56 protein-coding genes and 1 tRNA gene (2 of these 57 only partly in view) are annotated in these 54,387 nt (G+C 71.3%); 17 read left to right on the top strand and 40 right to left on the bottom strand.

Annotated features, from left to right (window positions below):
* The 4 genes in view from proB to rplU are tightly spaced (at most 55 nt apart) and all read right to left on the bottom strand, a layout consistent with a single transcriptional unit that may run on beyond the window.
* A protein-coding gene (proB, locus tag HCU62_RS01310; RefSeq protein WP_163299356.1) for a glutamate 5-kinase crosses the window boundary here: on the bottom strand, window positions 1-414 show its 5' end (the start). It extends 726 nt beyond the left edge of the window; the window shows 414 of its 1,140 coding nt (coding positions 1-414); its start codon is at window positions 412-414; the stop codon falls past the left edge of the window.
* On the bottom strand, window positions 396-1,439 hold the full coding sequence (obgE, locus tag HCU62_RS01305; RefSeq protein WP_169755357.1) for a GTPase ObgE: 1,044 nt from the start codon (window positions 1,437-1,439) through the stop codon (window positions 396-398). Before obgE ends, proB begins: the two co-directional genes overlap by 19 nt.
* Window positions 1,440-1,494: 55 nt before the next feature.
* Entirely contained in the window at window positions 1,495-1,761 is a 267-nt protein-coding gene (gene rpmA, locus HCU62_RS01300; protein ID WP_163298038.1) for a 50S ribosomal protein L27, read from the bottom strand.
* A 41-nt stretch (window positions 1,762-1,802) separates the two neighbouring features.
* On the bottom strand, window positions 1,803-2,114 hold the full coding sequence (gene rplU / locus HCU62_RS01295; RefSeq protein WP_163298037.1) for a 50S ribosomal protein L21: 312 nt from the start codon (window positions 2,112-2,114) through the stop codon (window positions 1,803-1,805).
* A 180-nt stretch (window positions 2,115-2,294) separates the two neighbouring features.
* Here rplU and HCU62_RS01290 point away from each other — a divergent pair.
* Window positions 2,295-2,371: transfer RNA gene (locus tag HCU62_RS01290), tRNA-Arg, on the top strand.
* A 35-nt stretch (window positions 2,372-2,406) separates the two neighbouring features.
* Here HCU62_RS01290 and HCU62_RS01285 read toward each other — a convergent pair.
* The 14 genes from HCU62_RS01285 to ahcY form a co-directional block, all read right to left on the bottom strand.
* The gene (locus HCU62_RS01285) at window positions 2,407-4,293 is read right to left on the bottom strand and encodes a nucleoside-diphosphate sugar epimerase/dehydratase (RefSeq protein WP_163298036.1); all 1,887 of its coding nucleotides are present in this window, start codon (window positions 4,291-4,293) and stop codon (window positions 2,407-2,409) included.
* On the bottom strand, window positions 4,290-4,463 hold the full coding sequence (locus tag HCU62_RS01280; protein WP_163298035.1) for a hypothetical protein: 174 nt from the start codon (window positions 4,461-4,463) through the stop codon (window positions 4,290-4,292). Before HCU62_RS01280 ends, HCU62_RS01285 begins: the two co-directional genes overlap by 4 nt.
* A gap of 23 nt (window positions 4,464-4,486) precedes the next feature.
* Entirely contained in the window at window positions 4,487-5,632 is a 1,146-nt protein-coding gene (locus HCU62_RS01275) for a DegT/DnrJ/EryC1/StrS family aminotransferase (RefSeq protein WP_163298034.1), read from the bottom strand.
* 13 nt (window positions 5,633-5,645) lie between these two features.
* Window positions 5,646-6,059 (bottom strand): acyltransferase, encoded by a 414-nt coding sequence (locus HCU62_RS01270; protein ID WP_163298033.1) that lies wholly within the window; start codon window positions 6,057-6,059, stop codon window positions 5,646-5,648.
* 14 nt (window positions 6,060-6,073) lie between these two features.
* Window positions 6,074-6,670 (bottom strand): sugar transferase, encoded by a 597-nt coding sequence (locus HCU62_RS01265; RefSeq protein ID WP_163298032.1) that lies wholly within the window; start codon window positions 6,668-6,670, stop codon window positions 6,074-6,076.
* Window positions 6,667-7,806: a glycosyltransferase family 4 protein gene (locus HCU62_RS01260; protein ID WP_181447985.1), complete on the bottom strand. Its 1,140-nt coding sequence runs from the start codon at window positions 7,804-7,806 to the stop codon at window positions 6,667-6,669. The genes HCU62_RS01265 and HCU62_RS01260 overlap by 4 nt, the downstream gene beginning before the upstream one ends.
* Before the next feature lie 257 nt (window positions 7,807-8,063).
* Window positions 8,064-9,140, bottom strand: a complete 1,077-nt coding sequence (locus tag HCU62_RS01255; RefSeq protein WP_163298031.1) for a glycosyltransferase family 4 protein — start codon at window positions 9,138-9,140, stop codon at window positions 8,064-8,066.
* Window positions 9,137-10,462, bottom strand: coding sequence for an O-antigen ligase family protein (locus tag HCU62_RS01250; RefSeq protein WP_163298030.1), 1,326 nt, complete (start codon window positions 10,460-10,462; stop codon window positions 9,137-9,139). Before HCU62_RS01250 ends, HCU62_RS01255 begins: the two co-directional genes overlap by 4 nt.
* Window positions 10,459-11,349 carry a sulfotransferase family protein gene (locus HCU62_RS01245; protein WP_163298029.1) on the bottom strand — a complete coding sequence of 297 codons (891 nt, stop codon included), beginning with the start codon at window positions 11,347-11,349 and terminating at the stop codon, window positions 10,459-10,461. The genes HCU62_RS01250 and HCU62_RS01245 overlap by 4 nt, the downstream gene beginning before the upstream one ends.
* Entirely contained in the window at window positions 11,346-12,209 is an 864-nt protein-coding gene (locus HCU62_RS01240; RefSeq protein WP_163298028.1) for a hypothetical protein, read from the bottom strand. Before HCU62_RS01240 ends, HCU62_RS01245 begins: the two co-directional genes overlap by 4 nt.
* Before the next feature lie 51 nt (window positions 12,210-12,260).
* The gene (locus HCU62_RS01235; RefSeq protein WP_163298027.1) at window positions 12,261-13,292 is read right to left on the bottom strand and encodes an NAD-dependent epimerase/dehydratase family protein; all 1,032 of its coding nucleotides are present in this window, start codon (window positions 13,290-13,292) and stop codon (window positions 12,261-12,263) included.
* 21 nt (window positions 13,293-13,313) lie between these two features.
* Window positions 13,314-14,615: a nucleotide sugar dehydrogenase gene (locus HCU62_RS01230; RefSeq protein ID WP_163298026.1), complete on the bottom strand. Its 1,302-nt coding sequence runs from the start codon at window positions 14,613-14,615 to the stop codon at window positions 13,314-13,316.
* Complete coding sequence (locus HCU62_RS01225) at window positions 14,612-15,754, bottom strand: DegT/DnrJ/EryC1/StrS family aminotransferase (protein WP_163298025.1); 1,143 nt, start codon at window positions 15,752-15,754, stop codon at window positions 14,612-14,614. The genes HCU62_RS01230 and HCU62_RS01225 overlap by 4 nt, the downstream gene beginning before the upstream one ends.
* A 12-nt stretch (window positions 15,755-15,766) precedes the next feature.
* Window positions 15,767-17,080 (bottom strand): adenosylhomocysteinase, encoded by a 1,314-nt coding sequence (gene ahcY / locus HCU62_RS01220; RefSeq protein ID WP_163298024.1) that lies wholly within the window; start codon window positions 17,078-17,080, stop codon window positions 15,767-15,769.
* A gap of 162 nt (window positions 17,081-17,242) precedes the next feature.
* Here ahcY and HCU62_RS01215 point away from each other — a divergent pair, with 162 nt between their 5' ends.
* Window positions 17,243-18,460, top strand: a complete 1,218-nt coding sequence (locus HCU62_RS01215; protein WP_163298023.1) for an O-antigen ligase family protein — start codon at window positions 17,243-17,245, stop codon at window positions 18,458-18,460.
* Window positions 18,461-18,467: 7 nt separating this feature from the next.
* Here the strand turns inward: HCU62_RS01215 and cysC are convergent, their stop codons facing one another.
* The 3 genes from cysC to efp form a co-directional block, all read right to left on the bottom strand.
* Window positions 18,468-19,085 carry an adenylyl-sulfate kinase gene (cysC, locus tag HCU62_RS01210; RefSeq protein ID WP_163298022.1) on the bottom strand — a complete coding sequence of 206 codons (618 nt, stop codon included), beginning with the start codon at window positions 19,083-19,085 and terminating at the stop codon, window positions 18,468-18,470.
* 115 nt (window positions 19,086-19,200) lie between these two features.
* The gene (gene epmA, locus HCU62_RS01205) at window positions 19,201-20,106 is read right to left on the bottom strand and encodes an EF-P lysine aminoacylase EpmA (RefSeq protein ID WP_163298021.1); all 906 of its coding nucleotides are present in this window, start codon (window positions 20,104-20,106) and stop codon (window positions 19,201-19,203) included.
* 3 nt (window positions 20,107-20,109) lie between these two features.
* On the bottom strand, window positions 20,110-20,673 hold the full coding sequence (efp, locus tag HCU62_RS01200; RefSeq protein WP_163298020.1) for an elongation factor P: 564 nt from the start codon (window positions 20,671-20,673) through the stop codon (window positions 20,110-20,112).
* Between the two features lie 172 nt (window positions 20,674-20,845).
* Between efp and ileS the strand changes: the two genes are divergently transcribed.
* From ileS to kdsB, 4 genes are read left to right on the top strand one after another with little or no spacing between them, the layout of a single operon-like run.
* Entirely contained in the window at window positions 20,846-23,680 is a 2,835-nt protein-coding gene (gene ileS, locus HCU62_RS01195; protein WP_169755356.1) for an isoleucine--tRNA ligase, read from the top strand.
* Between the two features lie 9 nt (window positions 23,681-23,689).
* Window positions 23,690-24,292 (top strand): CDP-alcohol phosphatidyltransferase family protein, encoded by a 603-nt coding sequence (locus tag HCU62_RS01190; RefSeq protein ID WP_163298861.1) that lies wholly within the window; start codon window positions 23,690-23,692, stop codon window positions 24,290-24,292.
* Window positions 24,270-25,172: a 16S rRNA (cytidine(1402)-2'-O)-methyltransferase gene (rsmI, locus tag HCU62_RS01185; protein ID WP_163298862.1), complete on the top strand. Its 903-nt coding sequence runs from the start codon at window positions 24,270-24,272 to the stop codon at window positions 25,170-25,172. The genes HCU62_RS01190 and rsmI overlap by 23 nt, the downstream gene beginning before the upstream one ends.
* Before the next feature lie 14 nt (window positions 25,173-25,186).
* Window positions 25,187-25,951: a 3-deoxy-manno-octulosonate cytidylyltransferase gene (kdsB, locus tag HCU62_RS01180; RefSeq protein ID WP_163298863.1), complete on the top strand. Its 765-nt coding sequence runs from the start codon at window positions 25,187-25,189 to the stop codon at window positions 25,949-25,951.
* Between the two features lie 19 nt (window positions 25,952-25,970).
* Here kdsB and murI read toward each other — a convergent pair whose 3' ends face one another.
* A complete protein-coding gene (gene murI / locus HCU62_RS01175; RefSeq protein WP_163298864.1) occupies window positions 25,971-26,771 on the bottom strand; it encodes a glutamate racemase in 801 nt (266 codons plus the stop codon).
* A gap of 258 nt (window positions 26,772-27,029) precedes the next feature.
* On the opposite strand from murI, the gene HCU62_RS01170 reads away from it, so the two are divergent.
* Both HCU62_RS01170 and rlmN read left to right on the top strand, forming a co-directional pair.
* Window positions 27,030-28,421 (top strand): ATP-dependent 6-phosphofructokinase, encoded by a 1,392-nt coding sequence (locus HCU62_RS01170; protein WP_163298865.1) that lies wholly within the window; start codon window positions 27,030-27,032, stop codon window positions 28,419-28,421.
* The gene (gene rlmN / locus HCU62_RS01165; RefSeq protein WP_163298866.1) at window positions 28,418-29,488 is read left to right on the top strand and encodes a dual-specificity RNA methyltransferase RlmN; all 1,071 of its coding nucleotides are present in this window, start codon (window positions 28,418-28,420) and stop codon (window positions 29,486-29,488) included. The genes HCU62_RS01170 and rlmN overlap by 4 nt, the downstream gene beginning before the upstream one ends.
* 33 nt (window positions 29,489-29,521) lie before the next feature.
* Here rlmN and HCU62_RS01160 read toward each other — a convergent pair whose 3' ends face one another.
* The 4 genes from HCU62_RS01160 to HCU62_RS01145 all read right to left on the bottom strand — a co-directional run bounded on the left by HCU62_RS01160 (window position 29,522) and on the right by HCU62_RS01145 (window position 31,965).
* Window positions 29,522-30,433 (bottom strand): hypothetical protein, encoded by a 912-nt coding sequence (locus tag HCU62_RS01160; RefSeq protein WP_163298867.1) that lies wholly within the window; start codon window positions 30,431-30,433, stop codon window positions 29,522-29,524.
* A 79-nt stretch (window positions 30,434-30,512) separates the two neighbouring features.
* Window positions 30,513-31,211, bottom strand: coding sequence for a YkgJ family cysteine cluster protein (locus tag HCU62_RS01155; RefSeq protein ID WP_163298868.1), 699 nt, complete (start codon window positions 31,209-31,211; stop codon window positions 30,513-30,515).
* Window positions 31,192-31,560, bottom strand: a complete 369-nt coding sequence (locus tag HCU62_RS01150) for a NifB/NifX family molybdenum-iron cluster-binding protein (protein ID WP_163298869.1) — start codon at window positions 31,558-31,560, stop codon at window positions 31,192-31,194. Before HCU62_RS01150 ends, HCU62_RS01155 begins: the two co-directional genes overlap by 20 nt.
* A gap of 18 nt (window positions 31,561-31,578) precedes the next feature.
* Window positions 31,579-31,965, bottom strand: a complete 387-nt coding sequence (locus HCU62_RS01145; RefSeq protein ID WP_163298870.1) for a cyclic nucleotide-binding domain-containing protein — start codon at window positions 31,963-31,965, stop codon at window positions 31,579-31,581.
* A gap of 163 nt (window positions 31,966-32,128) precedes the next feature.
* Between HCU62_RS01145 and HCU62_RS01140 the strand changes: the two genes are divergently transcribed.
* Window positions 32,129-33,736, top strand: a complete 1,608-nt coding sequence (locus HCU62_RS01140; protein ID WP_163298871.1) for an HD-GYP domain-containing protein — start codon at window positions 32,129-32,131, stop codon at window positions 33,734-33,736.
* On the opposite strand, the gene HCU62_RS01135 is transcribed toward HCU62_RS01140, so the two are convergent.
* Window positions 33,708-34,499, bottom strand: a complete 792-nt coding sequence (locus HCU62_RS01135; RefSeq protein ID WP_163298872.1) for a 3',5'-cyclic-nucleotide phosphodiesterase — start codon at window positions 34,497-34,499, stop codon at window positions 33,708-33,710. The genes HCU62_RS01140 and HCU62_RS01135 overlap by 29 nt on opposite strands.
* A 168-nt stretch (window positions 34,500-34,667) precedes the next feature.
* On the opposite strand from HCU62_RS01135, the gene HCU62_RS01130 reads away from it, so the two are divergent.
* The 4 genes from HCU62_RS01130 to HCU62_RS01115 all read left to right on the top strand — a co-directional run bounded on the left by HCU62_RS01130 (window position 34,668) and on the right by HCU62_RS01115 (window position 36,970).
* A complete protein-coding gene (locus HCU62_RS01130; RefSeq protein ID WP_169755355.1) occupies window positions 34,668-35,585 on the top strand; it encodes an NOL1/NOP2/sun family putative RNA methylase in 918 nt (305 codons plus the stop codon).
* Window positions 35,512-36,024: a hypothetical protein gene (locus tag HCU62_RS01125; protein ID WP_163298951.1), complete on the top strand. Its 513-nt coding sequence runs from the start codon at window positions 35,512-35,514 to the stop codon at window positions 36,022-36,024. Before HCU62_RS01130 ends, HCU62_RS01125 begins: the two co-directional genes overlap by 74 nt.
* 62 nt (window positions 36,025-36,086) lie before the next feature.
* The gene (locus HCU62_RS01120) at window positions 36,087-36,506 is read left to right on the top strand and encodes a secondary thiamine-phosphate synthase enzyme YjbQ (RefSeq protein ID WP_163298950.1); all 420 of its coding nucleotides are present in this window, start codon (window positions 36,087-36,089) and stop codon (window positions 36,504-36,506) included.
* 5 nt (window positions 36,507-36,511) lie between these two features.
* The gene (locus HCU62_RS01115; RefSeq protein WP_163298949.1) at window positions 36,512-36,970 is read left to right on the top strand and encodes a hypothetical protein; all 459 of its coding nucleotides are present in this window, start codon (window positions 36,512-36,514) and stop codon (window positions 36,968-36,970) included.
* Window positions 36,971-36,991: 21 nt separating this feature from the next.
* On the opposite strand, the gene HCU62_RS01110 is transcribed toward HCU62_RS01115, so the two are convergent.
* Both HCU62_RS01110 and HCU62_RS01105 read right to left on the bottom strand, forming a co-directional pair.
* Complete coding sequence (locus HCU62_RS01110; protein ID WP_163298948.1) at window positions 36,992-38,434, bottom strand: hypothetical protein; 1,443 nt, start codon at window positions 38,432-38,434, stop codon at window positions 36,992-36,994.
* Complete coding sequence (locus HCU62_RS01105; RefSeq protein ID WP_163298947.1) at window positions 38,424-39,170, bottom strand: RNA methyltransferase; 747 nt, start codon at window positions 39,168-39,170, stop codon at window positions 38,424-38,426. Before HCU62_RS01105 ends, HCU62_RS01110 begins: the two co-directional genes overlap by 11 nt.
* Before the next feature lie 652 nt (window positions 39,171-39,822).
* Here HCU62_RS01105 and HCU62_RS01100 point away from each other — a divergent pair.
* From HCU62_RS01100 to prfB, 3 genes are all read left to right on the top strand, one after another.
* Entirely contained in the window at window positions 39,823-40,401 is a 579-nt protein-coding gene (locus HCU62_RS01100) for a type I restriction enzyme HsdR N-terminal domain-containing protein (RefSeq protein WP_163298946.1), read from the top strand.
* A gap of 13 nt (window positions 40,402-40,414) precedes the next feature.
* Window positions 40,415-42,043 carry an apolipoprotein N-acyltransferase gene (gene lnt, locus HCU62_RS01095; protein ID WP_169755354.1) on the top strand — a complete coding sequence of 543 codons (1,629 nt, stop codon included), beginning with the start codon at window positions 40,415-40,417 and terminating at the stop codon, window positions 42,041-42,043.
* Window positions 42,040-43,174, top strand: a protein-coding gene (prfB, locus tag HCU62_RS01090; RefSeq protein ID WP_374001944.1) for a peptide chain release factor 2 whose coding sequence is annotated in 2 segments (ribosomal slippage) — window positions 42,040-42,134 and window positions 42,133-43,174 — 1,137 coding nt in all. Because the reading frame shifts where the segments join, the coding sequence is not laid out codon by codon here. Before lnt ends, prfB begins: the two co-directional genes overlap by 4 nt.
* A 16-nt stretch (window positions 43,175-43,190) precedes the next feature.
* On the opposite strand, the gene mnmL is transcribed toward prfB, so the two are convergent.
* From mnmL to HCU62_RS01070, 4 genes are read right to left on the bottom strand one after another with little or no spacing between them, the layout of a single operon-like run.
* Window positions 43,191-44,069: a tRNA modification radical SAM protein MnmL/YtqA gene (gene mnmL, locus HCU62_RS01085; protein ID WP_163298944.1), complete on the bottom strand. Its 879-nt coding sequence runs from the start codon at window positions 44,067-44,069 to the stop codon at window positions 43,191-43,193.
* Complete coding sequence (locus tag HCU62_RS01080) at window positions 44,066-45,526, bottom strand: tRNA nucleotidyltransferase/poly(A) polymerase-related protein (protein WP_169755353.1); 1,461 nt, start codon at window positions 45,524-45,526, stop codon at window positions 44,066-44,068. Before HCU62_RS01080 ends, mnmL begins: the two co-directional genes overlap by 4 nt.
* A complete protein-coding gene (locus HCU62_RS01075; protein ID WP_281382943.1) occupies window positions 45,523-46,572 on the bottom strand; it encodes a serine hydrolase domain-containing protein in 1,050 nt (349 codons plus the stop codon). The genes HCU62_RS01080 and HCU62_RS01075 overlap by 4 nt, the downstream gene beginning before the upstream one ends.
* A gap of 5 nt (window positions 46,573-46,577) precedes the next feature.
* A complete protein-coding gene (locus tag HCU62_RS01070; protein WP_309474826.1) occupies window positions 46,578-47,699 on the bottom strand; it encodes a mechanosensitive ion channel family protein in 1,122 nt (373 codons plus the stop codon).
* A gap of 107 nt (window positions 47,700-47,806) precedes the next feature.
* Between HCU62_RS01070 and rpsT the strand changes: the two genes are divergently transcribed.
* Window positions 47,807-48,079, top strand: coding sequence for a 30S ribosomal protein S20 (gene rpsT, locus HCU62_RS01065; RefSeq protein ID WP_163299170.1), 273 nt, complete (start codon window positions 47,807-47,809; stop codon window positions 48,077-48,079).
* Window positions 48,080-48,114: 35 nt separating this feature from the next.
* Here the strand turns inward: rpsT and lptE are convergent, their stop codons facing one another.
* From lptE to ribD, 7 genes are all read right to left on the bottom strand, one after another.
* Window positions 48,115-48,645 carry an LPS assembly lipoprotein LptE gene (lptE, locus tag HCU62_RS01060; protein ID WP_163299171.1) on the bottom strand — a complete coding sequence of 177 codons (531 nt, stop codon included), beginning with the start codon at window positions 48,643-48,645 and terminating at the stop codon, window positions 48,115-48,117.
* Between the two features lie 15 nt (window positions 48,646-48,660).
* Entirely contained in the window at window positions 48,661-51,159 is a 2,499-nt protein-coding gene (gene leuS / locus HCU62_RS01055; RefSeq protein ID WP_163299172.1) for a leucine--tRNA ligase, read from the bottom strand.
* Window positions 51,152-51,604, bottom strand: a complete 453-nt coding sequence (gene nusB / locus HCU62_RS01050) for a transcription antitermination factor NusB (RefSeq protein ID WP_163299173.1) — start codon at window positions 51,602-51,604, stop codon at window positions 51,152-51,154. Before nusB ends, leuS begins: the two co-directional genes overlap by 8 nt.
* A gap of 6 nt (window positions 51,605-51,610) precedes the next feature.
* Entirely contained in the window at window positions 51,611-52,081 is a 471-nt protein-coding gene (gene ribH, locus HCU62_RS01045; RefSeq protein WP_163299174.1) for a 6,7-dimethyl-8-ribityllumazine synthase, read from the bottom strand.
* 141 nt (window positions 52,082-52,222) lie between these two features.
* The gene (locus HCU62_RS01040; protein WP_163299175.1) at window positions 52,223-53,434 is read right to left on the bottom strand and encodes a bifunctional 3,4-dihydroxy-2-butanone-4-phosphate synthase/GTP cyclohydrolase II; all 1,212 of its coding nucleotides are present in this window, start codon (window positions 53,432-53,434) and stop codon (window positions 52,223-52,225) included.
* A 16-nt stretch (window positions 53,435-53,450) separates the two neighbouring features.
* Window positions 53,451-54,104 (bottom strand): riboflavin synthase, encoded by a 654-nt coding sequence (locus tag HCU62_RS01035; protein WP_163299176.1) that lies wholly within the window; start codon window positions 54,102-54,104, stop codon window positions 53,451-53,453.
* A 15-nt stretch (window positions 54,105-54,119) separates the two neighbouring features.
* Window positions 54,120-54,387, bottom strand: the 3' end of a protein-coding gene (gene ribD, locus HCU62_RS01030) for a bifunctional diaminohydroxyphosphoribosylaminopyrimidine deaminase/5-amino-6-(5-phosphoribosylamino)uracil reductase RibD (protein ID WP_169755352.1). 869 nt of this gene lie beyond the right edge of the window; only the last 268 of its 1,137 coding nucleotides appear in the window; the start codon falls outside the window, past its right edge — the gene reads right to left on this strand; its stop codon occupies window positions 54,120-54,122.

Genomic DNA, 54,387 nt, shown 5'->3' with positions numbered 1-54,387 from the left:
CCCCCACTGGAGGAGGGTCTGGAGGGTGTTTCGGGCGTTGAGGTAACGGCGGCGGGCGACGAGGCCGTCCCGGGTGAGCAGGATCTGGGCCACCCGGATGTCGAAGCGGTCGAAGGCCTCCTCGTAGGCACGGATGAGCCGCCCTTGGCCCACGGCGGCCAGGGCCTGCTTCTCGGGCACGGTGCGGGGCGGAGGGAGATGGGCCATCTTGCGGCGGCCGGCCGCTATGGCCCCGGAGGAAACCAGGGTGAGACGCCGGCCGGATGCCCGGAGGGCCGCCACCTGCCGGCACAGGTCGCCCAGCACCTGGAGATCGAGCCCGTCGGCGGCGGTGAGGACGGCGCTGCCCACCTTGACCACCACGTTTCGGGCGCGGCCCGCGGCCGCCTTCCGGTTCACGCCCCCGGTTTCCATACCGCCTCCTCTCCGGCCCCTTCCCCCCGGGCCGCCTCGGCCCGCGCCACCTCGGCGTAGAGGGCCTCCAGCAACCCCGGCAGGCCCTCCCCCGTGGCGGCGGAGACGAGAAAGGTCCCCTCTCCGGCGAAGGCGCCCTTCACCGCCTCCCGGTCCGCCGGCGCGAGGAGGTCCACCTTGTTGAGGGCCACCATGCCGGGTTTCCGGTCGAGCCCGGCCCCGTAGGCCGCCATCTCGGCGCGCACGGTCTCGTAGGCCCGGCGGGCCGCCTCCGGCCCCTCCGAGGCATCCATCACGTGGAGGAGCACCCGGGTCCGTTCCACGTGGCGGAGGAAATCGAGCCCCATCCCCAGGCCCCGGTGCGCGCCCTCGATGAGCCCGGGGATGTCCGCCGCCACGAGGCTCCGGCCGCCGGGGAGGGTCACCACCCCGAGGCAGGGCCGCAGCGTGGTGAAGGGGTAGGCCGCCACCTTTGGCCGGGCCGCCGAGATCCGGGAGAGCAGGGTGGACTTGCCGGCGTTGGGCAACCCCACCAGGCCCACCTCGGCCAGCAGCTTGAGCTCGAGGCGCAGCCGGCGCTCCTCGCCGGGAAGGCCCGGCTGGGCGTAGCGGGGCGCCTGGCGGGTGGCGGTGGCGAACCGGGCGTTGCCCCGCCCGCCGCGCCCGCCCCGGGCCGCCACCCAGGTCTCCCCGGGCCGGGTGAGGTCGCGGAGCACGAGCCCCGTGGCCTCGTCGATCACCACGGTGCCCGGGGGCACCCGGACCACGAGGTCGGCGCCGCTCTTCCCGTGCTGGTTCTTTCCGCGACCGGGTGCCCCTCGGGGTGCGAAGAACCGGCGGCGGTAGCGGAAGGGCTGAAGGGTGTTGAGCCCGGGGTCGACCCGGAAGACCACGCTGCCGCCGTCGCCCCCGTCACCGCCGTCGGGCCCGCCCTTGGGGACGTAGCGCTCCCGCCGAAAGCTCACGCATCCCGCCCCGCCGTCCCCGGCCTTCACGTGGATACTGGCCTGGTCGACGAAGTCCATGGGGGATGCGCCCGCACGGCCCGGCCGGCGGGATTCCGGCGGCGGGCGCCGCCTTTCAGGAAGCTGCGGAATCGGCGGGATAGACGCTGACGCGCTGGCGGTTGCGGACCGTCTCGAAGCGGACGATGCCGTCGATCTTGGCAAAGAGGGTGTAGTCCTTGCCCATGCCCACGTTGCGGCCCGGGTGGAAGCGGGTCCCGAGCTGGCGGACCAGGATGTTGCCGGCCCGGACCGCCTGGCCGCCGAAACGCTTGACGCCGCGCCGCTGGCCGACGCTGTCGCGCCCGTTCCTCGAACTGCCGCCTGCCTTCTTGTGCGCCATGGTGACTGCTCCTTCGTCGCGCCGCGCACGGCCCGTGCCGGCTAGGCGCTGATCTCCTGGATCTCGATGGCGGTGTAGGCCTGCCGGTGCCCCTTCTTCACCTTGTAGCCCTGGCGCCGCTTCTTCTTGAAGACGATGACCTTGGGGTGGCGGCCGTGCTCCACCACCCGGGCCTTGACCCGGGCGGCCTCCACCAGGGGGGTGCCCACCTTGACGTCGGCGCCGTCGGCCACCAGGAGCACCTCGGGGATCTCGAGCTCGGCGCCCACCTCGGCGTCGAGCTTCTCCACCCGGAGCACCTCGCCCGGGGAGACCTTGTATTGCTTGCCGCCGGTCTGGATCACAGCGTACATGATCGCCTCCATGCTTTCCGAAATCGGGTAACGGGTAAAAATAGCATGGTCCGCCGGCGTGTCAAGGCGCAGAGAGCCGGCCCGCCCTTCCGAATGCCGGGGAAAGGCCCGGGCCGGCGGCCGGGGGCCGTGTTGACAAGCCTCCGGCGGGTCATTTAAGATGCGCCCGTCCAGAGGCGCGGGCGATTAGCTCAGTTGGATAGAGCGTTGGCCTCCGGAGCCAAAGGTCGGGCGTTCGAGTCGCCCATCGCCCGCCATCTTCCCTTTCACCCCCCGAGATCACGCCCCGCCTTCACGAGCCGGCCGCATCCGCGGCGGCGGCCGGTGCCGGCCGGTACTCCGGTACCAGGGCGCGGAGGGCGCCGCGGATCTCGTCCGGGCCGCCCCGCCGCATCACCGCCTCGAGCCGTTTCAGCCCGGCCTGGCACCAGGCCCAATCCACCTCTCGGCTCCGCGCGAGCAGGATCTTCGGGTGGGCGGTGGCCGCCAGGTGCTCGTCGGGGTGGAGGAGTTCCTCGTAGAGCTTTTCCCCGGGCCGAAGCCCGGTGTAGACGATGGGGATGTCCCGGTCGGGCTCGAGGCCGGAGAGCCGGATCACCTGCTCGGCCAGCTCCCGGATCTTCACCGGCTCCCCCATGTCCAGGACGAAGATCTCGCCGCCCCGCCCGAGGGCGGTGGCCTGGAGCACCAGCTGGGAGGCCTCGGGGATGGTCATGAAGTAGCGCTCGATCTCCGGGTGGGTCACGGTGACCGGCCCGCCCCGGGCCACCTGCCGCTGGAAGAGCGGCACCACCGAGCCGGAGGAGCCCAGGACGTTGCCGAACCGGGTGGTGATGAAGGCGGTCCGGGACCGCGCGTCGAGGTTCTGGCAGAAGATCTCCGCCACGCGCTTGGTGGCGCCCATGACGTTGGCGGGGTTGACCGCCTTGTCGGTGGAGACCATGACGAACTTCTCCACGCCGAAGGCGTCGGCGGTCTCCGCCAGGGTCCGGGTGCCGAAGACGTTGGTGGCCACCCCGGCGGCGGGGTTGAGCTCCACCAGGGGGACGTGCTTGTAGGCGGCGGCGTGGAAGACCACCTGGGGCCGCTCCCGGTCGAAGACGGCCTCCAGGGCGGCCCGGTCCCGGATGTCCGCCAGGACGGCGGAAAACGGCGCCGCCCCGTCCATGGCCCCGATCTCCATCTCGATCCGGTAGAGGGCGTATTCCCCGGCGTCCAGCAGGACGAGGCGGGCCGGGGAAAGGCGCGCGATCTGGCGGCAGAGTTCCCCGCCGATGCTCCCCCCGGCGCCGGTGACCAGGATGCGGCGCCCCTCCACCTCGGCCCGGATGGCCGCCCAGTCGAGCTGCACCGGGTCCCGGCCGAGGAGGTCCTCCACCGTGACCTCGCGGAGGGCGGAGACCGTCACCTGGCCGGCCATGAGGTCATGGAGGGAAGGCAACGTCCGGTAGGGAAGCCCGGTCTCCCGGCAAAGCTCGGTGAGGCGGCGGAGGGTCCGCCGGCCCGCAGACGGGATGGCGAGGAGGACCATCTCGGCCCCCAGCTCCCGGGCGATCTCCGGGAGATCCCGGGTCCGCCCCAGGACCCGCACGCCGAGGATCTCGCGGCCGACCTTGCCGCGGTCGTCGTCGAGGAACCCCACGGGCCGGTAGGGGCCGCCCTGCTGGCGGAGCATGTCGCGGACGAGTTGCTCGCCCGCCTGCCCGGCGCCCACCACCAGGGTCCGGAGGCCCGCTCCGGCGCCGGGGAGCCCTTCCCGGAGGAGGCGGTAGAGGAACCGCCCGCCCCCCAGGAAGAAGACGACGAGGAGGAAGTCGAGCGGAAGGATGGAGCGCGGGAGATAGGCGAGGCGGTCCCAGGAGAAGAGGAGGCCGAGCAGCAGGAAGTTGGCGGTGGCCCCGCCGGCGAGGATCTTCAGGAGATCCGGGACGGAGACGAAGCGGATCACCATGCGGTGAAGACCCCAGGCCCGGAACACCAGGAGCTGGACGGCCAGCACCAGGGGCCAGAGGTGCGCGGCATAGCGCCAGTGGTGGGCGGGGATCGCAAAGCCGAACCGGAGCCAGTAGGCGCCGAACCAGGCCGCCGTGAGCGCCAGGGCGTCGTGCAGGAAGAGCGCCGCCCGGACGAGGCGCACCCGGTGGCGGACGAAGAGGTGCCGCCAGGTCCGGCCGTTCATGCCCCTCTCCGGGCGAGGCGGACCAGGGTCCGGAGGATCAGCCGAAGGTCCGTCACCATGTTGTGTTCCTCCGCGTAACGGCGGTAGAGGGCGATCTTCCGGGGCAGCACCTCCCGGACGTAGGCCGCCTCCGGGTCAGGATACCCCGCCAAAAGCGATTCTTCATCCACGAACTCCAGGGCGGCGAAGTCCGTCAGCCCCTGTGCACCCGGCGAATCACGGCGGCCACCCGGTCGATCTCCGCCTCCCCCATGGCCGTCCCCGAGGGCAGGCACAACCCTCTCCGGAAGAGATCCTCGCTCACCCCGCCCCCCACGACCCGGCAATGCCGAAACACCGGCTGAAGATGCATGGGTTTCCAGACCGGGCGGGCTTCGATGTTGTGCTCTTCCAGGGCCGCACGAACCACCTCGCGGTCGGCGCCGAAGGCCGCCGGGTCGACCAGGATGACGGTCAACCACCGGGTGCATCTCCCGTAACCGGCCTCGGGCATGAAGGTGATGCCGGGCAGGTCTCCCAGTGCCGCCCGGTAGGCCTCGAAGATCCACCGCTTCTTCCGGACGCGGTCCTCGAGGACCCGGAGCTGACCTCTTCCCACCGCCGCCAGCAGATTGCTCAGGCGATAGTTGTAGCCCAGCCGGCTATGTTCGTAGTGCGGCGCCGGGTCCCTGGCCTGCTGGGCGAGGAACCGAGCCTCCTCCACCAGGGCCGGGTCGTCCGAAGCCAACATGCCGCCACCGGACGTCGTGATGATCTTGTTGCCATTGAAGGAAAATGCCGCCGCCTGGGCCCCCTTGCCCGCGTGGCGCCCCCTGTAACGGGTGCCCACGGCCTCGGCGGAATCCGTCACCACCGGGATCTCGTGGGTGCGGCAAAGCTCCAGGATCCGGTCGAGGTCGCAGGCTTGCCCGTAGATGTCGGTCGGCACCACCGCCCGGGGGAGGCGCCGGCCTCGCCGGCGCCGCTCCTCCAGCTCCTCGGCCAGGAGTGCGGGATCCATGTTCCATGTGGCCGGATCGGAATCGAGGAAGACGGGGACCGCCCCCTGGTAGACGACGGGGGTGACGCTCCCGATGAAGGTAAGGTCCGAGACCAGGACCTCGTCCCCCGGCCCCACGCCTAAGAGGCGCATGGCCAGGTGCAGGGCCGCCGTGCCGCTGCTCACCGCGGCGGCGGCGGCCATGCCCGTATAGGCCGCGAATTCCGCCTCGAAAGCCTCCACCATGGGGCCCACGGGCGCGATGAAGTTGGAGGCGAAGGCCTCCCGGACCAGGTCCAACTCGGCTCCGCCCATATGGGGCGGGGAAAGGTAGAGCCGGGGAGGCTTCTCGTCGTTCATCCGGCCGCACACCTCACGGGCGCTTCTTGATCACCCGGGCCGGCACCCCGACCGCCACCGAGTTGGCCGGGACATCCGACTTGACGAAACTGAAGGCCCCGATGACGGCGTTCTCCCCGATGGTGACCCCCGGCATGATGACGCTGTGGGTACCGACCCGGCATCCCCGGGCGAGCCGGACCCGTCCTTCGCGGCCGTCGATGGTGGAGACCGAGTAGATGGAGCAGTGCGACCCCACCTGGACCTCATCCTCGATGATGACCCCGTTCTTCGCATTGATATAGGTGAAGGCCCCGATGTCCGTCCGCCGCCCCAGCTGGAACCCGTCGGGATGCCGAACGATCCAGTGGTACTTGGTCGGGACGCCGTCCTCGATCTCCGGGTATGTCCACTCGGCGAACCGGTCGCCTGGATCTTTGCCGCCCATCCGCTCGCCCACTCTCACCCTGACCGGGAGCCCTTGAAACGCTCGGCCGTGGCGCATCCCGGCTGGTTTATGCCCCTGCCCTTCACCACCTGGGCCAGGGTCAGGAAGAGGATCTTGAGATCCAGCCAGAGGCTCCGGTTGTCCACGTACCAGACGTCCAGCCGGAACTTTTCCTCCCACGATATGGCATTTCGGCCGTTCACCTGGGCCCACCCCGTGATGCCGGGGCGGACCTCGTGGCGCCGCATCTGCTCAGGAGTATAGAGCCTGAGGTATTCCATGAGCAACGGCCGGGGGCCGACCAGACTCATTTCTCCCTTGAGCACGTTGAACAACTCCGGCAATTCGTCCAGGCTGGTCCGCCGCAGAAAACGCCCGAGGCGTGTCAGGCGCTGCTCGTCGGGGAGGAGGTTCCCCCGGGCGTCCCGGGCATCGGTCATGGTCCGGAACTTGTAGAGAACGAAGGGCCGGCCGTGCAGCCCCGGCCGCACCTGGCGGAAGAACACCGGGGCGCCGAGGAAGATGCGCACCATCAAGGCCACCGCCGCCATGACCGGCAGGAGGAACAGGCAAGCGGCCGTGGCCAGCGCCAGGTCCAGGATCCGTTTCATCCGGCAAGCCCCATGGTTTCGAGGATCACCGCGTTCACCTTGTGGACGTCGTACCTCTCCTCAGCCAGGCGGCGGCCCTCCCGCCCCATGCAATCTGCCAGTTCCGGTTGCTCGACGAACCGCAGGCAAGCCGCCGCCAGGGCCCCGGGATCCCGAGCCGGCACCCGGAAACCACTGACGCCGTCGATCACCGTCTCCCGGCAACCGGGAACGTCCGTGGTCACCACGGGCCGCCCCATGCTCATGGCCTCCAGGACCGAACGGGGCGTACCCTCGCGGTACGAGGGCAGGACATAGACCCGGGCCTTCGCCAGGGCGGGGCGGACATCCTCCAGCGCACCGAGATACTCCAGCACGCCTTCCTCCACCCAGGCCGCGAGTTCATCCCTCTTTATCGCGCTTGGATTGCGGTCCAACCATCCGGCCAGCCGGAACCTGGCCTCGGGATGCGCACGGCGAACGATCCGGGCCGCCTCCGCGTATTCCCGGACCCCCTTGTCCTTCAGGAGCCGGGCAGCCATGAAGAAAACGGGCTCCCGGGGCAAGGGGACGGCCGCAAAGTCATCCAGGTCGACGCCGGAGCCGTTGATGACCACCGCGCGGGCCGACGCCCCCAGGATTCCCCGCCGCCGGAATTCCTCGAGATCGTCCGGGTTTTGGAAAAAAACGGCCCGGCTCCCCTTCAAAGCCGCCCGGTAAAGGTGCCGCACCACCGTCGAAACGAGGCGCCGGCCGGCGGCATCCCCGGTGAAGGCGTATCCCAGGCCGGTCACCATCGGGAAGAATCCGCGGATGCCGGCCAGCCGCGCCGCCATCCCCCCATACACGATGGGTTTGACGGTGTAGGCGAGCAGGAGCTGCGGTCGCTCCTTTCGCAGGAGGCGATAATAGGCGGCCATCGTGAAGAGATCCGGGACGGGGTTCACCCCCGTCCGTGCCATCCGGACCTCAACACACGTAACGCCCAGGTCTTGCAGAAACCTCCGGGATGAGGCCGAGAAGACCGGGGCGGCGGCCACCACTTGGTGCCCCCCCTGGATCATGGCCCGGATGAGCGGGCCGCGGAAGGTCACGAGGGACCGGTCATAGCTGGCGGCCACGACCACCTTCACGGCGGCACCCCCGGACGCTTCCATCGTTCGCTCCCGGCCCCCGCCTCCCTTTCGTTATCCATCCAGGCCTGAAACATCAACACGTTCCAGAGGGGATACTGCCAATTCCGGCGGCCGGGAAGGTGTTCCTCCCACTTGCGCCGAATGGGTCCGAACACGGGAAAGTCCCCCGGGCGGGGCGGGACCGACCCTATACCTTTCCTTATATCGCTTTCGGAGATGCGACCGAGGGCGAGTCCCAACCCGAGGCAAACAAGGACGAAGGCCCGGGTTTCAGACATTCACCCAACCGCGGCGCCGGCGGCCTGTTCCAGCAGCTGTAGGAGCCGGGGGGCAACGACGTGCCGGGAATAATGGGCCACGACCCTTTCACGCGCCGAACGCCCCATTCGAATCCGCTTCCCCGGGTCATTCATCAAGGCCTGGAGGGCCGATATCCACCCATCTCGCCCATCCGCCAGAAATCCCGTCTCACCGTCACGAACGATTTCTCGATTCGCCCCGACAGGAGAAGCAACCACCGGTTTACCGCAAGCCATGTACTGGATAAGCTTGTAGCCACATTTCCCCCGTTCCCACGGCCCGTCTGGCAATGGCATGATGCCGACATCAAAACTTTGGATCTCGGCCACCTCGGTGTCCTCGGACCAGGGACGGACCTCCACGGGTACCCCCGGCAGTGAAACGGCGCCTGCCCCGACCAATACAACCCGCCCCCTCCCCTTGCACACTTCCGCCAAGGAACCTGCCACCAGGTCCAGGTACCTGGCCGTAAAAGGAGTCCCAATCCACCCGATGGTAAAGACCTCGCCCCCCGGCACAAATTTGGGCCGGAATTTCTCTGTATCGACTACACTTGGCACTATTTCAACCCGTTTGGCGCCCGCCCGCCTTGCACGTTCTCCAAGGTAAGCATTGCCGGCGGTTACGAGCTCAGCGCCGGCCATGATGCTGTCAATCTTTCGCCCCAACAGGCGCCGCACAAAACCAGAAGGATGCAAATCATAATTATGAAAAACGGCGTCATCATAATCTACGACGTAAGGAAAACGTGACAGCCAAAGAAAGCGTTCCACTGGCGCCGGCAGCCAGGGCAAAACTTCTTTTTCGATCCACAAGAGATCGATTTCCTTGCGCCGTTGCCCCCAGCTGGCTCCAATCCTTCTGGAATATGCACGCCAAAGGTTGCCCCAATCACGCCTCCCCGCTCCATAGAGGTTGGCCAAGTAAGCGGCATCGAAAAACGGGCAACACCGCACATCAACACCATGCTCCTGAAAATATTCAAAAAATTGATAAGAGCGCACCCGGCTGCTCGCCCCGAGCGATGAATAACGGGTCAAGGCCAGGATTTTCATGAAACGATCAGGGGAGACTCTCGTGCCATGATGCATCCCGATGGGCGCTTGGGCCCCCGGACATGCAGGCACCAATGATTGATGATTGCCAAGGGCAGGAAGACCATCCACAAGGCCCCATACGCTTGCAGGTAGGGGTTGGAGGCATTCCCGATCAAGACTCCCGCCAGTCCGGCTATCGTGGGGATCAAAAAGGCGCCGGGCCCGGGATCCGCAGCGGAAATCTTGTAAGCCTTGCCGATCATCCAAAGAATCCCGGCCGAATAGCAGGCCACTCCCACCAATCCCGTCTGGAAGAGAAGCAAGTGGTATTGCAACTCATACTGCCATGGCCGGGCCGAAGATCGCACGACCGGCGCCACCGATCCAAGTCCATGCCCCAGGTATGGAGCAGAAAGCCATGCCTTCGTCAAAAAGTCGCCCTGTGCCCCCCGGATCGCGGCACTTGTATCCTGGGCCGGGTTGAATCCGCCCCAAAACCACTGCCATATCCCTTGAAGGCTTATAGGAGGGAGCGCTATGAGCAGGCAAATGCCGCCGATGATGGCCAACAGGACTTGGAAAAAGGCGCGGCGCGAGACCCCCGTCGACGTGAACAACAGCAGGAATCCCAACAAGGGTCCGACAACCGCGACCAGCATCAAGGCCCGCCGGCCAGAGGCGAACACCACAAAGGTCCCCAACAATAAGGCCAACCATCTCAGGCCCCGGCTTGCAACTTGGTCCCAGCACGAGCGGGGCGCCATAAGGCTCGTGGCGACGAAGGGTAGAAGGAAAAAAAGTGACGAAATCGGCCGATAACGCATGCGAGAAAGGCCGGGGAATAAAACAACGGCTTGATCCTGGCTCAAAAGGGGCACGTAGTCGGCCGATATCCATCCAATCCCCCCCAAAACCGCCATGACACCCAAGGCGGAAACCAAAAAGAGCCCCACCACGCAGGTCCGCAAAAGCCAGCGGATGAATCTGTCGTCAAGAGCGGCGCCAGCGACCAGGCCAACGTAGACGACCGGCCACACCAAATAAATGGCAAGGGAGAAGAATGCACCTGGATTTCTCTCGACAGCTCCATATAACGCGTAAAAAGAACCGCAAATGACGTACCACATGAACCAAAACCATACTTCCCGGGCCAAACCAATCCGGCCTTCTAGCACTATGCTTCTGGCAAGCACCAGGAAAGCTGCAACGCCGAAAAGAGACAACTTGATTTCATGATGCGCCAACGGGAAAAATATCAGCACAATCAGCAAAAGACAGCCGAAAATAACGCCGAAGGGGAAACGCATCATCAAACGTTCCGACACTGGAAGATACTTCAAGGTTTCGACTTGTACGGCCCGAGCCGATCGTCGTGTTCCAGGGCAAACTGGACGAGCGCCTCGTCGTGGCGGTAAGCGTGTGCCCGGCCGCCGTCCACGAGCCGGCGGCATGTCTCGATCTGTTTCTGACCGGGTTCCAGCCCGCAAAAAGCGCACAAATCCCGCAACCAGGCCTCGGGATCCTGCACAAACTTTTCGTATGGGACTGAAAAAAAACGCCCCGACAGGGCTTCAGCATGTCTGCCGGCCGCCAAGACGTATTCCTCCCACAATTCAAATCCTCCCTCCAGATCCAGGCACCTGGCCGAGCCGGAAAACCCCCGTGACCGGTACCTCTGGTACAGCAGATACAACCATCCGGCACGCGCGTAGCGCCTCCGCTGGATCTGGACCTCCCGGTGCGCCCGAACGAACAGGCTACGAGCGACGTCCACCCCGTGTCGTTCCACGTACACGACCTTCGCATCCGGGAAGACCTCCGTCCACAAAGGCAAGAGCAGCGTGCTGCGGGGATCCTTCCAGCCCCATGGCCTTTCGAGTGCCCGGACATCCCCGTACCTCACCCAGGCCCCCAGCCCCAGGTACTGGATGGCCAGTGGGTGCTTGAGCCACCCGTCGAGCATATCGAGCACCAGAGCCCGGAGCTCCTCGCTGCGCCACAGCCAACGTACCGGTCCGGGGAAGTCCCAACTCCCCCCACACCGCCGCAGTATCCAGTCGTTGATCCTGGAAAAGAACAACGCCTCGGAATTCCGGTCCTTCCGCTTCCCGATAAAAAGACCGGCCGCCTCGAGGATCCGCGCCACAAGCGAGGTCCCGGATCGATGCATCCCGCAGATGATGACGGGCGGTATGCCCCTTGTCTTCTTGGGACGTGCCGTTTTCATGAACGACCTTCCCCTCGGGCCTGGAGGCATGCAAACCGCCGGCGCATCCCGGGCAGGGCCTCGAGGAACAGGCATGACAAGGCGCCCACCGCGCCCCCCAATACAAGCCCAAGGACCAAGACGAGGGGAAGGCCCGGCCCTGTTTCGTCGCCGGGCAGCGTCGGTGCCTCGAGCACCCGCGTCGGGCAGGAAAAGGGCTCCTGGGCCCCCAAGACCAGAAGGCGCCCCGGGAAGCCGTGAAGTCCTCCCGCCGTTTCTCCCCGGCCCGTTCCCCGGCCGGTGATCCCGGAGACGGCGGCGCGCCCGAGCGTCGGGGGGCCCTGCCGCGCTCGCGCCCCATCGGCGTCGGTCACGTCGAGAAGCGCCGCGGCGTCTCGAAGGTAGCCCTGGTAGGCGGCAAAGCGCCTTCGATGTTCGGCCAAGAGGTCGGCCAAGATCCGTTCCAGAGTTTGCTGCGCGGCGGCCGGAGACGATGCCTGCACACAGAGCTCCAGGAGGCCGCGGCCGAGGTCCGAGCCGGGCCGAACCTCCAACCCTTCTCCCTTGTACCGAAGCGAGAGCCGTGCCTTGAGCAGGACGGGATCCTCGAGGAAGACCCTCAAGCCGGCGCCGCCGGCCAACCCGGGGAGAGTCAGCCGGCCCACGGCGACGGTGGCCTCGCTTCGATAGGCGGGACCCTTCGCATACCACCAAAAGCCCGCCGAACAGGGGAAGAGCAAGAGGCAAAACGCGAAGAGGGCCTTGTGCAGCCACAAGACGTGGAGGAGATCCACCAAGTGGATCTCGCCGGGAAGGCCCTCGCAGTCTGAGCGCCCTTCCTTCGGTTCGGCAACAACAGAAAACCCGGCCCTACCGGTCATGACGCCTTACTCCTCCTGGTCCACCGGCACCCCGAAGCAACGGTGGCCCCATCAGCGACGCTCCCATTTCCGGAAATACCACTGCACCGTTTCCGAAAGTCCGGCATCCACGTCATGCGTCGGGGCATAGCCCAGCAAGGCGGCGGCCTTGTCGATGCTCGCCCGGGAATGGCGTACGTCCCCGGGCCTGAAATCTCCGTATTCCGGCTCCACCTCCCCGAGAGCCGGGACATAGACGGAAAGGGCCTCCCGGATCTTGGTGAAAAGCTCATACAAGCTCGTTTGGGCGTTGACGGCGATATTGTAAACCTGGTTGACGGCCGCCTCGTCTTCGACCATCGCCGCCAGCAAGTTGGCCTGGATGGCATTGTCAATGTAACAGAAGTCCCGGCTCGTCTTCCCATCTCCGAAGATGACGGGCCGGCGGCCGGCCAACAGTTCCCCGATCCACCTTGGAATCACGGCGGCATAGGCCCCGTTCGGGTCCTGCCGCCTGCCGAAGATGTTGAAATACCGCAGCCCGATGGAGGCGAACCCGTAGACCCTCGCGAACACCTCCGCGTACATCTCGTTGACCCGCTTGGTGACGGCATAGGGGGAGAGAGGTCGCCCCACCACGTCCTCCCGCTTCGGCAACGCCGGGTGGTCGCCGTAGGTCGACGACGACGCCGCGTACACGAAACGGCGGACGCCGGCATCCCGGGCGGCCACCAGCATGTTGAGAAATCCGTCTATGTTGGCCTGGTTCGTCCGGATGGGGTCCTCGATGGACCTCGGGACACTTCCGAGAGCGGCCTGGTGCAAGACGATGTCGACGGACTCGCACACGGCCCGGCACGTATCCAGGTCCCGGATGTCACCTTCCACGAAACGGAACCTGGCCCACGCCTCCTCGCCGACGCTCCACTGGACATCATCCAGGTTCCGCCGGTGGCCCGTGGCGAAGTTGTCCAGGCCGACGACTTCCTGGTCCAGTTCCAAGAGCGCCTCGAGCAGGTTGGCGCCGATGAACCCGGCCACCCCCGTAACGAGCCACCGCTTCGGGGCGCGGCGCAAGCCGTGCTTGATCTCGTCGATTTTCAATCCAGACCCTCCCGGGTGCCTTCAGGCTTTCACGATGTTTTTCCGCCGCCCCGCGCCGGGCACGACGTTTCGGGTATCGATCACGAGGGCCGCGTGTTCGGCCACCATCCGGTAATCCACGGAGGAATGATCCGTGGCCACCACCACGCAATCGTGTCTCTTCAGGTTCGCCGGCGTCAGGGGCACCGAGCGCATGCGAAAGTCGTACCTCCGCATCCGGTGAGTCCGAGGGACATAAGGATCGCTGTAGGCCACCCGGGCCCCCCTGTCCTGGAACAGCTCGATCAACTTCAGGGACGGCGATTCCCGGATGTCGTCCACGTCCCGCTTGTAGGCGAGGCCGAGGATCAGGATGCGGGCGCCCTTGATGCTTTTCCCGCGGGCGTTCAAGGCCGCCACGGTCTTCTCCACCACGTGGTAGGGCATCCGCGTGTTGACCTCGCCGGCCAGCTCGATGAACCGGGTGGAAAGGTCGTACTCCCGGGCCTTCCAGGAGAGATAGAAGGGGTCGATGGGGATGCAGTGCCCCCCGAGCCCCGGACCCGGGTAGAAGGCCTGGAAGCCGAAGGGCTTGGTCTTGGCCGCCTCGATCACCTCCCACACGTCGATCCCCATCCGGTCGAAGAGGACCTTGAGCTCGTTGACCAGGGCGATGTTCACGGCCCGGTAGATGTTCTCGAGGAGCTTGGCGGCCTCGGCGGCCCGGGTGGAGGAGACGGGGACGGTCCGGACCACCACGCAGTCGTAGAGGGCCCGGGCCGCCCGCAGGCAACCCGGCGTGAGCCCCCCCACCACCTTCGGAATGTCGGTGGTGGAGTAGTCCGGGTTGTTCGGATCCTCGCGCTCCGGGGAGTAGGCGAGGTGGAAGTCGCGCCCCGCGCGAAGCCCGCTCTCCTCCAGGATGGCCCGGAGGTCCTCGTCGGTGGTCCCCGGGTAGGTGGTGGACTCGAGCACCACGAGCTGCCCCTTCCGGAGGTGGCGGGCCACGGTCCGGGCCGTGCCGAAGACATAGGTCATGTCGGGCTCCCGGTGCCGGGTGAGCGGCGTGGGGACGCAGACGAGGATGCAGTCCACCTCGGCCAGGCGCGCAAAATCCGCCGTGGGGGTGAAGCGGTCGCCGCAGGCGGAGATCCGGTCGGACGGCACGTGGCGGATGTAGCTCTCGCCCCGGGCGAGGCGGCGGACCTTCTCCTCGTCCACGTCGAAGCCCGTCACCCGGAACCCCGCCCGGCAGAAGGCCAGCGCCAGGGGCAACCCCACGTAGCCGAGGCCGATGACCCCGACCCGGGCCTCCCGGGCGCGGATCCGCCGGAGGAGACTCATCGCCCGGCCTCCCCGAGCGCGGCCCGGAGGGCCCCCGTGACCTCCCGGAGGTCGGCCTCCGACAGATCCGGGTGCATGGGCAGGCTGAGGACCCGGCGGGAGGCGGCCTCGGCCGCCGGGAAGTCCCCCTCCCGGTGGCCCAGGCCGGCGAAGGCCCGCTGGAGATGGAGCGGCTTCGGGTAGTAGACCATGGTGGGAATCCCCCGCTCCAGGAGGCGGGCGCGAAGCGCCTCCCGGTCGGTGCCCTCCGGCAGCAGCACGCTGTACTGGGCCCAGGCGCTCCGGCACCCCTCCGGCACCTCCGGCACCTGGACCACGCCCTCGAGGGCCGCCCCGTAGTAGTCCGCCACCCGCTGCCGGGCCGCCAGCTCGGCGTCGAAGGCCCGGAGCTTGACCAGGAGCACTGCCGCCTGGAGGGTGTCGAGCCGGGCGTTCAGCCCGATCCGCACGTTCTCGTACTGGTGGCCCTCCTGCCCGTGGACGCGGATGGATCGGAGGAGACCGGCCAGGTCGGCGTCGTCGGTGAAGACCGCCCCGCCGTCGCCGTAGGCCCCCAGGGGCTTGGCCGGGTAGAAACTCGTGGCCCCGGCGTCGCCGAGCCCCCCGGCGGGACGGCCCCGGTAGGCGGCCCCGAAGGCCTGGGCCGCGTCCTCCAAGACCCGGAGCCCCTCGGCCTCGGCCACCGGTCGGATCCGGTCGTAGTCGGCCGGGAGGCCGAAGAGATCCACCGGGATCACGGCCCGGGGCCGGAGGCGGCCCTCCCGGCGCACCCGGGCCACCGCGGCCGGCAGGGCCGCCGGGTCCAGGTTGAAGGTGGCCGGGTCGATGTCCACGAAGACCGGCTCCGCGCCGGCGAGCGCGATGACCTCGGCGGTGGCGACGAAGGTGAAGGGGGTGGTGAAGACGGCGTCGCCGGGGCCGATCCCCCAGGCCATGAGCGGGAGGAGGAGGGCGTCGGTCCCGCTGGAACAGGCCACGGCATGGGCCGTCCCGGCCCGGCGGGCGAGCTCCGCCTCGAGCGCCTCCACCTCGGGCCCCATGACGTAGCGCCCGTGCCGGAGCACGGCCTCCACGGCCGCCCGGATTTCCGGCTCGAGGCGCCGGAACTGGGCCGCGAGGTCGACGAAGGCCACCGGCATCCGCGGGCGCCCCTAGTAGCGGTAGTAGTCCGGCTTGAAGGGCCCCTTCCGGGAGACCCCTATGTAGGCCGCCTGCTCCTCGGTGAGCTCCGTAAGGTGCGCCCCGATCTTCCGAAGGTGGAGCCGGGCCACCTTCTCGTCGAGGTGCTTCGGCAGCACGTAGACCCGCTTCTCGTACTTGCCGGGGTTGGTGAAGAGCTCGATCTGGGCCAGGACCTGGTTGGTGAAGGAGTTGGACATCACGAAGCTCGGGTGCCCCGTGGCGCAGCCGAGGTTGACGAGCCGCCCCTCGGCGAGCAGGATGATCCGCTTGCCGTCGGGGAAGATCACGTGGTCCACCTGGGGCTTGATGTTCTCCCACGGGTACTGCCGGAGCGAGGCCACGTCGATCTCGGCGTCGAAGTGCCCGATGTTGCAGACGATGGCCTGGTCCTTCATCCGCCGCATGTGCTCGTGGGTGATGACCCGGATGTTGCCCGTGGCGGTCACGAAGATGTCGCCCCGGTCCGCGGCCTCGTCCATGGTGACCACCCGGTAACCCTCCATGGCGGCCTGGAGGGCGCAGATAGGATCCACCTCGGTGACCCAGACCGTGGCCCCCATGCCCCGGAAGGCCTGGGCGCAGCCCTTGCCCACGTCGCCGTAGCCGCAGACCACGCAGATCTTGCCGGCGATCATGACGTCGGTGGCGCGCTTGATGCCGTCGATGAGGGATTCCCGGCACCCGTAGAGATTGTCGAACTTGGACTTGGTGACCGAGTCGTTCACGTTGAAGGCCGGCACCAGGAGCCGTCCCTCCCGTTCCATCTGGTAGAGCCGGTGCACCCCGGTGGTGGTCTCCTCGGAGACGCCGCGGACGTCGGCGAGGAGGTCCGGGTGCTTCTCGTGCATGAACTGGGTCAGGTCCCCCCCGTCGTCCAGGAGCATGTTCGGGCGCCACCCGTCCGGCCCGAGGACGGTCCGCTCCACGCACCACCAGTACTCCTCCTCGGTCTCCCCCTTCCAGGCGAAGACGGGGACGCCCCGGGCGGCCATGGCCGCGGCGGCGTGGTCCTGGGTGGAGAAGATGTTGCACGAGGACCACCGGACCTCGGCCCCGAGCTCGAGCAGGGTCTCGATCAGGACCGCGGTCTGGATGGTCATGTGGAGGCAGCCGGCGATGCGGGCCCCGGCCAGGGGGCGCTGCCCCCGGTACTCCTCCCGGAGGGCCATGAGACCGGGCATCTCGCTCTCGGCGATGCGGATCTCCTTGCGGCCCCAGTCCGCGAGGGAGATGTCGGCGACCTTGTAGTCGGGTTCGGCGTTCCGGGCGGGTTGACCGGCCATGGTGTGCACCTCCGTGGATGGCGATGGACGCCCCGGCGGCCCGCCGGGGTCGTCCAGATACTACCGGATTCTGCCGGCGGCCGCCAGCGGGGCCGGCGGCGTTGCCCCCCGGCCGCGTCCGGGGTAAAAAAGGCGTGGCCGGGGCGCCCGGCCGCCCAGCCCATGCCGACCACCGCCCACACCCCCCTCCGCCGACGGACGGCCGTCCTGGCCGGCACGGCCCTCGAGCTCTGCCTCCTCGCCCTCCCGGCGGCCTTCGCCCTGGCCGAGCCCGGCCGCGCGGTCTCGAACCCCCTGCTCCTCGTATGGATCCCGGGCCTCTACCTCCTGTGGCACGCCGCACGGGGGACCCTCCCCCTCCCGGTGCTGCGCGAGGAACGGGGGCTCTGGCTTCTCCCGCTGGTCTGGGCCCCCTCGCTCCTCACCCTGGGGCCGGCGGCCGCCTGGCGCGAGGGGAAGACCTTCCTCCTCGGCCTCGTCGCCCTCTCGGCCGTGGCGGAACGGGTGCGGCGAAACCCCGCCGCCCTCGACCGCGCCCTCTGGACCCTCACCGCCATCGGCGGCCTCCTCGGCCTGGATACCCTGTGGCAGTGGGCCCACGGCACCGACCTCCTCATGGGGAACCCCTTGCACGGGCCGCGCGCCACCGCCACCTTCGAAAACCCCAACAACCTGGCACCGGTGCTGGCGGCGGCCCTCCCGGCAGCGCTGGCCCTCCTGGCCGGAAAGCGGCGCGGGGCCGCCACCTGGGCCGCGGCGGGGGCCGCGGCCGTCACCCTGGCCGCCGTCATCCTCACGGGGACCCGCTCGGCCTGGATCGCCGCCCTGGCCGCCCTGGCCCTGGCGGCGCCCGTCTTCCGGTCGGCCCCCCGGGGGCGGTGGCGCCTGGCGGCCGTCTCGGCCGCCGCCCTGGCCGCCCTGGCCGCCGGCCGCCGCCTCCTGGCCCTGCGGATCCACCGCCTGGTGGGCATGAAGGACGCCCGGATCGACCTGTGGCAGGAAAGCTGGCCGTTCATCAAGAGCGCGCCCCTCCTCGGCCGGGGCATCCACGCCTCCCAGGCCACGCTCCCGACCCCTACCGCCGCCGGCCACCTCACCTTCCCCCACAACTTCTTCCTGGAGATCGCCGTGGAATCGGGGCTTCCGGCGGTGGCGGTCTTCCTCTACGCCCTCTGGCGGGCGGCCCGCACCTACGGCGCCCGCCTCTGGGCGGATCCGCGCCGCCGCGTCCTGCTGGGGCTGGCCCTCTGCCCCTTCCTGGCCTTCGTGGTGAACGCCGCCTTCTTCTCCCGCCACGTGGGGACCCTTCTCTGGTGGTGCCTGGGGCTCGCGGTGGGGGCGGCGGCGCCGGTGCGGCCTTCGAACGGCACGGCCGCCTGAGCCCGATCTAGCCCTCCCGCCGGGCGAAGCCCAGGGCCACGAGGTTCCGGCGCCACTCCGCCTCGTCCGCCTCGGAGTAGTCGCACCGCCGGCAGGCCTCGGCGGGCGGGAGCAGGCCCTGCTCCTCCAGGTAGCCGAGCACCTTCCGGGTGCTCTCCTCCACGGTCTCCCGGTCGGTCCGCACCACCACCTCCGGGGCCTCGGGCGGTTCGTAGGGGTCGGAGACGCCGGTGAAGTTCGGGATCTCCCCCGCCCGGGCCCGGGCGTAGAGGCCCTTGACGTCTCGGCGTTCCACCACCTCGAGGGGACAATCGCAGAAGACCTCCACGTAGCGCCCGATGAGGCGGCGGTTCTGCGCCCGGGCCTCGGCGTAGGGGGCGATGGCCGCCACGACGCTGATGACGTCGTTCTTGGTGAGCAGGTACGAGACGAACCCGATCCGCCGGACGTTGATGTCCCGGTCGCGGCGGGTGAAACCCAGCTCCTGGCTGAAGTTGCAGCGGATGATGTCCCCGTCGAGCAGCTCCGCCCGGAGGCTCCGGCGCCGGATCTCGAGGTAGACCCGGCGGGAGAGGGTGGTCTTCCCTGCCCCGGAAAGACCCGTGAACCAAATGGTAAAGCTCATGCGCGGTGCTCCTTTGCCCGATTCGGCGCGCGGCGGTCCGGACCGCCGCCCCCCTGGTTTCCCTATCGGCCGCCCGGCCGATCGGTTGACGCCCGTTCCCCGCCGCCCGGCCCGGTCACGCCGCCCCCGGGGCGAAGGCCACCACCCCGTCGATCTCCGGGCAGTCGAGGAGCAGCATGAGCAGCCGGTCCACCCCGAGGGCCATGCCGGCGCAGGCCGGCACCGCGCCGAGGGCCTCCAGGAAGGCCTCGGGCATGGGGTAGGGGTCGAGTCCGGCCCGGCGCCGGCGTTCGCGGTCGCGGGCGAACCGCCGCCGCTGCTCGGCGGGGTCGGTGAGTTCCGAAAAACCGTTGGCGAGCTCGAGCCCGCCGGCGTAGAGCTCCACCCGCTCCGCCACGGCCGGGTCCCCGGGCTTGAGCCGGGCCAGGGCCGCCCGCGAGGCCGGGTAGTCCACCAGGAAGACCGGGCGCCCCGCGTCCAGGGCGGGCTCCACCCGCTCCACCATGTCGTGGTCGAAACGCCAGGGATCGGGATCGGCCCCGGGCTCCCACCCGGCCAAGCGCCGGAAGGCCTCCCGGACCGGGAGCCGGGGATAGGGCGGGGCGAGGTCCACCACCCGCCCGCCGAAGTGGACCTCCGTCCCCGGGTGCCCGGCCGCCCGCGCCGCCACCGGGAGCACGGCCTCGCAATCGGCCATGAGGGCGTGGTAGTCGGCCCCGGCCCGGTACCACTCGAGCATCGTGAACTCCGGCAGGTGCCGCCCCCCCCTCTCTCCCCGCCGGAAGACGGGGCCGAGCTGGAAGATCCGGTCGAATCCCTCGGCGAGGAGCCGCTTCATGGCCAGCTCCGGGGACGGGGCGAGGTAACCGGCCCCGGCCACGGCGAAGGCGTCGATCTCGGGCTCGGGGGCGGGGGCGCCCACCAGGATCGGCGTCTGGACCTCGACGAAGCCCCGGGAGCGGAACCAGGCCCGGAGGGCCTCCACCACCTGGGCCCGGAGGATGAGCCGGCGCCGCCGCACCCGCTACTTCTTGACCCGCTCCACGTAGGCCCCGGTGCGGGTGTCGATCCGGACGACCTCCCCCTCCTCGATGAAGAGGGGGACCTGGACCTCGTAACCCGTCTCGAGGGTGACGGGTTTCGTGGCCCCGGTGGCGGTGTCGCCCCGGACCCCGGGGTCGGCCCGGGTGACGGTGAGCTCGACGAAGTTGGGGAGGGTGATGTCGATGGGCTGCCCCTGGAAGAGCAGGACGTCCACCTCCATGTTCTCCATGAGGAAGTTGCGGGCCTCGCCCAGGGCCTCCTCGCGCATGGTGACCTGATCGTAGGTCTTGGTGTTCATGAAGTGGAAGCCCTCGCCGTCGCGGTAGAGGTACTGCATGCGGACCTCCTCGAGGTCGGCGGGCTTGAACTTGTCGCCGGAGCGGTAGGTCCGGTCCATGGTGAAGCCGGTGATCATGTTCTTGAGCTTGCAGCGGTAGAGGGCCTGGCCCTTGCCCGGCTTCGAGAACTGGAACTCGGTGATGATGTAAGGTTCCCCGTCGATGTCGATCTTGAGGCCCTTTCGCAGATCTGAGGAATCGTACACGGTGCTTCTCCCGGAGGCCGGCGCGATCCCGGCCCCTTTTTCCCGCCACTTATAGTGGATCCGGCCCCAAAGTTCAACCGTGCTGGCCCAGCCCGGACCCCTGGTGTAAGATGGCGCCCACGGCGGCCCGCGCGGGCCGGCGCCCGAACCACCCCGGAAGGACCCGGACGACATGGACTACAAGAAGACCCTCAACCTCCCCCGGACCGGATTCCCCATGAAGGCGAACCTCGCCCAGCGCGAGCCCGAGATGCTCCGGCGCTGGGAAGAGACGGGCCTCTACCGGAGGCTCAGGGAACAGGGCCGCGGCCGGCCGCGGTTCATCCTGCACGACGGGCCGCCCTACGCCAACGGCCACCTCCACCTCGGCCACACGGTGAACAAGGTCCTGAAGGACATCATCGTGAAATCGCGCCAGATGCAGGGGTTCGACGCCCCCTTCGTCCCGGGGTGGGACTGCCACGGCCTCCCCATCGAACACAACGTGGAGAAGGAGCTGGGGCCGAAGAAGCGCGCGACCGACCGCCTCTCCATGCGCCGGGCCTGCCGGCGCTACGCCGAGCGCTTCGTCCGCGTCCAGAAGGAAGAGTTCCGCCGCCTCGGGGTCCTGGGCGACTGGGAGGCCCCCTACCTCACCATGACCTACGACTACGAGGCCGCCATCTGCCGGGAGTTCTGCCGGATCTTCCTCGACGGCCACGTGGTGCGCAGCCGGAAACCCGTCTACTGGTGCCCCACCTGCGTCACCGCCCTGGCCGAGGCCGAGGTGGAATACGCCGACCACGCCTCCCCCTCCATCACGGTGAAGTTCCCGGCGGGCCAGGCCCTGGAGGCGCGGCTGGCGGAGCTGGCCGGCGCCCCCCTCCCCGGCCCGGCCTCGGTCCTGATCTGGACCACGACGCCGTGGACCCTCCCGGCCAACCTCGCCGTGGCCCTCCACCCCGACTTCGACTACGTGGCCGTGGAGATGGAGGGGGAGACCTGGATCGTGGCCGAGGGGCGCCTGGCCGCCGTCCTGGCCGAGGCCGGGCGTACAGGCGGGCCGCCCCGGGTCCTCTGCCGCTTCCACGCCGCCGAGGTCGAGGGGCTCGAACTCGCCCACCCCTTCCTCGATCGGCCCAGCCGGCTGGTCTTGGCGGACTACGTCACCCTCGACGCCGGCACGGGCTGCGTCCACACCGCCCCGGGCCACGGCGCGGAAGACTACGAGACGGGCCGCCGCTACGGCCTCGAGACCTACTCCCCGGTGGACGACCGCGGCCGCTTCACCGCCGACGTCCCCCTCTTCGCCGGGCAGGACATCTTCGAGGCCAACGCCGCCATCGTGGACCTCCTCCGCGAGCGGGGCCGCCTGGTGGCCGCGGGGACCCTCTCCCACAGCTATCCCCACTGCTGGCGTTGCAAGCGCCCGGTCATCTTCCGCGCCACCCCCCAGTGGTTCATCTCCATGGAGGCCAAGGGGCTCCGGAAGGACGCCCTCGAGGCCATCGAGGGGGTCACGTGGATCCCGGGCTGGGGCAAGAACCGCATCCGCGGCATGGTGGAGGCCCGGCCCGACTGGTGCATCTCGCGCCAGCGGGCCTGGGGGGTGCCGGTCACCGTGCTCACCTGCACCGCCTGCGACCGCCCCGTCATGACCCCGGAGGTGGCCGACCACCTGGTGGACATCTTCGCCCGCGAGGGCGCCGACGCCTGGTTCGCCCGGCCGGCCTCGGAGCTGGCCCCGCCAGGCACCCGCTGCCCCGCCTGCGGGGGAACGGAGCTGGCCAAGTCGGAGGACATCCTCGACGTCTGGTTCGACTCCGGGGTGAGCCACGCCGCAGTGCTCGAGGCCCGGCCGGACCTGGCCGCCCCGGCGGACCTCTACCTCGAGGGCAGCGACCAGCACCGGGGCTGGTTCCAGAGCTCGCTCCTCACCGGCGTCGCCACCGGCCGCGGCGCCCCCTTCCGCTCGGTCCTCACCCACGGCTTCGTGGTGGACGGCGAGGGGAAGAAGATGTCGAAGTCCGTGGGGAACGTCATCCCGCCCGACGCCGTCATCAAGCGCTACGGCGCCGAGGTCCTCCGGCTGTGGGTGGCTGCCGAGGACTACCGCGACGACATCAAGATCTCCGACGAGATCCTCCAGCGCCTCACCGAGGCCTATCGGAAGATCCGAAACACCCTCCGCTACCTCCTGGGCAACCTCGCGGACTTCGATCCCGCCGCCGACGCCCTCCCCTTCGACCGGCTGGAAGCCCTGGACCTCTGGGCCCTCCACCGCCTGGGCGGGCTCACCCGCCGGGTGCGCCGGGCCTACGAGACCTACGACTTCCACGTGATCTTCCACCGGCTGCACCAGTTCTGCACGGTGGACCTGAGCGCCCTCTACCTCGACATCCTGAAGGACCGGCTCTACTGCGAGCTGCCCGGCGGCCGTCTCCGGCGCTCGGCCCAGACGGCCCTCCACCGCATCGCCGCGGACCTCCTGTGCCTCATGGCCCCCATCCTCTCCTTCACCGCCGAAGAGGCCTGGGGCCATCTCCCCGGGGCGGCCGACCGCGCAGAAAGCGTCTTCCTCGCCCCCTTCCCGGACCCCCCGGAACTCCCCCTCCCAGACGGCTTCGAGGCCCACTGGGAACGGGTCTGGGCGCTGCGGGCCGAGTTCACCAAGGCCCTGGAACTCGCCCGCACGGAAAAGCGCATCGGCCTCGCCCTGGACGCCGGAGTCCGCGTGCGGGCCCCCGGCGAGTTCGACGCCTTCGTCCGGGAGCATCGGGCCCTCCTCGAGACCGTGACCCTGGTTTCCGCCCTGGAGCCGGCGGACGCCCTCGACCCGGCCCTCGGCCCCGTCTGGAAGAGCGAGGCGATCCCCGGCCTCGAGGTCCAGGTGAGGCCCGCCCCGGGCGAAAAGTGCCCGCGGTGCTGGACCTGGCGGACCGACCTCGGCGCCGACCCGGCCCATCCCGAGGTCTGCGGCCGCTGTGCCGGGGTGCTGGCGGAGCTGGCGCCCCCGGAAGCCGGCTGAGCCGGGCGGATGGGCGCCGTTCCGGACCCGGGCCTCACCGGCTGGTGCCGCCGCCGGTGCCGCCCGCTCCTCCTCCCCGTGGCCCGTGCCCTCCACCGGCTGGGGGTCACGCCCAACGGGGTGAGCCTCTTGGGGCTGGCCGGCTGCGCCGCGGCCGCCGCCGTGCTCGCCCTGGGACACCCGGCGGCCGCGGCCCTGGTGCTCCTCTTCCTCGGCCCCCTGGACGCCGTGGACGGCATCCTGGCCCGGGAGTTCGGAGGGGCGACCCGTTTCGGCGCCTTCCTCGACTCCACCCTGGACCGCTACGGGGAATTCTGTCTCTTCCTCGGCCTCCTCGCCTACCTCTGGCGGCGGCCGGGGGCGGGGCTCCCGGAGGCGGCCCTGGTGCTCGCGGCCCTCACCGGCTCCCTGCTCGTGAGCTACACCCGGGCCCGGGCCGAGGGCCTCGGCTTCGAGTGCCGGGTGGGGCTCGCCACCCGGTTCGAACGGCTGCTCCTGTTCGGGGCGGCCCTGCTCACCGGCTGGATCCTGCCCCTGGTGGGGCTCATCGCCGTCCTCGCCCACGCGACGGCCCTCCAGCGCATCCTCCATGTGCGCCGCCTCGCCCGCTAAGGCCGCCCCCGGGGCCCTCTGGGTGGTGGGGACCCCCATCGGGAACCTCGGGGACATCACCCGGCGGGCCGTGGAGGCCCTCAGGGCCGCGGACCTGGTGGTGGCCGAGGACACCCGCCGCACCCGGCGGCTGCTGGCGGCCCTCGGCCTCCGAAGGCCCCTCTTGAGCTGCCACGAGCACAACGAGGAGGAACGGATCCCCGGCATCCTCGACCGCCTCCGGGCCGGCGACCACGTGGCCCTGGCCTCGGACGCCGGGACCCCGGCGCTCGCGGACCCCGGCCGCCGCCTCGTCCGCCGGGCCCTGGAGGCAGGGCTCCCGGTGCGGCCGGTGCCCGGTGTCTCGGCGGTGACCACGCTCCTCAGCGTGGCGGGACTCCCCGCCGACACCTTCGTCTTCGCCGGGTTCCTTCCGCCCCGGCGGCCCGCCAGGCTGGCCGCCCTCCGGGACCTGGCCGGCGACCCACGGACCCTGGTCTTCTTCGAGGCCCCCCACCGCGCGCCGGCCATGCTGGCGGACGCCGTCGAGGTCCTCGGCGGGCAACGACCGGCCACCCTGGGCCGGGAGCTCACCAAGATCCACGAGACGCTGCTGGCCGGGAGCCTCGCCGAGATCCGGGACGCCATGACCCGGGCGGCGCCGATCCGCGGCGAGATCACCCTGGCGGTGGCGGGGGCGCCCCCCGCCGGCGGGGCGGCCGGGGCCGAGACGCGGCCCGGGGTGGACCGCCTGCTCGCGGCCCTCGTCGAGGGACGGCGCCTGTCGGTCCGGGACGCCGCGGCCCTGGTGGCCCTTGCCACCGGGCTTCCCCGGGGGGATACTTACGCCCGCGCCCTCGCGGCCCGGAACGATTCCGGCCGGGGGGCGGAAGAGGACTGAGCCGAGGTCGCCCCATGCCCCGTCACTCCAGCGTCGTCGCCGTCATTCCGGCCCGGTACGGGTCTTCGCGCCTCCCCGGAAAGCCGCTCGCCGACATCCACGGCCGGCCCATGATCCTCCACGTCCTCGAACGGGCCCGGGCCGTGGCCTGCGTGGACCGGGTGGTGGTGGCCACGGACGACGCCCGGATCCTGGACCGCGTGCGCGGGGCCGGCGGAGAGGCCCTCCTCACCCGGCCGGAGCATCCCTCCGGCACCGACCGGATCGCCGAGGCCGTACGGGCCCTGGGGCTCGCCCCCGGCGACCTCGTGGTGAACATCCAGGGCGACCAGCCGCTGCTCGCCCCCGGCCCGGTGGAGGCCATCGTCCGGCGCCTCCGCGACGACCCCTCCGTGGCCATGGCCACCCCGGCCTGCCCCCTGGACCCGGCCGAAGCGGACGACCCCAACCGGGTGAAGGTGGTGGTGGACCGGCGCGGCCGGGCCCTCTACTTCTCGCGGGCCCGGATCCCCTTCGACCGCGACGGGGAGCCGCCGCCGGAGGCGGCGCCCGCCTTCCTCCGCCACCTCGGCCTCTACGCCTACCGGCCCGACTTCCTCCAGGCCTTCGTGGCCCTCCCCCGGGGCCCGCTGGAACGGCGGGAGAAGCTCGAACAGCTCCGGGCCCTGGAAAACGGCTTCGCCATCGGGGTGGAGATCGTCCCGGAGGCCCCTCCCGAGGTGGACACGGCGGCGGACCTCGAGACGGTCCGCCGGCTCGGGCCGGCGGCCGGCGCGTAAGGCGCCCCGGCCCCCGCCGTCAGCCGGGGACCGAGACCTTCTCCAGCTCGACCCGCCGTCCGAGGAACCGGCGGACCACCTGGACGGTATTGGGCGTGAGATCCGAGACGAAGAAACGGCTCCGCGGCCCGCCGGTAGAGGCGGTTTCGGGCCCCTCGGCCAGGGCGTCCCGGACCCGCCGGGCCACCACGGTGGAGGAGTCGATGACCCGGACCCGCCGCCCGATCTTGGCCTGGATGACCTCCTTGAGCAGCGGGTAGTGGGTGCAGCCCAGGATGAGGGTGTCCACCTGGCGGACCTTCAGGGGATGGAGGTACTTCTTCACGATCATCCGGGTCTCGCGGGTCCGGAGCCACCCCTCCTCCACCAGGGGGACCAAGAGCGGGCAGGGGCGGCTGTGGACCCGCACCCCGGGGGCCCGGGCCCGGAGCTGGCGCTCGTAGACCCCGCTCGAGACCGTGGCCCGGGTCCCGATGACCCCCACGACCCCCCGGCGGGTGACCTCCAGGGCCAACTCCACGGCGGGGGTGATCACCTCGAAGACCGGGACGGAGAAGCGCCGGCGCAGCTCGGGAACGGCCACGCTCGAGGCGCTGTTGCAGGCGACGACGACGACCCCGGCCCCCCGGGAGAGGAGGAACTCCGTGTCCTCCACGGCGTAGCGGACCAGGGTCTCCGGGCTCTTCGGCCCGTAGGGCGTCCTGGCGGTGTCGCCGAAATAGATGATGGGTCGGCCCGGGAGGAGCCGCTCCAGCTCCCGCACCACGGTGAGCCCCCCGACCCCGCTGTCGAAGACCCCTATGGGCGCTGCCGCCCCCATGCCAGGCCCTCCTTCCCGATGTCGGCCTCGTCGTCACGGGCCAGGATGAGACGGCATCCTACCACGACGCGCCCGACGTTGACAGCGTCCCCCGCCGTGCCTTAATGATGATGGCACCGCCGAAAGCCGCCCAACGGCGAGGCCCGGCCGGGTGGAGGCGCAAGACGGGAGGCCCCGGCATTTTCGCCACCCTTCCCGAATGCCGACAACATGGAGAGCAGGCCGGTGGCGCGGCGCGCACCGGGAGGAGACCAGGCCATGAACGAATTCTGCCACACCGGGGAAGACACCCGATCGGAGATCGACCTCCTCGAGGATATCGGCCTCGACGAGTCGGTGGAGACCGCCATCCCCACCCTGGGGGCGGCCAAGGTCCCCTCTCCCCTGATCCAGACCGAGCAAGGGCACTTCGTCTCGGACGACAACCGCGTCCTGGTCAACGTCTCCCACCGCTGCTTCGAGGCGGCCCTCAAGGCGGGGCGCACCCCGCCCTCCTTCGAGCTGGCCGGGCCGCGGCGCCACATCTACTTCGATCCCACGAAGCTCCGGTGCGCCATCGTGACCGCCGGAGGGCTCTGCCCCGGGATCAACGACGTCATCCGTGCCATCGTCCTGGCCCTCTATCACGGCTACGGCGTCCGGTCCACCTTCGGCATCCGCTACGGGCTCAGGGGCTTCATCCCGGAATACGGCCTCCCCGTCATGGAACTCACCCCCGAACGCGTGGAGCGGATCCACGAGTACGGCGGCACCATCCTCGGCTCCTCCCGCGGGCACCAGCCCATCGAGGGCATCGTGGACGCCCTCGAGCGGATGCACATCGGCGTCCTCTTCCTCATCGGCGGCGACGGGACCTTCCGGGCCGGGGCCAAGGTCGTGGAGGAGATCCAGCGCCGACAGCTCAAGATCTCCGTGGTGGCCATCCCCAAGACCATCGATAACGACATCTACCTGGTCTTCAAGACCTTCGGCTTCGACACCGCGGTCCAGATGGCCTGCGAGGCCATCCGGAGTGCCCACACCGAGGCGGTGGGGGCCCCCAACGGCATCGGGCTGGTGAAGCTCATGGGCCGCCACTCGGGCTTCATCGCCGCCACGGCCACCAACGCCCTCCGGGAGGTGAACTTCTGCCTCATCCCCGAGGCCGACTTCGTCCTCGAGGGCGAGGGCGGCCTCCTCCAGGCCGTGGAGCAGCGGATCCGCCAGCGCGGCCACGCCGTGGTGGTGGTGGCCGAGGGGGCCGGGCAGCGCTACGTCCGGGGCGACAAGGAGGAACGCGACGCCTCCGGCAACATCAAGCTGGGCGACATCGGCGTCTTCCTGCGGGACCGGTTCAGGGCCCACTTCGCCGAGGTGGGCCTCGAGGTCAACCTCCGCTACATCGACCCGAGCTACATCATCCGGAGCGTGCCGGCCAACGTGGACGACAGTCTCTACTGCGCCAACCTCGGCCAAAACGCCGTCCACGCCGCCATGGCCGGGAAGACCGGCCTCATGGTCAGCCACTGGAACGGCCGCTACGTCCACGTCCCCATCAAGGAGGCCATCAAGCGGCGCAAGCGGATCAACCTGAACAGCCGGTTCTGGATGAGCGTCCTCGAGTCCACGGGCCAGTTCAACCTGGCCGTCCACCCGGCCGAAACGCCGTGAAGGCCGACCTGCGAAGTCTCCCCCGCGACGAGCTGGAGGCCTGGGTCCGCGACGAGCTCGGGCTCCCGGCCTGGCGCGGGCGCCAGGTCTTCCGGTGGCTCTGGCGGCCCGGGACCGTCTCCTTCCAGCAGATGACGGACCTCGGCAAGGACCTCCGGGCGGCCCTGGCGGAAGCGGGCGAGATCCGGGGCTTCACAGCCGCCGGGGAGCAGAGATCCGCGGACGGGACGCGGAAGTTCCTCTGGCGTCTCCCCGACGGGGCCCGGGTGGAGAGCGTCTACATCCCCGAGGAGCGCCGGCGCACCCTCTGCGTCTCGAGCCAGGTCGGATGCGCCATGGGCTGCCGCTTCTGCCGCACCGCCCGCATGGGCCTCGTCCGCCAGCTCACCCCGGGCGAGATCGCCGGCCAGGTGCTCGCGGCCGTGGAGCGGCTCGGGGACGCGCCCGGGCCCGTCCGCAACCTCGTCTTCATGGGCATGGGGGAGCCCCTCGCCAACCTGCCCGCCCTGGCCCGGGCCATCCGTATCCTGGCGGACGACCTCGGCCTCAACTTCTCCACGCGGCGGATCACCGTCTCCACCTGCGGGCTCCCGCGCCAGATGCTGGAACTCGGCCGGAGCCTGGACGTAGGCCTCGCCGTCTCGCTCCATGCACCGGACGACGAGCTCCGCAGCCGCCTCATGCCCGTCAACCGCCGCCACCCCCTGGCCGAACTCCTCGAGGCCTGCCGACGCTACCCCCTCCCCCGCCGGCGCCGGATCACCTTCGAGTATCTCCTCCTGGCCGGGGTGAACGACGCGCCCGCCCACGCCCGGCGCCTGGCGGACCTCCTCCGAGGCCTCCGCGCCAAGGTGAACCTCATCCCCTTCAACGAGTGCCCCGGCATCCCCTTCCGCCGGCCGTCCGACCACCGCGTGGAGGCCTTCCGGCAGGTCCTGCTGGAGGCGGGCCTGAACGCCACGGTCCGCCGGAGCCGCGGAACGGACATCGCCGCCGCCTGCGGCCAGCTCTACGCCGAGGATCAACGGACGGCCGACGGCCGGGAAAAAGACGCCGCCGCGGCCTGACCGCGGCGGCACCCGGCCGGAGTCGGGCCGCCCTCAGCGCGACCTGGGGATCCTGGGGATCGTCCGCGGCTTCGGTGCCAGGGGCCCCGGAAGCGGCTTCGTCTGGAAGGTGGGAAGGCAGCGAAGGACGCGGGTGACGCGGTTGTTGGCCTCGTTGGACTCCACGATGGTGCTCTGGTGGTTGCCCGGCCCGTCGCTGTCCGCGTCCACGGTCAGGGTCACGGCCTGGTTCCGGGCGACCCGCCCGAGGGCCCCCGGCGGGGAGACCTGGATCTCGCCGCCCGGGTGACGCAGGGCGCCCGCCTTGTCGATGTACGGAAAGGAATACCCGTTCCGCACCCCGCCGGCGCTGAAATCGAGATACCCATGGGAGAACTCGTCGGGCGGGATCTCGCCCTGGCCGATGTTCCGCACGGTGACCTTGATCTCGCAGAAACCGGCCGCCGTGGGGGGCGTGAGGGTGACCGAGGTGACCGCGAGGTCCGGCAGCGGGCGCTGGCAGGTGAGCGTCCGCGTGATGCTGTTGTTGGCCTTGGTCACCTCGTCCAGGCTGGCGGCGGGGTCGAAGACTACCCGGACCTCGTGGGGCTGGCCCGGGTCGAGCCGCCGGCCCATCTGCCCGGTGACGGAGCCGGCGGGATGGCTCAGGGACCGGTTCGGGTCGAAGGTCGAAAGGTAGGTGCTGCACCAGTTGCTCCCCGTCTGGCCGTCGAGGTAGACGGCCACCCGGACGTTTTCGGACATGGGGTACTTGCCCAGGGGGACCCCCGCCTGGCCGATGTTGGCAGCGGAGACGTGGATGTTGCAGTACTGGTCGAGGTAGACGTTGGCGAGGGTGATGTCGGGGAGGGGGTCGGCCAAGGACGGCCCGGCCAGGGACACGAGGAACAGCAGGGCCGCCAGGGCCGCGCCGCCCGGACGAGATGAAGGGGTAAGATACCGCATGGGACACCTCCTCTTTTTTCCCTTGAGTGGCGGGCGGGCCGCGTTTGGTTCAAAAAACCCGCGCCGTCTCGCGCACGGCCTAGGCTGCCGCGGTCTCCGGCAGGAAGTCGCCCAAGGCCCCACGGCCCACGGGCCGGCGCCGGAGCCGCCGCCAGAAGGCGGTGAAACGCCCGCGCTCCTCCGGGGGCACGAGGAGGCCCGGCAGGGGCCGGTTGCGGAGGAGGCCGGGGGGCGGCTCGGTCGCCGCCCCGTGGCAGTAGGGGACGACGTCGCCGAGGTTCCCGGAGACCCCACCGCGGTCGAGGTGTTCGATGACCTGGCAGAGGACGAGGTTCACCGTGACCAGGAAGGGGTCCATCTCGGCGGCGCCGCCGGGGCGGCACCGGGCGCGGGAAACCATGGCCCGGCAGGCGAAGGGACGCCCCGGGTAGCAGGCGCAGCGGCCGCCGGGGTCGAGGAGGGGGCAGGCGCCGGCGGCATGCTCCGCCTCGTCGGCGGGGGGCGCCTCGCCCCGGAGGCAGAAGGCCGCCACCTCGTTCAGGGTGGCGGCTGGCCGGTACCCCGCGCCCGGGGCCGCGGCCACGCGCGCGGCCAGGTCCGCGGCGGCCGCCCCGGCCTCGGCAAGCAGGTGACGCGCCTCCAGGGAGGTGAGGGTCACGTTCACCGTGCAGCAGGCGGCGCAACCCGCCTCGCAGGCAAACCCCCAGCCCTCGAGGAACTCTTGGTGGAACGCGTAGACGGCGCGGAGGGCCGCGGCGTTATCGGCGCCTGTGGTCACAGCCGCCGTGGGCGGCGCAGGCGGCGCCGCTGTCCACGAGGCGCCCCGCGACCCACGCGGCCACCGCGGCATCGGCTGCGCCGGTGCAACCGCGGCAGACCTCCACGCCGGCCGCCCGGAGCTTGGCCGCCGCCCCCTCGCCCATGTGCCCGGCCAGGAGCACGGCCACTCCCTTGGCCGCCAGGACCTGGGCGAGGCCCGACTTGCAGCCGCACCCCGAGGGCGCGGGAAGGGTCTCCTCCAGGCGGGGCGCGCCGCCTTCATCCACCGCGTAGATCGCAAAGGCCTCGCAGTGACCGAAGTGGTCGTCCACGAGACCGTCACGAACGGGAACCGCGATCTTCTGCATGGTCGCCTCCATCACCGATCACCCGGAAATCACGAACTTGAGGACCGCCAGCTCGTCGGTGACCTTCTCGAGCCGCTCGGAGAAGGTCCGGATGAGCCGCAGGGAGAACTCGGGCGACTCCTGGATCTTCCGAAGGAAGGCCGCCTTGTCGAGGACGAGAAGCCGGGTGAGCTTCTGGGCCTTGGCCGAGGCCGTCCGGTTCTCGGCGCTCACCAGGGCCATCTCCCCGAAGATGTCGCCCGAGGTGAGGGTGGTGATGATCACCTCCCGACCTTCCATCTCGCGGAAGATCACCACCTCGCCCTCCATGACGTAGAACATCTCCCGGCCGGGCTCCCCCTCCCGGAAGATGATCTCCCCGGGGGAGACCGTCCGGTACCGCTTGGCGTCGGCCTGTGCTGCCATGGTCCGCTCCTTGGTCCGTCGCCCCGCCCCGGCCGGGGCGGAGGCCGCCGGCGCACGGCGGCGGTTCGTCTCCTTGTGTACCCCGCCCGGAGCCCGTTGACAAGGCATCCCCGGTCCGCGGCCGGCGGGATTGGAGTATAATGGCCCCGCCCGGAGGCCGTCCATGGACCCGTTGCTCGCCAAGATCCGCCGTCTCAACGAGATCGGCGTCGCCCTCTCCGCCGAGAAGGACACCCCGCGGCTCCTGGAACGGATCCTCGTGGGGGCCAAGGAGCTGACGGGGGCCGACGGGGGGACCCTCTACAGCGTGGGGCCCGACGACCGGCTCCACTTCGAGATCCTCCACAACGACTCCCTGGGGATCGCCCAGGGGGGCACCTCCGGCACCCCGGTGGCGCTGCCCCCCATCCCGCTCCACACCCCGGAGGGCGCCCCCAACACCCGGATGGTGGCGGCCTACGCCGTGCTCCGGGACGCCACGGTGAACATCCCGGACGCCTACGCGGAAAAGGGCTTCGACTTCTCGGGCACCCGGGAGTTCGACCGGCGGACGGGCTACCGATCGCGATCCTTCCTGACCGTCCCGCTCAAGGACCACGAGGGCGAGATCATCGGTGCCCTCCAGCTCATCAACGCCCGCGCCGCCGGCGGCGCCGTGGTCCCCTTCTCCCGCGAGGACCAGCACCTCACCGAGTCCCTGGCCTCCCAGGCCGCGGCCGCCGTGACCAAGCAGCGGCTCATCACGGGGCTCAAGGAGCTCTTCGAGTCCTTCGTCCGGGCCATGGCCGTGGCCATCGACGAGAAGTCCCCCTACACCGCCGGCCACTGCCGCCGCGTGGCGGAGCTGGCCCTCATGCTGGCCGACGCCGCGTGCGAGGCGGACTCGGGAAGCCTCCGGGACTTCCGCCTCACCGAGGAGGAACGCGTCGAGCTGGAGATGGCGGCCTGGCTCCACGACTGCGGCAAGGTCACCGTCCCGGAACACGTCATCGACAAGGCCACGAAGCTCCAGGGCGTCTTCGACCGCATCCACCTGGTGGACGCCCGGATCGAGATCCTGAAGCGCGAGGCGGAGATCCGCTTCCTCCGCCGCCGGATCGCGGCCCTCGAGAAGGGCCGGGCCCCGGGAGACGACGGGGACGAGCGCCGCCTGGCGGCGGAACTCCGGGAGCTCGAAGACGACCGCCGCTTCCTCCACGCCTGCAACGACGGGCGGGAGTTCCTGCCCGACGCCGACCGGGACCGCCTGCGCCGGGTGGCCCGGCGGTGCTGGACGGGCCCCGGCGGAGTGCCGCAGCCCCTCCTTGCCGACGACGAGGTCGAAAACCTCTCCATCCGCCGGGGCACCCTGAACGAGCGGGAACGCCGGCTCATCAACAACCACGTCACCGCCACGCTCAAGATCCTCGAGACCCTGCCCTACCCGCGCCACCTCCGGCGGATCCCCGAGATCGCCGGGGGCCACCACGAGCGGGTGGACGGCAAGGGCTACCCCCGGGGCCTCAAGGGCGAGGAGATGTCCGTCCAGGCGCGGATCATGGCGGTGGCCGACATCTTCGAGGCCCTCACCGCCCGGGACCGGCCCTACAAGAAGGGGAAGAGCCTCGAGGAGGCCCTTGGGATCCTGGCCGCCATGAAGGACGAGGGACACATCGACCCGGAGATCTTCGAGGTCTTCGTCCGCTCGGGCGTCCACCGCCGCTACGCGGAGCGGCACCTCGCCGCGGGCGACGGCGGCCCGTCTAGCCCCGGCCCGGCCGCTCCAGGGTGAAGACCTCCCCGGACCGGAGGACGGCGCCGCCGGTGCGGGCGAGCACCGGGGCGAGCTCGGCCTCGATCCGGGCGCGGTATTCCTGCTTGAGGTGGGTGAGCCAGAGGACGGGGGCGGGGTCGAAGTGCCGCTCGAGCTCCCGCTCCAGGGCCGCCGGGCAGAGGTGGCCCGTAAGATCGGCCAGGTCCTCGAGGGCGTTGGGGAACGAGACCTCCGCGATGAGGAGGTCGACGGGCGCCAGCGCCGCCGCCGGCGCCAGGGACCGGGTGTCGCCCGTGAATCCGAACCGGAACCCGCCGCGCTCGAACCGGTAGGCGAAGCCCGCCACCGTGTGGTCGGTGGGGGTGCCCGTGATCCGCCAGCCCGCCACGTCGCGGGGCCGCCCGGGCGCCAGCTCCTCGAAGCGCAGGACGGGGGCGCCCCCCTCCGCCAGGGAAAGGCGCGAGAAATCCGGGAATATGGACCAGTTGAAGACGTGCTTCCGGAGGGCGGCCAGGCTCTCCCCCATCCCGTAGACCGTCACCGGGCGCCGGCGGGACCGCAGCACGCGGTCCACCAGGAGGGGCAGGAGGGCGATGTGGTCCTGGTGGCTGTGGGTCACCACCACGTGGTCGACGCGGAGGATGTCGTCGGCCGGGAGCCGGCCGAGCCCCGTCCCCGCGTCGATGAGGAGGTCGTCCGCGAGGCGGAAACAGGTGGTGAAGTGGGCCGCGTCGATCCCCCCGTCGCAGCCCAGGATCTCCAGGGAAAATGGCTTGTCCATCGAGCGTCCCGCCGGGTGCCCGGCGCCTTTTCCTCCCCTTCGGCACATCGGGCGCCCCGCTCAAATCCCCGCCTCGCCCCTCCTTCCTAATCGGGGGTAACAAATTCCCGCCACCCCGTCAAACCGCCGCCTTGCCAGGCCCGCCGGCCCGGGCTAAAGTCGCCTGCCGTGCACCCCGACGCCCTCCCCAGCCCCCTCCGGGACTACCTGGACTTCATCCCCGACCCGGAGGCCTACGCGGCCCACCTGGAACGGCCGCTGCCCCCCTACCTCCGGCTGAACCCCCTCAAGGGAGACCCCGGGGCCACCCTCGGGCTCCTCGAGGCGGCCGGGGTGAAGCTCGCCCCCGTGCCGGGGGTCCCGGGCTTCCACCGGGCGGCCTACCCGGGCCCCCTGGGTGCCACGGACGCCCACCAGCTGGGCCTCGTCTACGTCCAGGCCCTCACCTCGGCCATGCCCGTCCTGGCCCTGGACCCGAGGCCGGGGGAGCTGGTGCTCGACCTCTGCGCGGCGCCGGGGGGAAAGACCACCCACGCGGCCCAGCTCATGGCGGACACGGGCGCCATCGTGGCCAACGACCGCAAGATGGGGCGCCTTTCGGCCCTCACGGCGAATCTCAAACGGATGGGGGTGACGTGCGCGGCGGTGACCTGCTACCGGGGGGACGCCTTCCCGCCCGGGGCCCGGTTCGACCGGGTGCTCCTCGACGCCCCCTGCTCCGGGGAGGGGAAGTACCGGGTCGGACGCGAGGGGGCGCTGCTCGCCGCCCGCCGGGGCCGTACCGACCTCCCCGCCATCCAGAAGGGGCTCATCGTGAAGGCCTTCGACCTGGTCCGGCCCGGCGGTGTCCTGGTCTACGCCACCTGCACCTTGAACCCCGACGAGAACGAGGCCGTCCTCCAGTACCTCTACAAGCGACGCAAGGCCGAGCCCGTCCCGTGGCAGCCGCCCCTGCCCTCGGGGCCGGGCCTGGAACGATTCAAGGGAGCGAGCTATGACCCCAGGTGCCGGTATGCCCGGCGGTTCTACCCCCACCAGGTCGATTCCGTGGGATTCTTCGTGGCCAAGGTGGCTCGACCCGGCTGAGCGGGCACGGCTGCTCGGCTGGCTGGAGGCCTTCTTCGGCATCCCTGCGGGGGTCTTCGACCCCTTCGACCTCGCCGCCTCGAGCCGGACCACCTACCTGGTGCGCCGGTGCCCGCGCATGGAGGAACTGGCGGCCCTCCGCATCCAGAACGTGGGGCTGCCCCTGGTCCGCCAGGTGGCCGGGTACCTCAAGCCCACCACGCCCGCCGCCCAGCTCCTCGGCCGCCACGCCCGCCGCCGGGTGGCGGAACTGGCCCCGGCGGAGCTGGAGCGGCTCCGCCGGGAGGGAGAGATCCCGTGGCGCGGCCCCTGGGAGCCCGGCTACGTCTTCCTGGCGGCCGCCGGGCAGACCTGGGGCTGCGGGCTCTACCTCGAACCCGGGCGCCTCCTCTCCCGCCTGCCGAAGAACATGGCCCTCGCCCCGGACGACCCGGCTTGACAGGGGCCGCGGGGCCCGGTTCACTGCCCCGGCAGGCCCATACTGGAGGTGACCCCGCTATCATGAAGAGCCACCGCGAAGAACTCTGGTTCCACGTGCCCGGCCGCCGGGCCTTCATCAACATCACCCCCCAGGTGGAGGCGGCCCTTGCCGCCAGCGGCATCCGGGAGGGCCTCTGCCTGGTCAACGCCATGCACATCACCGCCTCCGTCTTCATCAACGACGACGAGCCCGGCCTCCACCACGACTACGAGGCCTGGCTCGAGCACCTGGCGCCCCACGCCCCCGTGGATCGCTACCGCCACAACCGAACCGGCGAAGACAACGGCGACGCCCACCTCAAGCGCCAGGTCATGGGGCGCGAGGTGGTGGTGGCCGTGACCGAGGGACGGCTGGACTTCGGTCCCTGGGAGCAGATCTTCTACGGGGAGTTCGACGGCGGCCGCCGAAAGCGCGTTCTCGTCAAGATCATCGGGGAGTAACGGGCATGCGGATCCGGCTGGTGCTCTGCCGGCGGACCAAGGTCTGCCTGGCGGGGTTGGCGTTGCTCGCGGTGGTCTACGTGGTCTTCGTCCGCGGGGGGCACGGGCCGACGGCCGAGCACATCGGCCAGAGCTTCGCCTACGGGGAAATCTTCCTCCAGAAGGGCTACATGAAGCGCCTGGCGGCGGCGGAACTGGCCGGGGCCATCGACGCCATGGCCCCGGGACTGCCCGCCGACCGGGTCCTCCCCGACCCGGCCCCCATCCGGTACCGGGATCTGCGCCTCCTGGCACGCGCCCCCGCCGCCGGCAACGCGACGCGCCTGACCTTCGGGGTTTCCTACCGGGGACGCGACTACCGGATCCCCGTGACCCTGCGGCGGCTCGACGGCCGCTGGCGGGTGACGGCCTTCGAGCCGGTGATCGTCCCGGACCTCTGGAGGCGCCGCCGGGCCGACCGCTGACACCCGGACGCCCGGCGGGGTTCAGCGGCCCCGGGCGCCCGCCCCTTCCCGCCGCAGCCAGCGTTCCACCCGAAGGGTCCGGAGGGCGTCCGCCCGGCCGATGGTGTGGGGGGTGTAGGGGCGGCAGGCCGGTGAGACCTCGCGGCACTCGACGGGGGCCGGGGTCTCCAGCCCCGCCGGCCGGAGGTTGTCGAAGGGCACGAGGCCGTCGGCGTCGAGGTAGCTCACCGAGAGGTCCAAGACGGGCCGGAGCACCCGGAGCCGGCCCCTCCCGTCCGGCCCCACGGGGACCGGAGTCCAGCGACGGTCGAAGAAGCCCTCGAACCAGACCCCGGGCCGGGACCGCCCCGAGACCTTGTCGCGCATGAGCGACGGCGGCCGGTACGGGGGGCGGAACTCCACGTTGCCGGTGACGATCCGTTCCACCTCGCTGGACCCCTGGACGCGGAGGTACCACCAGAAGTCGTAGTCCGGCGCGTCCTGCCGGGTGAGGGCCCGCCCCCGGTCCCGGACGCTCCAGACCGCGTGGCAGACCGCGCAGTCGACGCGGGCCCGGTCGGCCGGCCGGTGGCCGACCCGGGCGGCATCCAGGCCCGGGGCCCCGCCCCGCTGCCCCCCGCCGAGGTGGCAGTCGAGGCACCCCCGGGCCCGGCGCCGGTCCGAGCACGGCCCGGCGGGGTGGCAGTCCGTGCAGGCCAGGCCCGCCCGGCGGTGGACGTCCGGCGTCATCTCGTGCCATTCCACCCCGTAGGGGCGGGGCAGGGGCTCGCCCCGGGAAAGCGGGGCCCGGTAGTCCTCCTCGTAGTCCTTCTCGAACCGGCCGTAGTAGTCCCAGCCGACGAAGTTGGCGTAGTGGCAGGCAAGGCACCGTTCGTCCGGCACCCGGCGGGTGAACCGGTGCGAGGCGAGCCCGCCCCCGCCCCGGGCCAGGTGGCAGGCGGCGCACCCCGTTCCGTGCCGGACGCCCGCGTAGTCGTCACCCCGGTCGTAGACGTGGCAGCGGAGGCACCGGCGGCGGAGGAGGTCCGCCACGAGCCCCCGGGCGGTCTCCGGCGGCTCTTCCACCGGGAGGGCCGAGAGGGCCGGCGGCCGGTCCCCGGGGAAGAAGGCCCCCCAGACGGCGCCGATCTCGCCGGCCAGGGTGAAGTGGCGGTCCCGGGCGGCGGCGGCCGTCTCGGCCGGGTGGCAGCCCCCGCAGGTGGCGGCCATGCGGTCGGGGTGGGCCGGCTCGGCCACCAGGCCCCGGTGGGCGGCCGCCCGGGTGCGCCCGGAGGGGTCCCCCCCGTGGCAGCGGGTGCAGGCCAGGTCGTGGGCCGGGTCGATCCGGACGGGGTGGCACCGGCGGCAGCCGCGGGCGGCGAGTGGAGAGTCCAGCACCGGGACGTCGCAGCCGGCCAGCAGCGCACAGGCCGCGGCCAGGCCGGCGAGGACCGCCACCCGGCGCCGGATGCGCTCAGCGCCCACCGGCCGCCTCCCGCCGCCCCTCGCCGGACCGCCCGAGGGCCCAGAGGACCTGCCGGCAGAAGCCCCGGGCCAGCCGGACCTCCCGGGCCTGGAGCTGCAGCCGCCCCACGAAGCGGCGCACGTTGGCCATCCAATGCTCGGGGCTTTCGGGATGGATGAAGCCAACGGCCTCGAAGAGCTCGGCCAGGTGGGCGAAGAGGCCTTCGAGCTCCCGCTGGTCGGCCAGTCGCGGGAGCGGGGGGGCGGCGTCCCCGTCGGCCAGCCGAAGCTCGTAGAGGAGGATCATCACGCTCTGGGCCAGGTTGACGGACGAAAAACCCGCCGTGGGGATGGTGACCAGGGACTGGCACCGGGCCAGCGCCGCGTTGGAGAGCCCCCACTTCTCGGAGCCGAAGAGGAGGGCCACCCGGTTGCGGGCAAGCACCGGGGCCAGGCCCCGGGCCAGGCCCCGGGGCGTGTCCGTGGGCCGCCGGTGGCGCCCGGTCCGCGCCGTGGTCCCCACCACGTGCTGGAACGGGGCCAGGGCCTCGTCCAGGGAATCCAGGATGGGCATGGCCTCCACGAGGTCGGCCGCCTCGTGGGTGGCCATCTTCAGCATCTTCTCCCGGTCCGGGTTCCGCGGGCGGACGGCCACCAGGCCCCGGGCGCCCATGTTGCGGCAGGCCCGGGCGGCGGCCCCGATGTTCTCGGGGTAGCGGGGCTCGTGGAGCACCACGGTGACGTTGTCGAGTCGCATGCGGCGGCCGGCCTCCTGGCGCCCCGGGACCCGGGGCGGGTCACCGCCTCTTCATAGCCCATCGGCGGCCCGAAGCCAAGCCCGGCCCGCCTCCCCGTCGGCTTATCCCGGCGAGGGAGGCCCCCGTCGGCGAATTGCCGCTCTTTGGTGGCACCATCGGATCGTTTGCGACTTTTGCCTTTTGCAGAGAAGTCATCATTGACGATGCATGCTCCAAGAAATTCAATGTCTTGTGAAACTAAATTCATGATCATCTATTTTTAAAATATGCGAGACCTAACCCACTCCAAATATTGTATATCGACCTTTCTGACCATTTTCTATTCAGTATCTTCAAAGAAGCGCAACACCAACATACAAAATGCCATCCTTGCAAATTTATTACTGGGGGAGCGATCGTTTCTTTTTGTCTTTTTGCGCAAAGATCTCAAGCAGAAGACAGCCTTCCCATGGCATCCGCCGCCCAGGATCGACCCCGGGCCATGCTTTTCGAGCGACCGGGGCACATGGAGGGACCGGGGACCGGGGGCGGTTCCCCGGCCTCTCCCGCTCCACCATTGGACATCCCGCCCCGGGTGGGATAGATTCCAAGGCGGCCCCGGCCGGTGTCTCGGCGCGGGGCGATCCCCCGACCGACGGAGCCCATCCCTCCATGGCGAACCGCGCACAGGAACCAGCCGACCTCTTCCCCCGGGTGCCCTGTCTCGTGACGGGGCGCCTCGTCCCGGATACCGACCGGGAACGGATCCGCCAGGCCCTCGCCCGCCACCTGGTGGACGAGAAGGGCCACCGCCTCGACGAGCTGGAGCTGGACCGCGGCATCACCCTCGAGCGGGAGGGCCGGCGGATCCTCGTCCTCGTGGACATCGCGGTCCGGGTGGCGGGCCGGACCCTCATGATCCTCCGGGGGAACCCCGGGTCGGTGGTCACCCGCGAGGCCGGCACCATCGCCGCGGCGCGCCTCCTGGAACCGGACTACGTCGTCCCCTGGGCCGTCCAGGCCAACCTCGACGAGGCGGCGCTCCTGGACGTCCGGCGCAAGAAGGCCGTGGCCTACGGATGGGACGCCATCCCCACCCGGGCCCGGCTGGTCGAGATGACCCGGCAGTGGCCGCCCCCCGCCCTGCCCCCCGAGCGGGTGGCCCTGGAGCGCCAGATCCTCTTCTCCTACGAGACCCACTGGCGGATGCGGCCGCCCGAGGTGGTGGACGGGACCCTGGTCTACCGCTGAGTCACGGGACCGGATGGCCGCGCCCCATCGCCACCTCCCCCGGCGCGGCGGCCCTTTGGATGCCGCCGCCCGGCCGGCCCTGGCCGCCGCCGGCGGCCTCGCCCTCACGGCCGCCTTCCCGCCCGTGGCCGCCTGGCCCCTGGTCCTGGCCGGCCCGGCGATGCTCCTGGCCGCCGCGGACGGCCGCCCCCCGGCCGCCGCCTTCCGGCTGGGCTACGTCTTCGGCCTGGTCCACTTCACCTCGCTCCTCTGGTGGATCGCCCCCACCGTGGCCCGCTACGGGGGCCTTCCCTCCTGGGGGGCCCTCCCGGTCCCGCTGCTGCTCGCCGCCTACCTCGCCCTCTACCCGGGGGCTTGGACGGCCGGGCTGGCCCTGTGGCGGCGGGGGCGCTCCCACGGCCGCCTCGTGCCCCTCGTGGCGGCCGCGGCATGGACCCTCCTCGAATGGCTCCGGGGCCACCTCCTGAGCGGCTTTCCCTGGGGGGCGCTCGCCTACGCCCTGGCCCCCCGGCCCGAGCTCATCCAGACGGCGGAGATCTGGGGCCCCTACGGTCTTTCCTTCTGGACGGCCCTGGGTGCGGGGCTCCTGTGGCTGGGGTGCCGGCGGGTGCCGGGGAGGCGCCGGGCCCGGGCCGCCGCCCTGGCCGCCTTCGCCGCCCTGGCGCTCGCCGGCTGGGGCTGGGGCGCCGCCCGTATCCGGGCCGTTCGGGCCGACGACGCCCGCCGCCCCGTGCTCCGGGCGGCGGTGGTCCAGGGCGCCGTCCCCCAGGACCGGAAGTGGGACCCCGCCTTCCAGGCGGCCACGGTGGAGATCTACCGCCGGCTCAGCCTCGCCGCGGCCGCCGGCTGGCACCCGGACCGGCCCGCCCTCGTCGTCTGGCCCGAGACGGCGACCCCCTTCTACTTCCAGGACCCGGGCCCGCTGTCGCGGGCGGTGCGGGAGATCCCGGTCCTGGCCCGGGCCGCCCTCCTCTTCGGGAGCCCCGCCCACCGCCCCGGCCCCGGCGGAGGCGTGGCCTACCTGAACAGCGCCTACCTCCTGGACCGCCTCGGCAGAGTCCGGGGCCGCTACGACAAGCGCCACCTGGTGCCCTTCGGGGAGTACCTCCCGTGGGGGCCGCTCACCGCCTGGGCCCGCGGCCTCATCCCCTCGGTGGGCGAGTTCACGCCCGGCGCCGCCGCCGCGCCCCTTGCGGCCGGGGACATCCGGGTGGGTCCCCTCATCTGCTTCGAGAGCATCTTCCCGGCGCTCGCCCGCCGGAGCGCGGCGGCCGGGGCCAACGTGCTCGCCGTCCTCACCAACGACGCCTGGTTCGGCCGGACCGGGGCCCCGTTCCAGCACGCCGCCATGGCGGCCCTCCGGGCCGTGGAGACCCGCCGGTGGGTCATCCGGGCCGCCAACACCGGGGTCAGCGCCTTCTTCACCCCGTGGGGCGCGTGCCGGCGCCCGACCCGGCTCTTCCGCCGGACATGGATCGCCGAGGACGTCCGGCTCCGAGACGGCCGGACCCCCTACCTCCGGGCCGGGGACTTCCCGGTCCTCGCGGGGGTGATATTTCTCCCGGCAGCGGCTATATTTCTGGAGTATTTCCTTGCAACGCGGCGCCCCGGGACGCGCCGCCCCGGAGGACAGGCACCATGAGCGACAACGGCAAGATCGTCACCCCGGAACTCGGCGTCCTCGAACTCAAGGACCGGCTGCGGGACATCCACCGGCGGCTGGAACTCCTGCGAGGTTACCTTTGATGGGGAGCAGATCGACGCACGCCTCTCCGCCATCGACCAGCGGATGCTGGCCCCGGATTTCTGGGAGTCGCCCGACTCCGCCGATCTCCTGAAGGAACGCGCCGACCTCCTCGCCCGGCGTGACGAGGTGGCCCGCCTCGACGCCGAGTTGGAGGACCTCGAGGTCCTCCTCGAACTCGCCGAGGAAGAGGCCGACGCCGACGTGGTGGCCGAGGTCCGCCAGCGGGCCGCCGCCCTCGAGAAGGAGGTCGGCCGGACGGAACTGGCGCGGCTGCTGGCCGGGCCCCACGACCGCAGCAGCGCCATCGTCACCATCCACGCGGGCGCAGGCGGCACCGAGGCCCAGGACTGGGCCGAGATGCTGCTCCGGATGTACCTGCGCTGGTGCGAGAACCGGGGCTACAAGGTCCGCATGCTCGACCACATGCCCGGGGAAGAGGCGGGCACCAAGAGCGCCACCTTCCTGGCCGACGGCCCCTACGCCTACGGCTACCTCAAGGCCGAGGCCGGGGTCCACCGCCTGGTGCGGATCTCCCCCTTCGATGCCTCGGGCCGGCGGCACACCTCCTTCGCCTCGGTCTTCGTGGTGCCGGAACTCGACGACACCATCCACGTGGAGATCGACGAGAAGGACCTCCGCATCGACACCTACCGCTCCAGCGGGGCCGGCGGCCAGCATGTGAACAAGACCGACTCCGCGGTCCGGATCACGCACCTGCCCACCGGGATCGTGGTCCAGTGCCAGAACGAACGCTCCCAGCACAAGAACAAGGCCATCGCCATGAAAATCCTGAAGAGCCGGCTCTACGAGGCCGAGATGGCCAAGCGGGAGCAAGAGAAGCAGAAGCTCCACGGCGGCAAGAAGGATATCGCCTGGGGGAGCCAGATCCGCTCCTACGTCCTCCACCCCTACCAGCTCATCAAGGACCACCGGACCGACTACGAGACCGGAAACGTCGGCGCCGTCCTGGACGGGGAAATCGACCCCTTCATCGAACGCTACCTCCAGCTCCAGGCCGGCAACTGAGGCCGGACCTCCCCGCTCACGCCAGGCCCGCGGCCAGCTCGGCCCGGAGCCCCGCCCGGTCCAGCGACCATGCCGGGGCCAGGAGCCCGGCCCGGGGCGGATCCGCCCAGAGGCGCTGGACCACCGTCGCCGGAGGCAGCAGCTCCAGCGCCCGGCGCACCGCGGCCACGTAGGCCTCCCGGGAGATGGGCCGATACGCGCCGGCGGCGAGGTCCCGGGCCAGGGCCGTGCCCTCCAGGACGTAGAGCTGGTGGAACTTGACCCCCTCGACGCGAAGCTCCGCCAGGAGCCGCACCGTGGCCTCCATCTCCGCCGGCCCCTCCCCCGGCAACCCGAAGATGACATGGGTGCAGACCGGCAGGCCGAAGCGCCGGGAAAGCTCCACGGCGCGCACGAAGTCCGCCACGGTGTGGCCCCGGCCGATCCGGGCCAGGGTGGCGTCGCTGGCGCTCTGGAGCCCGTATTCCATCCAGGCCATCCGCCCCGCCGCCACGCGGCGGACGAGGGAGAGCCGCTCCGCGTCCACGCAGTCCGGCCGGGTCCCGATGGAGAGCCCCACCACCTCCGGGCCGACGAGGGCCTCGCGGTAGAGGGCCTCGAGCCGCGCGGGCGGTGCGTAGGTGTTGGAGAAGGACTGGAAGTAGGCGATGAAACGCCGGGCCCCGTAGCGACGCCGGGCCCGCTCCATCCCCCGCCGCATCTGGGCGGCGACCCCCAGCCCCTCCCGGGCGGCGCCGGTGCCGGATCCGCGGGCATCGCAGTAGATACAGCCCGCGCGCCCCTTGGTCCCGTCCCGGTTGGGGCAGGTGAGACCGGCGTCGAGGGGGACCTTCTGCACCCGCTCCCCGAAGCGCCGGCGCAGGTAGGTGTTGAGACTCACGCAGCCCGGGCTCACGCCTCCTCCTGCTCCACGAGCCGCCGGAGCCAGCGGACGGCCTCCTCCCGGTCGGCCACCCGGCCCTCCACCCGGGCCTCCTCCAGGGCCTCCAGGAGCCGGCCGATCCGCGGCCCGGGGGCGAGGCCGAAGATCTCCTGGAGGTCGTGCCCGGTCAGCAGCCGCGGCAGCGCCGCCACGGGCCGCATCCGTTCCTCGTGGAAGGCGTGGACCCGGCTCCAGAGGAGGTCCAGGTTCCGGTCGAGGTCCGGCGGCTTGAGCGGCCCCCGGCCGGCCCGGCTGTCGGCCATGGCGAGGAGGAACAGGGCCGGGTAGTCGGCCCCCGCCTCCGTGAGGAGGCGGCGCATGGCCCGGCGGCTCGGCCCCCCCCGCCGGACCTGGGCGAGGAGGAAGAAGGGCCGCATGTGGAGCCGCACCATCCGGGCCGCGAAGGCCGTGCCCCTCCGGGGCCAGCGGAGCCGGCGCCCGATGGCCGCCACCATCTCCGCCCCGGCGTGGTCGTGGTAATAGAAGGTGGGGCGGCCGGCCTTCTCGCCCCGGCAGGCGGGCTTGCCGAGGTCGTGGAAGAGCGCCGCCCACGCCAGCCAGGGGAGCCGGTCCCCGGCGCCGGCCACCCAGGACCGGAGGGGTGCCGCCTCGGTGAAGGCCGTGCCGGGGTCCCGGACCAGCTCCTCGAGGGCCTCGAGGGCCGCCAGGCAGTGGCGGAAGACGTCCAGGTGGTGGAACCCCGGCTGCTCCAGGCCGACCCCCGGGGCCAGCTCCGGGAAGAGGACGAAGAGGATCCCGGCCTCCGCCATCTCTGCGAAGGTCCGCCCCGCCCGGCCGGTGGCGAGGACGAGGCCGAGCTCGTGGGAGACCCGCTCCGCCGCCACCCCCCCCAGGGCCGGGGCGAGCTCCGGGATCCACCCCCGGGTCCCGGGCTCGATGGCAAAATCCAGCTGGGCGCGGAAGCGGAAGGCCCGGAGGAGCCGGAGGGGGTCGTCGGCGAGGTTGCGCCGCCCGAGGGCCCGGATCACCCCCGCCTCGAGGTCCCGGCGCCCGCCGTGGGGATCCACCAGGGCCGGGAGGAGCCGGCCCCGAACCGCGCCGGGGTCCTCCGGCGGCGCGTCCAGGAGAGGCAGCGCCGCACCGAGGGGAACGGCCATGGCGTTCAGGGTGAAGTCCCGTGCCGCGAGATCCCCCGCCAGGTCCCGGGCTCCGCCTCGAAACTGGCTGAAGTCCACCACCAGGTCCGGGAAGACCACCCGGGCCACCCCCTCCCCCTCGTCCAGCAGCACGAGGCGTCCCCCCGCCCGCGCCGCCAGCCCCCGGGCGGCGGCCACCCCGCCCTCCGGCACCACCACGTCCAGGTCCGCCGCCGGGCGCCCGAGGAACCAGTCCCGCACGGGGCCGCCCGCCGCCCAGGCCGCCCCGGACCGGGCCAGCGCCTCGAGTTCGGACCGGGCGGCGGGCGTCACGGCTGGAAGACCTCCAGGACGAGGTCGTGGAGGCGGGGCCGCCACCGGCGGAGCCCCTCCTGGCTGGCCGGCGAGGCGTCGGGGAAGGTGCGGTTGGTGAGGAGGACCACCACCACCTCCCGGTCGAGGTCCATCCAGAAGGAGGTCCCCGTGAAGCCGAGATGGCCGGCGCTTTCCCGGGAAAGGCGGGTCCCCGCGCTGGAGCCCTCGGCGGACGGCGTGTCGAAGCCCAGGGCGCGGGTCCCGCCCGGCACGAGGTCCTGGCGCCGGAAGGCCTCCCGGACGAGGTCTGCGGGGAGATCCGGGTGCACCCGGCGGCCGGCGGCGAGCTCCAGCAGGCGAAGCAGCAGGCGCCGGACCCCCGCCGCGGTCCCGAAGAGCCCGGCGTGCCCGGCGGCCCCGCCCAGGGCCCAGGCGTTGGCGTCGTGGACCTCGCCCTGGAGGAGGCGGCCCCGGAGCGGGCACCAGCCGGTGGGGGCCGCGCCGCCCGGGGGTACATCCGCGGCGAATCCCAGCCCGCTGGCCCCGAGGGGAGCCAAGACCAGGTCCGCCACCGCCTCCGGGAACGCGCGCCCGGTGACGGCCTCCACCACCCAGCCCAGGAGGATGAACCCGAGGTCGCTGTAGATCTCCACGCTCCCCGGGGCGGCGGCCAGGGGCTCGGCCAGGAGAAGCCGGCGCACCTCCGCGGCCCGCTCGGCCGGGGCCAGACGGGCCACGGCCTCGGCGTAGGGGCGATGCGCCGCCAGCCCCCCGCAGTGGGCGAGGAGCTGGCGCAGGGTGATGGCCGCCTTGTCCGCGGAGACCCCGTCGAGGACCGCCCCCAGCTCCGCCTCCAGGGTGAGGCGGCCCCGGCCCACCAGGACCAGGACGGCGAGCGCCGTGGCCAGGGGCTTCGTGAGGGAGGCGAGGTCCCACCAGGTCTCGGCCCGCACCCTGGGCGACCACGGGGCATAGGCGAAGCGCCCGAAGGGGGCCTCCAGGACCGTCTCCCCGCCGACCGCCGCCGTGAGGACTCCGCCCGGGGCCACCCCCTCGCCGCGCAGCCGGATCAGCTCCCGCTCGATGTCTTCCCGCTCGTCCGTGACGGACCTCCCGGTGGTGATGTCTCGTGGACGAGGTGGACGTCCCGCTGGGGGAAGGGGATGACCACGCCGTGCGCCGCGAAGGTCCGGTAGACGGCGGTCAAGAGCTGGTGCACCACGAGGCCCCGCAGGGCCGGCTCCCGGACCCAGCAGAGGAGCTCGAAGTCGAGCGACGAGTCGCCGAAGGCGCGGAGCCGCACCCGGGGCGCCGGCTCCGCCACCACCGCCTCGTTGGCCGCGGCGACCTGGAGCAGCAGCCGCTCCACCTCCTCGATGTCGCTCCCATAGGCCACCCCCACCGGCACCCGGATGCGGAACCGGGGCACCGGGGCGCTCTCGTTGATGATCTTCGACCCGGCCAGGATGGCGTTGGGAATGGTGACCTGGACGTCGTCGCGGGTCTTGATGCGGGTGGAGCGGACGCCGATGTCCATGACCTCGCCCCGTTCCCCGCTCTCGAGGATGATGTAGTCGCCCACCTGGAAGATCCGGTCCGTGAAGATACTGAGCCCGCCGAAGAAGTTGGCCAGGGTCTCCTTGGCGGCGAGCGCCACCGCGATGCCCACGATCCCGGCCGAGGCGAAGAGCGGCGTGAGATTCACGCGCCAGATGGCGAGCAGCCAGAGGAGGCCCAAGACGACGAGGGCCACCCGGACCACGTTCTTCACCAGGTAGAGGAAGTCCACCCCCACCTTCCCGCCGGCGGCCGCCGCCGGGAGCCGCCGGTCCGAGGCCCAGGTCACCGCCCGGACGAGGGCCGCCCACCAGACCACCAGGATGGCGCTCTTCAAGAGCGGCAAGAGGACCGCCCCCCACGGCGGCCCGGGGGCGTAACGGGCGGCGACGTGGAGGCCGCCGAGGAGCGCGACGGTCCAGACCAGGGGCCGGTGGGCGAAGGCGAGGAGCCGGTCGTCGAAGCGGAAGGGGGTGAGCCCGGCCAGGCGGCGCAAGACCCGGTCCAGGAAGAGGTCCGCCAGTTTCGCCGCGGCCAGGTAGGCGGCGAGCAGCACCAGGGCGCCGGCCGCCGGGTGCCGTGCCAGGGCCGCCCGGATCGTCTCCCAGGCTTCCAAGATCCATGCCGTGCCCACTGTGACCGCCCCCTCCCGAAAAAAATTGACAGCGCCGGTGGCGGATATTATAAAACGGCTCTGCCGTCGGCAATCGTATCCGCTGAAAGAACCAGGAGGAACCCAGATTGGCCAATCACAAGTCCGCGCTCAAGCGGGACCGGCAGTCCAAGGCCCGCCGCCTCCGGAACAAGGCCCGGAAGACCCGCGTCAAGAACCTCGTGAAATCCGTCCAGGCCGCCATCGCCGAGCGCAAGCCCGAGGAGGCCCGGCAGCTCCTTCGCCTGGCCCAGAAGACCCTCGACAAGACCGCCGCCAAGGGGACCATCCACTGGCGCGCCGCCGCCCGGAAGGTCGCCCGCCTGAGCCGCAAAGTCCACGCCCTGGTCTCCGCCGGCTGAGCCGCGGCCCCTGTCCGCGGGCGGCCCGCCGCCCGCTAGAACATCCCCGTCACCCGGTGGTAGATCAGCTCGGCCAGGTTGTGGCCGATCTTTTCGAAGGCCAGGGCCTCGAGGCTCTCCGTGTCCTGGACGTTGGCCCCCACCAGGAAGGGCTCGTCCCGGCGGAGATTCACCGTCTCCCATAGCACCTCCCCGGTCCTCCGGTCCCGCAGCCGGGCGGAGACCTCCACCCGGACGTTGCGTTCGACGGCCACGTCGTAGCGGGTGTAGGAGAGCCCGGTGGTGTCCACGGCCACCACTTCCCCCTCGAGGATCACGTCCGCCTCCGCCCGGTCGGCCAGGACCAGCCCCCCGCCCAGGAGAAATTCCCGCCGGAGGGCCTCGGTGATCCGGGCCCCGAGTTCCAGCACGTTGGTCCGGTTGCCCCAGGGCGCCACGTAGACGGTGCGGATCCGGTCGGGCAGCATGCCGGCCCGGTCCCCGAAGCGGTAGCCGCACCCTGGGAGAAAGAGCAGGCAGCAGGCCAGGAGACCCGGAAGGACCCGACCGGCGGCGCGGAACGACACGGCGGCGCCCCGGGCTCAGCCCGCCGCCACGATGTTCACGAGGCGCCCGGGCACGTAGACCACCTTGCGGACGGACTTCCCCTCCACGTGACGCCGGACGTTGGGCTCGGCCAGCGCCGCGGCCTCCACCTCTGCCCGGTCCGCACCGGCCGCCGCCCGGATCCGCCCCCGGACCTTGCCGTTGACCTGGACCACGATGGCCACCTCGTCGGCCGCCAGCGCCGCCTCGTCCGCCTCCGGCCAGGGTGCCCGCTCCAGCCCGCCCTCGTGTCCCAGCCGCTCCCAGAGCTCCGCGGTGATGTGCGGCACCATGGGCGAGAGCAGGAGGAGGACCGCCTCCACCGCCTCCCGGACCACGGCCCATCCGGTGGCGTCGCCGGGGGCCGGCCGGCCGGCGCCGAGGAGGGCGGCCGTCTCGTTGACCAGCTCCATGACGGCGCTGATGGCGGTGTTGAAGTGGAATCGGGCCTCGATGTCCTCCGTGACCTTCCGGATGGTCTGGTGGGTCTTGCGGCGAAGCGCCCGGAGGGCCTCGTCGCCGGCGACCGCCCGGGCCAGCTCCGGGCCGGGCGCCGGCGCCCCGCGGAGGGCCTCCGCCCGCTCCGTCACCAGGCGCCAGACCCGCTGGAGGAACCGGTGCGCCCCCTCCACCCCCTGGTCGCTCCACTCGAGGTCCCGCTCCGGCGGCGCGGCGAAGAGGATGAAGAGCCGAACCGTGTCGGCCCCGTAGGCCCGGAGCATCTCGTCGGGGTCCACCACGTTGCCCTTTGACTTAGACATCTTGGCCCCGTCCTTGAGAACCATCCCCTGGGTGAGGAGGTTGCGGAAGGGCTCGTCCACGTGGAGCCAGCCGAGGTCGCGGAGGACCTTGGTGAAGAACCGGGCGTAGAGGAGGTGCAGGATAGCGTGCTCGATGCCCCCGATGTACTGGTCCACGGGCAGCCAGGCGTCGGCGCGCTCCGGGTCGAGGGGGCGGTCGGCCTCGTCGGGGCAGGTGTAGCGGGCGAAGTACCAGGAGGACTCCACGAAGGTGTCCATGGTGTCGGTCTCCCGCCGGGCCGGGCCGCCGCACCGGGGGCAGGCGGTCCGCAGGAACGCCTCGAGTTCCGGCAGCGGGGAACGACCGCCGGGGCCCAGCCGGGCCTCCAGGGGCAGGACCACGGGGAGGTCCTCGGGCCGCAGCGGCACCACCCCGCACCGGTCGCAGTGGACCACGGGGATGGGTGCCCCCCAGTAGCGCTGCCGGGAGATCCCCCAGTCCCGCAGGCGGTAGGTGGTCCGGGCCCGCCCGCAGCCCTTCTCCTCGAGGTGGCGGACGATGGCGGCCTTGGCGGCCTCGCTCTCGAGCCCGTCGAAGGGGCCGGAGCCGGCCAGGACGCCGGGCCCCTCCCAGGCGGCCTCCATGGTACCCGGATCGAGGGGGGCGCCCGGCGGCTGGATGACCACCCGGACGGGCAGCCCGTAGCGGCGGGCGAACTCGAAATCCCGCTGGTCGTGGGCCGGAACCGCCATGACCGCCCCGGTCCCGTAGCCCATGAGGACGAAGTTGGCGAGATAGACGGGGATCCGCTCGCCGGTGAGCGGGTGGAGGGCGTAGCGGCCGGTGAAGACGCCCTCCTTCTCCCGCTCCTCCGGGGTCCCCGGGGCCCCCGCCCAGCGTTCCGCGAAGGCGCGGACCTCGGCCTCCCGGTCCGTCCCCGCCGCCAGGGTCTCGGCCAGGGGGTGGTCGGGGGCGAGGCTCATGAAGGTCACGCCGAAGAGGGTGTCCGGCCGGGTGGTGAAGACTCGGATGGCCCCGCCGCCCTCCAGGGGGAAGTCGATCTCGGCCCCGGTGCTCCGCCCGATCCAGTTCCGCTGCATGGTGAGCACCTTCTCGGGCCAGCCCTCGAGCCGGTCGCAGCCCTCGAGGAGTTCCTCGGCGTAGTCGGTGATCCGGAAGAACCAGCCGTCGAGGTCGCGGAGGCGGACTTCCCCGTCGCAGCGCCAGCAGCGGCCGTCCTCCACCTGCTCGTTGGCGAGGACCGTCCCGCACCCCTCGCACCAGTTCACCTTGGCCTTCTTCCGGTAGACCAGCCCCCGCTCGTACATCTGGAGGAAGAAGAGCTGTTCCTTGCCGTAGTAGGCGGGGTCGCAGGTGGCCAGCTCCCGGGACCAGTCGTAGGAAAGGCCGAGCCGCTTGAGCTGGCGGCGCATGTAGTCGATGTTCTCGTAGGTCCAGCGCGCCGGGTGGGTCCCGTGCTTGAGGGCGGCGTTCTCCGCCGGCAGCCCGAAGGCGTCCCAGCCCATGGGATGGAGGACGTTGTAGCCCCGCATCCGCTTGTACCGGGCCACCACGTCCCCGATGGTGTAGTTGCGGACGTGGCCCATGTGGATCCGCCCCGAGGGATAGGGGAACATCTCGAGGACGTAGTAGCGGGGCCTGGGATCGTCGTCCGCGGTGACGAAGGCGCCCGAGGCCTCCCAGGCCGCCTGGTGCCTGGCCTCTATGGCGGCGAAGTCGTAGGTCTCACTCATGTTCGTGCTCGTCCCTTCCCGGCCGCCCCCGCTCCCGGAGGACGGCGTCGAGGATCCCGTTCACGAAGGCGCCCGAGGCCTCGGTGCCGAACCGCTTGGCCAGCTCCACCGCCTCGTTGATGGCCACCTTCGGGGGGACGTCCTCGCTGAAGCAGATCTCGTAGGCGCCGATCCGCAGGATGTTCCGGTCCACCCGGGCCATGCGCTCGAGCCGCCAGCGCTTGGCGCACCGCTTGAGAAGCCCGTCGATGGCCTCGCGGTGGGTGCGGACCCCCGTCACCAGCTGCCTGGCGAAGTTGAGCGACGGATCGTCGTCGGGGAGGACCTGGGCGGCGAGGCCGGAGGCGTATTCCCGCAGTGCCGCCTCCAGGTCCTCCGTCCCGTCCCATTCCAGCTGGTAGAGCAGCTGCAGCGCAATGGCCCGCCCGCGGGAACGGAGGGTCATGGACGGCTACGCATCGACGGCCTTGAGCAGGTTCGCCATCTCCACCGCCGCCAGGGCCGCGTCCCAGCCCTTGTTGCCCGCCTTCGTCCCCGCGCGCTCCACGGCCTGCTCGATGGTGTCGGTGGTGAGCACGCCGAAGATCACCGGGACGTCGGCGTCGAGCCCGGCCTGGGCCACGCCCTTGGCGGCCTCGGCGGCCACGTAGTCGAAGTGGGGCGTCGCCCCGCGGATGACGCAGCCGAGACAGATGACGGCGTCGTAGCGCCCGCTCCGGGCCAGTCGGCGGGCCACCAGGGGGATCTCGAAGGCGCCCGGCACCCAGGCCACGTCCACCGCCCCTTCGTCGGCCCCGTGGCGGACCAGGGCGTCCATGGCCCCGCCGAGGAGCCGGGTGGAGATGAATTCGTTGAACCGCGCCACGACGATCCCGATCCGAAGACCCTGGGCCTGGAGGTGTCCCTCGATTGTCCGTGCCATCTCTTGTCCCCTCTCCCGTGCCGGCGGGGCGGCCCCGTCATGCCGGCGTCGCCCCGCGCCGCCGGTGGCGGCATGCCGGAGGTGCGCCCCGGCGGGCCGGCCGCCGGCCGCGCCCGGCATTTGGCGATCTTTGCTCAGCCATCAGTTCTTGATGTGCAGCATGTGCCCCATCTTCTCCATCTTGCACCGGAGGTAGCGCTCGTTCTCCCGGTGCGGCGGGATCTCGATGGGGACCCGCTCCACCACCTCGAGACCGTAGCCCTCGAGACCGACGATCTTCTTCGGGTTGTTGGTCATGAGCCGCATGCGCCGGACGCCGAGATCGCGGAGGATCTGGGCGCCGATGCCGTAGTCGCGGAGGTCGGGCTGGAACCCGAGCTCGATGTTGGCCTCCACGGTGTCCTTGCCCTCATCCTGGAGGCAGTAGGCCTTGAGCTTGTTGATGAGGCCGATGCCGCGGCCCTCCTGGCGCATGTAGAGCAGGATACCGCGGCCCTCCTGGGCGATCTGGGCCATGGCGTGGTGGAGCTGCGGCCCGCAGTCGCAACGGAGGGAGCCGAAGACGTCCCCGGTGAGACACTCGGAGTGGACCCGAACCAGGATCTCCTCGTCCTCGCGCACCTCCCCGGCCCCGTAGATGAGGGCCAGGTGGTTCTTCTCGTCGAGCTGGCTGGAGTAGCCGATGAGCCGCCACTCGCCCGTGGCCGTGGGGAGACGGGTCTCCACCTCCCGGCGCACGAAGCTCTCTGTCTGGAGTCGGTAGGCGATGAGATCCGCGATGGTGACGATCTTGAGACCGTGTTCCCGGGCGAAGACCTCGAGGTCCGGCATGCGGGCCATGGTGCCGTCGTCCTTCATGATCTCGCAGATCACGCCGGCCGGCCGGAGCCCCGCCAGCCGCGCCAGGTCCACCGATCCCTCCGTCTGGCCGGCCCGGACCAGGACCCCGCCGCTGCGGGCCCGGAGCGGGAAGACGTGCCCGGGCATGGCCAGGTCCTCGGGCCCCGCGTCGTCGGCGATGGCCGTGAGGATGGTGGTGGCCCGGTCGTGGGCGGAGATCCCGGTGGTGACGCCCCGGCGGGCCTCGATGGACACGGTGAAGGCGGTGCCGTAGCGCGACGTGTTCCGGCTCACCATCATGGGGAGTTGGAGCCGCTCCACCCGCTCCTCCGTGAGGGTGAGGCAGATGAGCCCCCGCCCGTACTTCGCCATGAAGTTGATGGCCTCGGGCGTCACCTTCTCGGCCGCCATGGTGAGATCACCCTCGTTTTCCCGGTCCTCGTCGTCCACGAGGATGATCATCTTGCCGGCCCGGATGTCCTCGATGGCCTCTTCGATGGTCGCCTTGGCCATTGGCTTGCCTCTTTCCTCACGCGAATCCGTACCGCGCGAGCATCTCTTTGGTGAGCCCCGGGGGGGGCGCCGCCGCCTCCCGGGGCGTGAACATGAGCTTTTCAATATACTTCCCTATGATGTCCACCTCAATATTCACCTTGTCCCCCACCCGGCGAAGCCCCATGGTGGTGAGCCGGGCCGTGTGGGGGATGACGGCCACGGAGAACCGCTCGCCCCGGCACTCGTTCACGGTGAGGCTGATCCCGTCCACGGCCACGGATCCCTTCTCGATGACGTAGCGGGCGAGCCGGCCGGGGATCTCGATCTCGAAGAGGGTGAAGCGGTCCAGGGGCCGCCGCTCCCGGATGGTGCCCACGGCGTCCACGTGGCCGCTGACGAGGTGCCCGCCCAGCCGGTCCGAGAGCCGGACCGCCCGCTCGAGATTGACACGGGCGCCCGGCGACAGGGACCCGAGGGTGGTCCGCTCCAGGGTCTCCGGCGAGACGTCCACGGTGAACCGCCGCAGCGAGATGGTGGTGGCCGTGAGACAGACCCCGTTCACGGCGATGCTTTCCCCCTCCGCCGGGGCCTCCAGGTCGAAGTCGGCCTCGACGGCCATGGCCACGCCGCCGCCGGAGGGGCGGATCTCCCGTACCGTTCCCAGACCTGCCACGATCCCCGTGAACATCCCGGGACCTCCCCTTCAGCCCGCCGGCCAGAACCGGTCGACATCCCGGACCAGGCCGCGGACCATCCAGTTGTCGCCGAGGCGGCGGAGCTCCACATCGTGGAGCCGGGCCGCCGCCGAGACGCTCTCGGCCCCCCGGCCGGCCACGGCGGACCGCGCCCCCTCGCCGCCGATCACCACCGGGGCGTAGAAGAAACAGGCCTCGTCCACCAGGCCCGCGTCCCAGAAGGCCCCGTGGACCCCGCCGCCGCCCTCCACCAGGAGCACTTGGACCCCCCGCCCG

Source organism: Dissulfurirhabdus thermomarina, from assembly GCF_012979235.1.
GTDB classification, from domain to species: domain Bacteria; phylum Desulfobacterota; class Dissulfuribacteria; order Dissulfuribacterales; family Dissulfurirhabdaceae; genus Dissulfurirhabdus; species Dissulfurirhabdus thermomarina.
The sequence above is the reverse complement of the archived record's forward strand: the minus strand, read 5'-3'. Positions and strand labels throughout refer to the sequence as shown.

Excerpts from the sequence above, each read along its gene's own strand:
- obgE (WP_169755357.1), bottom strand. The coding sequence starts at position 1,439 with ATGGACTTCGTCGACCAGGCCAGTATCCACGTGAAGGCCGGGGACGGC.
- rpmA (WP_163298038.1), bottom strand. The coding sequence starts at position 1,761 with ATGGCGCACAAGAAGGCAGGCGGCAGTTCGAGGAACGGGCGCGACAGC.
- rplU (WP_163298037.1), bottom strand. The coding sequence starts at position 2,114 with ATGTACGCTGTGATCCAGACCGGCGGCAAGCAATACAAGGTCTCCCCG.
- HCU62_RS01285 (WP_163298036.1), bottom strand. The coding sequence starts at position 4,293 with ATGAACGGCCGGACCTGGCGGCACCTCTTCGTCCGCCACCGGGTGCGC.
- HCU62_RS01275 (WP_163298034.1), bottom strand. The coding sequence starts at position 5,632 with ATGAACGACGAGAAGCCTCCCCGGCTCTACCTTTCCCCGCCCCATATG.
- HCU62_RS01270 (WP_163298033.1), bottom strand. The coding sequence starts at position 6,059 with ATGGGCGGCAAAGATCCAGGCGACCGGTTCGCCGAGTGGACATACCCG.
- HCU62_RS01265 (WP_163298032.1), bottom strand. The coding sequence starts at position 6,670 with ATGAAACGGATCCTGGACCTGGCGCTGGCCACGGCCGCTTGCCTGTTC.
- HCU62_RS01260 (WP_181447985.1), bottom strand. The coding sequence starts at position 7,806 with ATGGAAGCGTCCGGGGGTGCCGCCGTGAAGGTGGTCGTGGCCGCCAGC.
- HCU62_RS01255 (WP_163298031.1), bottom strand. The coding sequence starts at position 9,140 with ATGAAAATCCTGGCCTTGACCCGTTATTCATCGCTCGGGGCGAGCAGC.
- HCU62_RS01245 (WP_163298029.1), bottom strand. The coding sequence starts at position 11,349 with ATGAAAACGGCACGTCCCAAGAAGACAAGGGGCATACCGCCCGTCATC.
- HCU62_RS01240 (WP_163298028.1), bottom strand. The coding sequence starts at position 12,209 with ATGACCGGTAGGGCCGGGTTTTCTGTTGTTGCCGAACCGAAGGAAGGG.
- HCU62_RS01230 (WP_163298026.1), bottom strand. The coding sequence starts at position 14,615 with ATGAGTCTCCTCCGGCGGATCCGCGCCCGGGAGGCCCGGGTCGGGGTC.
- HCU62_RS01225 (WP_163298025.1), bottom strand. The coding sequence starts at position 15,754 with ATGCCGGTGGCCTTCGTCGACCTCGCGGCCCAGTTCCGGCGCCTCGAG.
- ahcY (WP_163298024.1), bottom strand. The coding sequence starts at position 17,080 with ATGGCCGGTCAACCCGCCCGGAACGCCGAACCCGACTACAAGGTCGCC.
- HCU62_RS01215 (WP_163298023.1), top strand. The coding sequence starts at position 17,243 with ATGCCGACCACCGCCCACACCCCCCTCCGCCGACGGACGGCCGTCCTG.
- cysC (WP_163298022.1), bottom strand. The coding sequence starts at position 19,085 with ATGAGCTTTACCATTTGGTTCACGGGTCTTTCCGGGGCAGGGAAGACC.
- ileS (WP_169755356.1), top strand. The coding sequence starts at position 20,846 with ATGGACTACAAGAAGACCCTCAACCTCCCCCGGACCGGATTCCCCATG.
- HCU62_RS01190 (WP_163298861.1), top strand. The coding sequence starts at position 23,690 with ATGGGCGCCGTTCCGGACCCGGGCCTCACCGGCTGGTGCCGCCGCCGG.
- rsmI (WP_163298862.1), top strand. The coding sequence starts at position 24,270 with ATGTGCGCCGCCTCGCCCGCTAAGGCCGCCCCCGGGGCCCTCTGGGTG.
- kdsB (WP_163298863.1), top strand. The coding sequence starts at position 25,187 with ATGCCCCGTCACTCCAGCGTCGTCGCCGTCATTCCGGCCCGGTACGGG.
- murI (WP_163298864.1), bottom strand. The coding sequence starts at position 26,771 with ATGGGGGCGGCAGCGCCCATAGGGGTCTTCGACAGCGGGGTCGGGGGG.
- HCU62_RS01170 (WP_163298865.1), top strand. The coding sequence starts at position 27,030 with ATGAACGAATTCTGCCACACCGGGGAAGACACCCGATCGGAGATCGAC.
- HCU62_RS01160 (WP_163298867.1), bottom strand. The coding sequence starts at position 30,433 with ATGCGGTATCTTACCCCTTCATCTCGTCCGGGCGGCGCGGCCCTGGCG.
- HCU62_RS01150 (WP_163298869.1), bottom strand. The coding sequence starts at position 31,560 with ATGCAGAAGATCGCGGTTCCCGTTCGTGACGGTCTCGTGGACGACCAC.
- HCU62_RS01145 (WP_163298870.1), bottom strand. The coding sequence starts at position 31,965 with ATGGCAGCACAGGCCGACGCCAAGCGGTACCGGACGGTCTCCCCCGGG.
- HCU62_RS01140 (WP_163298871.1), top strand. The coding sequence starts at position 32,129 with ATGGACCCGTTGCTCGCCAAGATCCGCCGTCTCAACGAGATCGGCGTC.
- HCU62_RS01135 (WP_163298872.1), bottom strand. The coding sequence starts at position 34,499 with ATGGACAAGCCATTTTCCCTGGAGATCCTGGGCTGCGACGGGGGGATC.
- HCU62_RS01125 (WP_163298951.1), top strand. The coding sequence starts at position 35,512 with ATGCCCGGCGGTTCTACCCCCACCAGGTCGATTCCGTGGGATTCTTCG.
- HCU62_RS01120 (WP_163298950.1), top strand. The coding sequence starts at position 36,087 with ATGAAGAGCCACCGCGAAGAACTCTGGTTCCACGTGCCCGGCCGCCGG.
- HCU62_RS01115 (WP_163298949.1), top strand. The coding sequence starts at position 36,512 with ATGCGGATCCGGCTGGTGCTCTGCCGGCGGACCAAGGTCTGCCTGGCG.
- HCU62_RS01105 (WP_163298947.1), bottom strand. The coding sequence starts at position 39,170 with ATGCGACTCGACAACGTCACCGTGGTGCTCCACGAGCCCCGCTACCCC.
- HCU62_RS01100 (WP_163298946.1), top strand. The coding sequence starts at position 39,823 with ATGGCGAACCGCGCACAGGAACCAGCCGACCTCTTCCCCCGGGTGCCC.
- lnt (WP_169755354.1), top strand. The coding sequence starts at position 40,415 with ATGGCCGCGCCCCATCGCCACCTCCCCCGGCGCGGCGGCCCTTTGGAT.
- leuS (WP_163299172.1), bottom strand. The coding sequence starts at position 51,159 with ATGAGTGAGACCTACGACTTCGCCGCCATAGAGGCCAGGCACCAGGCG.
- nusB (WP_163299173.1), bottom strand. The coding sequence starts at position 51,604 with ATGACCCTCCGTTCCCGCGGGCGGGCCATTGCGCTGCAGCTGCTCTAC.
- ribH (WP_163299174.1), bottom strand. The coding sequence starts at position 52,081 with ATGGCACGGACAATCGAGGGACACCTCCAGGCCCAGGGTCTTCGGATC.
- HCU62_RS01040 (WP_163299175.1), bottom strand. The coding sequence starts at position 53,434 with ATGGCCAAGGCGACCATCGAAGAGGCCATCGAGGACATCCGGGCCGGC.
- HCU62_RS01035 (WP_163299176.1), bottom strand. The coding sequence starts at position 54,104 with ATGTTCACGGGGATCGTGGCAGGTCTGGGAACGGTACGGGAGATCCGC.